Raw genomic sequence first — 55,122 nt, forward strand, 5'->3', positions numbered from 1 at the left:
CACATCGACTTCGCGGATCTCGGCCGTCGTGCGATCGCGCGACTCCTCGCATCCCTCCGCGGCGAGGCCCCCTCGGCGGAGGAGCCGCCGGCTCCCGCCCTCGTCGTGCGCGACTCGGCCGCACCGCGTCGTTAGCGAGATGTGACACGGCGTCGGCTTGACAGCCCGGCGCGGCGGGTGCACGATAAGACGCGATGTGAACGGTCACACGGAGACGTGCGACCCCGACGAGGACGTCCCGCGACTCCTCGACGGCGCATCCCCCCGCTGTGACGCGGAGGCACACGTCCTGGATTCAGAGGAGAACACCCGTGAAGAAGCACCTTCTGCTCGTCGGCATCGTGGCCGTCGGCGGACTGGCCCTCGCCGGCTGCAGCGGCGACCGCACCGGAGGCGGAGCCGCTGAGGAGGGCGGCGAGGTCGACACGAGCTCGCTGACCATCGGCGTCGCGATGCCGACCCAGCAGTCCGAGCGATGGATCGCGGACGGCGACAACGTCAAGGCGACCCTGGAGGAGATGGGCTACCAGGTCGACCTCCAGTTCGCGAACGACGACATCCCCACCCAGGTGTCGCAGATCGAGAACATGATCTCGAGCGGCGCCGACGCCCTCATCGTCGCGTCGATCGACGGCACGACCCTCACCGACGTCCTGCAGACGGCCGCCGATCAGGACATCCCCGTGATCGCATACGACCGCCTCATCAACGGCACGGAGAACGTCGACTACTACACGACGTTCGACAACTACCAGGTCGGCGTGCAGCAGGCGACGAGCCTGCTCACGGGCCTCGGCGTGCTCGACGAGAACGGCGAGGAGACCGGCGAGAAGGGCCCGTTCAACATCGAGCTCTTCGCGGGCAGCCCCGACGACAACAACGCGAAGTTCTTCTGGAACGGCGCGATGGACACCCTCCAGCCCTACCTCGACTCGGGCGTTCTCGCGGTTCCGTCCGGCCAGACCGACTTCGACCAGGCCGCGATCCTGCGCTGGCTGCCGGAGACGGCCCAGGAGCGCATGGAGAACATCCTCACGATCATCGGCGACACCAAGCTCGACGGCGTGCTCTCGCCGTACGACGGCCTCTCGATCGGCATCATCTCGGCGCTCACGAGCGGCGGCTACTCGGCCGACGCGCTGCCCGTCATCACCGGCCAGGACGCCGAGGTCGGCAGCGTGAAGTCGATCCTCGCGGGCGAGCAGTACTCGACGATCTTCAAGGACACGCGCCTGCTCGGCGAGACCGCGGCCGACATGGTCGACGCGCTCATGCACGGCGAGGAGCCCGAGGTCAACGACACCGAGACGTACGACAACGGCGTCAAGGTCGTGCCCTCGTACCTCCACGAGTCGGTCATCGTCACGGCCGACAACTACGAGGAGGTCCTCATCGACAGCGGATACTACGAGGCCGGCGAGCTCGAGTAGCACGGAGCGCGGGTCCGCCTCGACGGCGGGGCGGACCCGCGCGCCCGTCACCCCTCATCCTCACGGCGAGAAAGCGAACCTGTGAACACCATCCTCGAGATGCGCGGCATCACCAAGGAGTTCCCGGGCGTCAAGGCACTGCAGAACGTGACGCTCGAGGTCGAGCGCGGCACCGTCCACGCCATCTGCGGCGAGAACGGCGCCGGCAAGTCGACCCTCATGAAGGTGCTGTCGGGCGTCTACCCGCACGGCACCTACGACGGCGAGATCGTCCTGGAGAACGAGACCGCCCAGTTCCGCGACATCCGCGACTCCGAGCGCGCAGGCGTCGTCATCATCCACCAGGAGCTCGCGCTCAGCCCGCACCTGTCGATCGCCGAGAACATCTTCCTGGGCAACGAGCGCCAGAAGAACGGCTTCATCGACTGGCACGACACGAACGTCGAGGCGCAGAAGCTCCTCGCACGCGTCGGGCTCGGCGACAACCCCGCGACCCCGGTCAAGGAGATCGGCGTCGGCAAGCAGCAGCTCGTCGAGATCGCGAAGGCCCTGTCGAAGAGCGTGAAGCTGCTCATCCTCGACGAGCCCACCGCGGCCCTCAACGACGAGGACTCCGCTCACCTGCTCGACCTGATCCGCCACCTCAAGGGCCAGGGGATCACGTCGATCATCATCAGCCACAAGCTCAACGAGATCAAGGCGATCGCCGACCGGGTGACGATCATCCGCGACGGCCGCACGATCGAGACGCTCGAGCTCAAGACCGACGACGTCTCCGAGAACCGCATCATCAAGGGGATGGTCGGACGCGACCTCGAGCACCGGTACCCCGACCGCACGGTCGATGTCGGCGAGGAGGTCTTCCGCGTCGAGGACTGGTGGGTCGACCACCCCACCGAGTCCGGTCGCACGATCATCCACGGCGCGAACCTCTCGGTCCGCGCGGGAGAGGTCGTCGGCATCGCGGGGCTCATGGGCGCGGGGCGCACGGAGCTCGGCATGAGCATCTTCGGCCGCTCCTACGGATCGAACATCCGCGGCCGCGTGTACGTGCGCGGCAAGGAGGTCAACACGAAGACCGTCGCCGACGCGATCGACGCGGGGATCGCCTATGCGACCGAGGACCGCAAGGTCTTCGGGCTCAACCTCATCGACGACATCAAGCGGAACATCTCCCTCGCGTCGCTCGGCAAGCTCGCCCGACGCGGGTGGGTCGACGCGCACGAGGAGTTCGCCGTCGCCGAGCGGTACCGCAAGAGCATGAACATCAAGGCGCCGTCGGTCGCCTCGGTCGTCGGCAAGCTCTCGGGAGGCAACCAGCAGAAGGTCGTGCTCTCGAAGTGGCTGTTCTCCGACCCCGAGGTGCTCATCCTCGACGAGCCCACGCGCGGCATCGACGTCGGCGCGAAGTACGAGATCTACACCCTCATCAACGAGCTGGCGGCGCAGGGCAAGGCCATCATCGTCATCTCGTCCGAGCTGCCCGAGCTGCTCGGCATCAGCGATCGCGTCTACGCGATCTCGGAGGGGCACATCACCGGCGAGCTGCCGATCGAGCAGGCGACGCCCGAGTCGCTCATGCAGCTCATGACCAAGGAGAAGGAAGCCGACCATGTCCTCAGCTAGCGCCACCGAATCGCCCGTGCGCGGTGCGATCGCGTTCCTGACCTCACGGCTCCGGCAGATCGGCATCTTCATCGCGCTGATCGCGATCGTGCTGTTCTTCCAGATCGTCACGAGCGGTCGCCTCCTGACGGCCGGCAACGTCTCGAACATCGTCGTCCAGAACAGCTACATCCTCATCCTCGCGATCGGCATGGTGATGATCATCATCGCCGGCCACATCGACCTGTCGGTCGGATCGGTCGCGGCCTTCGTCGGAGCCGTCTCGGGTGTGCTCATCGTGCACTGGGGATGGCCGTGGTGGGCGGGCATCCTCGTCTCGCTCCTCATCGGAGCGCTCGTGGGAGCCTGGCAGGGCTTCTGGGTCGCGTACGTGGGGATCCCGGCGTTCATCGTGACGCTCGCCGGCATGCTGCTCTTCCGCGGTCTCACCCAGATCGTGCTCGGCAACACGCAGATCACCCCGTTCCCGACGGAGTACCGCCAGCTGGGCGGCGGCTACCTCTTCCCCGAGCTCTTCCCGGCGTCGAGCTCGCCCGCCGAGTGGATCACGGTGGGCCTGGGCATCCTCGCCCTCGTGCTCTACATCGGCAACTCGCTGCGCGAGCGCGGCAAGCGCGTGAAGCTCGGCCTCGAGAGCGAGCCCGCGTCGTGGTTCTACACGAAGCTCGTCTTCATCTCGGCGCTCATCGCCTACATGACGTACCTGCTCGGCGTGGCCCCCGGATCGCGCGGCACCCCGATCGTCCTGATCGTGCTCGCGGTGCTCATCCTCGCGTACTCGCTCGTGATGAACCGGTCGGTCTTCGGCCGCCACATCTACGCGATCGGCGGCAACCGCCACGCGGCCGACCTGTCGGGCATCAAGTCGAAGAAGGTGGACTTCTACCTCTTCGTCAACATGGGCGTGCTCGCCGCGCTCGCCGGCCTCGTCTTCACGGGCCGCCTCAACTCGGCGGGCCCCGGCGCGGGCAACCTGTTCGAGCTCGACGCGATCGCGGCGGCGTTCATCGGCGGTGCGGCCGTCCAGGGCGGCGTCGGCACCGTGATCGGCGCGATCACGGGCGGTCTCATCATGGGTGTCCTGAACAACGGCATGTCGCTGCTCGGCATCGGCACCGACTACCAGCAGTTCATCAAGGGCCTCGTGCTCCTGCTGGCCGTCGCGTTCGACGTCTGGAACAAGCGCCGCACGCGCGCGAGCTGACCGGCCATCCGACCGCGAAGGGCCGGGGCGTCTTCGGACGCCCCGGCCCTTCGGCGTCCGTCAGACCGGAAGGCCGAGGGGGAGCACGTGCGGCGCGCCGCCGTCGGGATCCGCGACGAGCGCGGAGCGGATGCCGAACACGCGCTGCAGGGTCTCGGGCGTCGCGATCTCCGAGGGCTCGCCCGCGGCGACGACGGCGCCGTCGCGCATCGCGATGAGCCAGTCCGCGTAGCGGGCGGCGAGCGACAGATCGTGGAGCACCATGACGATCGTGCGCCCCGACGTGCGGTTGAGCGACCTCACGAGCTCGAGCACCTCGAGCTGGTGCGCGACGTCGAGGTAGGTCGTGGGCTCGTCGAGCAGGATGGTCTCGGTCTGCTGCGCGAGCGTGAGCGAGATCCACGCGCGCTGACGCTGCCCGCCCGACAGCTCGTCGAGCGGAGCGTCCGCGAGGTCGTCGAGCCGGGTCGCGGCGAGGGCCTCGCGCACGATGCGCTCGTCCTCCCGAGAGAACCGGTCGTACCAGCGCTGATGGGGCGTCCGTCCGCGCGCGACGAGCTCGAGCACGGTCAGCCCCGATGGCGCGGACGGCGCCTGCGGGAGAAGCGCGATGCGACGCGCGATCTCGCGGTGTCCGAGCCGTGCGAGCGGAACGCCGTCGAGCAGCACTTCGCCCGCGGCCGGCGGCAGCAGCCGTCCGAACCCGCGCAGGAGCGTGGACTTGCCGCATCCGTTGGGCCCGATGATCGCCGTGACGCGACCGGCGGGGATAGCCAGCGACAGGTCGCCGACGATGACGCGGCCGTCGTAGGCGAGCGAGAGCGCCGAGGCTTCGAGGCGAGCGGACGTCATGCGATCCTCCTCCGGTTCAGGACGATGAGCCACAGCAGGTACGGGACGCCGACGAGCGCCGTGCCGATGCCCGCGGGAAGCGGGATGGGGAAGAGATGAGCGGTCACGACGTCGGCTGCGAGGAGCAGGACGGCGCCCACGAGCGCGCTCGCCCAGAGGGGAGGCGTGGGCGTGTGCGTCGCGAGGCGCGCGATCTGCGGCGCCGCGAGCGCGACGAACGAGATCGGGCCCGCGACGAGGGCCGCGAACGAGGCGAGCAGCACGGCCGTCGCGAGCACGGCGAGACGCACGGGGCCCAGGCGCACGCCGATGCCGGCTGCCGTCTGGTCGTCGAATGCGGTGAGCGCGAGCTGGTGCGCGAGCGCCGATCCGATGACGAGCAGGACGGCGATCGCGGCGACGCTCGGCGCGATCGCGCTCCACTCGCGCCCGTTGAGGGAGCCGCTCATCCAGGTCACGGCGATCGCGGCGTTCGTGACATCGCCGAGCGTGAGCAGCCAGGTCGTGAGGCTCGTGGCGAGCCACGACACCCCGATGCCCGCGAGCACCGTGCGGTGCAGGTCGATTCCGCCGCGCCATCCGAGCACGGCGGTCGCGATTCCCGCGAGGATGCCGCCGCCGAGGGCGGCGGCGGGCATGAGCACGGACGCCGCGATGCCGCTCGCGCCCGCGCTCGCGCCGCCCGCGAGCACGAGGACGGCGACCGCGCCGAGCGCGGCGGCGGAGGTCACGCCGAGGATGTCGGGGCTCGCGAGTGGGTTCCGGGCGATGGTCTGCGTGAGGGCGCCCGACATGCCGAGCGCGAGGCCCGCGGTGAGCGCGGCCGTCGCGCGCGGGAGCCGGAAGCCGTGGACGACGAGGGCCGTCGCATCGTCGGGCGGATTCCCGAGCAGTGTCGCGATGAGCTCGGAAGGCGGGATCACGGTTGTGCCGATCGAGAGATGCAGCGCGAACGCGGCGCCCGCGAGCAGCGCGAGGGCGACCGTCGCGACCACGGCCCGCATCCGCACGAGCGCCGAGAGGCGCCCGATCCTGACCGGCGCGGGCACGGCCATCCGCGCGCTCACAGCGCGATCTTCCTGCGCGAGCGGGCGATCGCGACGAACAGCGGCGCGCCCACGACCGCGAGGACGACGGTGACCGAGATCTCGCCCGGCCGTGCGACGACGCGGCCGACCGTATCGGCGATGAGGACGATCGCGGGCCCGAGCAGCGCCGACACCGTCAGCTGCCACCGGTAGTCGGGCCCCACGAGCGAGCGCGCGAGATGCGGGACGATGAGGCCCGCAAATGCGATCGGCCCGGCGAGGGTCACGGCGGATGCTCCGAGCAGGGCGATCGCGGCGATGCCGACGGCGCGGGCGCGCCAGGGCGCCTGGCCGAGAGCGGATGCGGCGTCGTCGCCCAGCGCGAGCACGTTGAGGGCGCGCGTGTTGGCGATGGCCAGCACGAGGCCGATGACGATGAGCGGCCAGACGGCGCCGATCGCGCCGCTGCGCGAGGCGAGGGAGCCGACCTGCCAGAACCGGAGCTGGTCGAGCGCCTGCAGATCGAGCAGCGAGATCGCCGTCACGAGCGACGACGCCAGCGCGGAGATCGCGACGCCCGCGAGCACGAACGACAGAGTGCCCTCGCGCCCGGGGGCGACGCGCGCGATCGCGAAGACGAGCACGGCCACCGTGAGGGCGCCCGCGAAGGCGCAGAGAGCGAGGGCGAGGGCCGGCGGGTTCGCTCCGGACGCCGTGACGACGACGATCGCGAGCGCCGCCCCCTGGTAGATGCCGAGGAGCCCCGGGTCGGCGACCGGATTCCTCGTGTGCCCCTGCGTCAGCGTGCCGGCGATGCCGAGGCACGCACCCACGACGAGCCCGAGCACGGTGCGGGGGAGGCGCAGGCCGAGGATCGTCACGTCGGCGTCCGTTCCGGTCGGCGCGAACAGGGCGCCGAGGAGCTCGCCGACGGACGTCCCCCGGCCGCCGACGGCGAGACTCAGGACGACCGCGACGAGGAGGAGCAGTGCGCACAGGAGCGCGGCCGCCGGTCGGGAGCGGGGTCGGGCACGGCGCTCGCTCGGGCGCGCGATCGCGGAGACGGATGTCAGGGGAGCCTCCGGCGGTCGGGACATCGGGAGTTCTTAGGTTAGTCTACCCTTCGCGCTGACCCAATCCGCGCGCCGTCCCCGCGACGGCCTCCTGACACCCGATAGAGGAAGACCGCATGAACACCCTGCGCACCTCGGCGTCCGCCCTCGGCATCGCCGGCCTCGCGCTCGGCCTTCTCGCCTGCGCCCCCGCGACCGCCGAGAGCGGATCCGCCCCCGAGGAGACCCCGGCGGCCAGCGCCGAGGCGTCCGAGTTCCCGATCACGATCGAGCACGCCATGGGCGAGACGACCATCCCCGAGGAGCCCCTCCGGATCGTCGCGCTCGACCCGAGCTACGTCGACGCGACCCTGCTGCTCGGCTCGCAGCTCGTCGGCTACGCCCAGTACCGCCAGGACCCGGACGACCCGTTCGCCCCCTACCTCGGCGACGTCAGCGAGTTCGCGGGCGACGCCGTGAGCGTCGGCACGATGGCCGAGCCCGACCTGGAGGCGATCCTCGCACTCGAGCCCGACCTCATCATCTCCGCGAAGGTGCGCCAGGAGGCGCTCTACCCGCAGCTGTCGCAGATCGCGCCGACCGTGTTCTCGGAGAGCACGGGCCCGACCTGGCGCGAGAACGTCGTGCTCCTCGGCGAGGCGCTCGGCAAGAAGGACGAGGCCGAGGCCGCCGTCGCCGCCTACGAGGAGCGCGCCGCAGCGGTCGGCGCCGAGATCCTCGAGGCGCAGCCCGACCTCACGGTCGACCTGGTCCGCTTCGCCGGCGAGGACACCGCGCGGCTCTACTCGAGCGACTCCTTCATCGGCGAGATCCTCACCGACATGGGCCTCCCGCGCCCCGAGACGGCGCCCGACACGACGGAGGAGATCTTCGTCCCCATGTCGCAGGAGCAGATCCTCGACGTCGACGCCGGGCTCATCCTCGTGAGCTCGTGGGAGCCCGAGGGAGCAGAGGGTGACGCGTCGCGCGCGCAGCGCGAGCAGTTCGAGTCGAACCCCCTGTGGGACCGCCTCGAGGGCGAGAAGCTCTACGTCGACGACGCGGTCTTCCTCGCGTCGGTGTCGATCCAGGGCGCGCACGAGGTCATCACCACGCTCGCCGAGCACTTCGGGGTCGACCCGCAGCTCGAGGACTGACGCCGGATCCCGGCACCATTGTCAGCATCTCGGACGGTGCGGTGAAGGTGATCGGACACGTGAACCGCTGACGCGCGAGGGGATGGCCGGCCCCGGCCATCCCCTCCGCCCAGGCCGGTCGCCTACCCTGGAAGGGACATGGCGCATCTTCTCGGGGCCGAGGCCCTGCATCTCGAGTTCCCCACCCGCATCGTCTTCGACTCCGTCACGCTCGGCGTGAACGAGGGCGACCGCATCGGCATCGTCGGCCGCAACGGCGACGGAAAGTCGAGTCTGCTCGCGATGCTCGCGGGTCGTCTCGAACCCGACAGCGGCCGCGTGACGGTGCGCGGGGGCGTGCGGATCGGCGTGCTCGACCAGGCGGACACGCTCGACGACGACGACACGATCGGGAGCGCCGTCGTCGGCGACGCCGCGGAGCACGAGTGGGCGGGCGACGCCCGCGTGCGCGATGTCATCGCGGGTCTGCTGCGCGACCTTCCGTGGGATGCCCGGCTCGCGGAGCTCTCGGGCGGTCAGCGCCGACGGGTGGCGCTCGCGCGGCTTCTCGCCGGCGACTGGGACGTCATCGCGCTCGACGAGCCCACGAACCACCTCGACGTCGAGGCCATCGCGTGGCTCGCCGCGCACCTCAAGCGCCGGTGGTCCGCGAACGCGGGCGGGCTGCTCGTCGTGACGCACGACCGGTGGTTCCTCGACGAGGTGTGCACCACGACGTGGGAGGTTCACGACCGGATCGTCGAGCCCTTCGAGGGCGGCTATGCGGCGTACATCCTCCAGCGCGTCGAGCGCGACCGGCAGGCCGCGGCGATCGAGCAGCGGCGTCAGAACCTGGCCCGCAAGGAGCTCGCGTGGCTGCGCCGGGGAGCGCCCGCGCGCACGTCGAAGCCGAAGTTCCGCATCGACGCGGCCAACGAGCTCATCGCCGACGTCCCCGACGTGCGCGACAAGGTCGCGCTCCAGTCGCTCGCCGTCTCGCGCCTCGGCAAGGACGTCGTCGACCTGCTCGACGCCTCGGTCTCGTACGGCGACCGGGAGGTGCTCCGGCGGATCGAGTGGCGCATCGCACCGGGCGAGCGCACGGGCATCCTGGGCGTGAACGGCGCCGGAAAGTCGACGCTGCTCGGTCTGATCGCGGGCACCGTCGAGCCGACGGCAGGCCGGGTCAAGCGCGGGAAGACCGTGAAGGTCGCGACGCTGACGCAGCGGATGGACGAGCTCGAGCCGCACATGCAGGACCCGGTGCGCGTGGTCATCTCGAACCTGCGCACGAGCTACACGATCGGGTCGGGCTCGAAGGCGCAGGAGCTCACCCCGGGCCAGCTGCTCGAGCGCATGGGCTTCTCGTCGGTGCAGCTGTCGACGCCCGTAAAGGACCTCTCGGGCGGGCAGAAGCGGCGCCTGCAGCTCCTGCTCATCCTCCTCGATCAGCCCAACGTGCTCATCCTCGACGAGCCCACGAACGACCTCGACACCGATATGCTCGCGGCGATGGAGGATCTCCTCGACTCCTGGGCGGGCACGCTCCTCGTCGTCTCGCACGACCGGTACTTCCTCGAGCGCGTCACCGATCAGCAGTACGCCGTGCTCGACGGACGACTGCGGCATCTTCCCGGCGGCGTCGACGAGTACCTCCGACTGCGTGATGCGCAGGAGGCCGCGCGTGACCGTGCCCCGGCTGCCGCGGCGGGGGCCGCCGCGGCGACGCCTGCCGCCGGGCTGTCAGGCGCCGAGCTGCGGGCCGCGCAGAAGGAGCTCGCCGCCGCGGAGCGCAAGCTCGAGAAGCTCCAGGCCGATATCGCGAAGGTGCACGACCGGATGGCCGCGCACGACCAGAGCGACTACGAGGGCCTGGGCGCGCTGTCGGCCGAGATCCGGGCGCTCGAAGAGCAGACGGCGCAGATCGAGGAGCGCTGGCTCGAGCTCAGCGAGCTCGTCGAGTAGCGCGCCCGCGGTCAGCGTCGGCCGGAGGCGATCCGCGACCAGATCCCGAGGTCGACGCGGCCGCCATCCGTGAACCCCGCATTGCGCGCCGTGCCCTCGTAGACGAACCCGGCGCGCTCGGCGACCCGCGTGGACGCCGCGTTGCCGGTCGCGATGCGGAGCTCGACGCGCTCGAACGCCTGCGCGTCGATCAGCCAGGAGGCGAGGGCATCGACGGCGCCTGCGGCGAGCCCGCGGCCCCGGTGCGCAGGTGAGAGCCAGTAGCCGAGCTCGGCGGTGCGCGCCCGCCAGTCGACGCGCTTGACGTCGATGCAGCCGGCCATCCGCTCGCCTTCCCTGATGCAGCGGACGAGCCCGGATCCCGACGCGCGGATGGTCTCGGCGACGCGGGTGCTCCAGTCGGCTGCGAGCTCGAGCGGGTACGGACGGGGGAGCGGGAGCCAGCGGCGGATGTCGACGTCGTCCACCGCGGCGTGGATGGCGGCCGCGTCGTCGGACGCGAAGGCCGTCAGGGCGACCCCCTCCCGCACAGGGATCACCTCATCGGGCAGCGCGTTCATGCCTGGGCCGGCATGAGCGCGCCGATCGCCGCCTCTGCGCCGCTCACGCGGAGGTCCCAGTCGGGGCGCGCGAACTCCGCGGCCGAGACGCGCAGGCGCACGAGATCGTCGACCTGGTCGGGACGCGCCCGGACGCGCTCGATGCCGTTCTCGCGGTAGCCCAGTGCGCGCGAGACCCCGAGCGACGCCCCATTCCAGCTGGCGGCTCCGGACTCCGCCCACTCTGCGCCGAGCACGTCGAAGGCGAAGAGGAGGACCGCGGCCCGCATCTCGCGCCCGAGCCCGCGCCCCTGCGCGGAGCGGGTCAGCCACGAGCCGGTGTGCACCGTGCGCAGGGCGGGGAAGTCGCGTCCGTCGAGATCCTGGATCCCGATGGGCCTGCCGTCCTCGAGGACGGCGAAGCTGATGCCCCATGCCTCCGGCCGGAGCTGCGCGCGCCGGCTCCAGTGGAACCGCGCGAACTCGCGCCGCAGGATCTCGGGCTCGGCGTCGGTCCATGGCGCGCTGAACGGCATGCGGTCCGGATCGTGGATCCCCTCGATCGCCGCATCCGTGAGCGGTGCGAGATCCTCGTCGCGCAGCGGCCTCAGGGTGAGGCGCGGCGTGGCGAGCTCGAGCGCGAACAGCGGCCAGACGGTCTCGATCCCCATCCGGTCAGGCTATGCGACGCGGCGGCGTGCGTGCGATCAGGACGCGCGTCGCGCTCACCCCGACGGCGTCATGTCGTAGGTCACCCAGGGCGTCGCGACAGCATGGGCGTCGTACACGGACCGGGCGACCTCGTTGTCCGCCGCCGTGATCCAGCGGACGACGCTCGCCCCTCCCGCAGCGGCGAGCTGGGCAGCGTGCTTCAGCAGCATGCCTGCCGCGCCGGCTCCGCGGGCATCCGGAGAGGTGAAGAGATCGTCGAGGTAGAGGCCCGTCGTCGCGGTGGATGGCCGAGCGAACCATCGCAGGTTCGCGAGCGCGACGGGGCGATCGCGCTCGTCCACGGCGACGAGCCCGACGAGGCCATGCGCTCCTTCGCGGACCCAGGTCCACGTCGTGGCGACGGCAGCGGGATCATCGGGGAGCCGGTAGAAGGCGCGATATCCGCGGTAGAGGGCGGCCCACTCGTCGGAGTCACGCGCATCGACAGGGCGAACGCTCAGTGTCATCCTCAGATCGTCCCCTCCACGGGAGGCTGACCCCGACGGCAGTGCCCTCGCCGCACGATCCGTTGCCGTTTCGTGATCGATCTCCACCGAGCCTGCGTCGTCTGGATCTGCGAATGTCGGTGGTCCTTGTGATGATGGATGTATGGAGATCAGTTCGAGTGCGCGGGCGTCGACGGGGTGGCTGCCGACGCCGGATGAGCGCGCTCGGCTGGGGGCGCTCGCGGATGCACTGGAGGTGAACGGGCGGTCCCTGGCGTCGCTCGAGGCGATGCAGGCGCTCCTGATCGCGCACATGGTGGAGGTCGCGCAGGAGCAGTACGCGCGGGAGGCGCGAGCGCTGGCCGACGGCGAGGAGGGCCGAGGGTGGTCCTTCCGGGCGCTGGCAGAGGAGATCGCGGGCGTGCTGGGATGCGCGCGGGCGACGGCCGAGGCGCGGATGGCCGACGCGGTCGCGCTGGTGAATCGGTATCCGCGGGTCCTCGCGTCGATGCAGGCGGGGCGCGTCTCGGCAGGGCAGGCGCGCGTGATCGTGGAGCTCGGGGATGAGCTGGAGTCCGCGACGGCGCGGGCGCGGTTCGAGGAGCTGGTGCTGGGCGTGCTGGCCGAGCACGCGCTGACACCCGGCCGGCTGCGTCCCGTGGCGGAGGCCGTGGCGGAGCGGCTGCAGCCGCGGTCGCTGCGGGAGCGGCACGAGGAGGAGGCTCGGCGGCGTCGAGTGGTGTTCCAGCGGGGCCGGCACGGGATGGGCTGGGTGCGGATGTACGTGTCCGCGCTGGTCGGCGAGGGGATCGTGGATCGTTCCCGGCAGCTGGCTGAGGAGCTCGCGGCGGCGGATGTCGACGGCTCTGACGAGCGCACCGCCGAGCAGCGGCAGGTGGATGTGCTGTGCGATCTCGCTCTCGCGGGGGCGCCCACAGCCGGCCCGCAGGGAGTGCCGACGGGACTCGCGGGAATCCGCGCGAGCGTGCAGATCACGATCCCCGCCCGCGCGTTCATCGCCGCTGCGGAGCACCGCGCCGCCGGCGCCGCGGAGATCGGCGGAGGGGGCGACGACGAGCTCGCCGACCCGTGTCCCGACGATGACACCGCGGACGCGACCGCTCAGGGGTCTGGGCGTGACGCGTTCGGACGCCCGACGGAGCGCCTCGTGGGCGGGGCGGCCGTGCTGTGCGGGCACGGGGTGATCCCCATCGTGCAGGCGGTTGAGCTCGCTGCGACCGCCCCTGTGTGGGAGCGGCTGTTCGTCGACGCCGACACCGGAGCGCTGCTCACGGTGGATCTGCGCTTCCCGAATGCCGCGCAGCGCCGATACCTGAGAGCGCGCGACGAGCACTGCCGGTTCCCCGGATGCCGTCGCCCCATCCGCAAGCGCCTCTCCGACGCCGATCACACGATCGATCACTGCCTCGGCGGGCCCACCTGCGTGTGCAACCTCGCCTACCTCTGCGAGTACCATCACACCCTCAAGCACCATTCCGCATGGACGGTCGTGCAGAGACCCGGCGGCGTCCTCGAATGGACGTCGCCGACGGGACGCACCTGCACCGACGTGCCGCCGCCCGTCGTCCGCTTCATCCACGACGGCGACCCACCACCCTTCTGAACGGTGGAGGAGGGGCTGCCCGGTGAGCCTGCGCGGTGTACGAGCGGGCAGCTGCCTGAAGGTTCGGGGAACAGTGCGCGGGAGGGGTTGACGCTCCCGTGCGCCCTGAGTAGGCCTGGGGGAGCCGGGGTCTTCCTGACCCAGGGGATGGGGAATCGCTCGGATCGGCGTGCTCGCGTCGGTCGACGACGACCGCTCGTCGTCGGCGCCGTTCACATCCAGATCAGTTGGGGGAACAACATGAGCAATTCGGATCAGTTCGGGCAGAACGACCAGTCCGAGGAGCCGGGGGCTGAGGAGTTCGGGTCGGGCGACCAGTACTCCGGAGAGGCTTCGGAGTCGTACGGCGAGTCGTCGGAGCAGGGCGGCTCCTACGACGGGGGCTCGTCGGATTCGTCATACGGCGGCGCGTCGTCGGAGTCGTCGTACGGCGGCGAGTCGGGCGAGTCGACCGGAAGCGAGTCGTCCGGCGAGTCGTATGGAAGCGAGTCCTCGTACGGCGGGGAGTCGTCGTCGGAGTCGTCGTACGGCGGTGAGTCGGGCGAGTCCTACGGCAGCGAGTCGACGGGCGACTCCTCTTATGGCGGGGAGTCGTCCGAGTCGTCGGAGTCCTCCTACGGCAGCGAGCCGACCTCGTTCGGCGATGAGTCGTCCGAGTCCTCCTACGGCGACGAGTCGTCGAGCGAGGAGAGCGGATCGCCCTACGGCGACGACTCGTCATCGGAGTCGTCCTTCGGCGGATCCTCGGAGCAGAGCGGCTCCTACGAGGAGGAGTGAGCTCGCGGCCGTGAGGCCGATCGCGCACGGGAGCCTCGTCGGATCGGATCCGGCGAGGCTCCCGCACGTCCGTCTGCCAGCGCGTCGGCCGTCGCGGCGTTCCGGGCGTCGTCGATCACGCGCCGATCTGCTCCTCGTACCACGTGATCTTCTCGTCGAGTCTCGCGCGGCGCTGCCGCAGGAGCTCCAGCTGCGCATCGACGTCGTCCGCGTGCTCGCGCAGCAGGTCGACGCGGGCGCGCAGGGTGGACGGGTCGCGGCAGAGCTCTCCGTATCGGCGCAGCCGTTCGATCGGCATCCCCGTGTCGCGCAGGCACTTGAGGAAGTCGAGCGTCGACAGGTCGCCGTCGGTGTACACGCGCCTCCCGCCGCCGTCGCGTGCGACCGGCGGCAGGATCCCCTCGCGCTCGTAGTAGCGGAGCGTGTCGATGGAGAGGCCGGAGCGCGTGGAGGCCTCTGCAGGGGAGTAGGTCGTCATGCTCGCACGATAGCGCTTGACCTGGAGCGCGCTCCAGGTCGCATCGTGTCCTCATGACCGTCACCACCACACCCCTCGTCCTCGGCGCCATGACCTTCGGAACCCGTCTCGACGACGAGGCGTCCTTCGCGCTTCTCGACCGCTTCGTGGAACGCGGCGGCGAGTGGATCGACACCGCCGACTGCTATGCGTTCTGGGAGAGCGCGGATGGCCGCGGCGGCGCGAGCGAGACCGTCCTCGGCCGGTGGCTCGCGGCACGGCCGGGGATGCGCGAGCGCGTCCGCCTCTCGACGAAGGTCGGCGCCGAGCCGCTCTGGGCCGGGTCCTGGCCTGAGCATCGCGCGGGCCTGAGCCGTCGCGCGATCCACGACGCGTTCCGGGGAAGCCTCTCGCGCCTCGGCGTCGACTCCGTCGATCTGCTCTGGCTGCATCAGGAGGACCGGCAGACGCCGATCGAGGAGACCGTCGACGCCCTCCAGGAGCTCGTCGCGCGCGGCGAGGTGCGCAGGGTCGGGGCGTCGAACCATCCGGCCTGGCGCATCGAGCGCGCGAGGCGGCACGCATCGGCGTCGGGTGCCCTCCCGATCGACGCGCTCCAGCTCAACGCGACCTACCTGCGGGCGCGCCCCGGCGCGCGGCCTGCGGGAGTCGTGCACCCCTTCGGCCTCCTCAGCGACGAGCAGCGCGACATCGCGCGCGAGCACCGCATGGAGATCTGGGCCTACACACCCCTCCTCGGAGGCGCCTACGACAACCCGGAGAAGGAAATCGACCCGGTCTACGACCACCCGGGCAACGCGCGCCGACTCGAGGCCCTCGACGAGGTCGCCCGCGACGCGGGCGCAACCCGCGGGCAGGTCGTCCTCGCGTGGCTCGTGTCGCAGGGCATCCGCCCGATCCTCGGCGGCAGCCGGCTGCACCAGCTCGACGCCGCTCTCGACGCCGTCGCGCTCGAGCTCACGGCCGGGCAGCTCGAGCGGCTCGACGTCGAGGGCTGACCCCGGTCAGACGCCGCCGTCGAAGCTGAGGCTGAGGCGGCGCAGCAGCGCGGCCAGCCGCGTCCGCTCGGCCGCCGACAGGCGGCCGAGCAGCTCGGCCTCGGCATCCATGAGTCGTGTGATGGCGGCGTCGACGCGCGTGCGGCCGTCGTCCGTGAGCGTGACGAGCACGCTGCGGCCGTCGCCGGGGTCGGACTCCCGGCGGACGAACCCGCGCGTCACGAGGCGGTCGATCCGGTTCGTCATGGTGCCGCTCGACACGAGCGTCTGCTGCAGCAGCTGCTTGGGGCTCAGCTGGTACGGGGCTCCGGCCCGACGCAGGGCCGAGAGGACGTCCCACTCCCACGGCTCGATCTCCGTGCGGCTGAACGCCTCGCGGCGCGCGCGGTCGAGATGCCGCGAGAGACGGTCGACACGCGAGAGCACCTCCATCGGCGAGAAGTCGAGATCGGGGCGCTGCGTCGCCCAGGCGCCCACGATGCGGTCGACTTCGTCGGTATCCGTGGCCATCCGTCCAGTATCACGCACGCGCGCCATCGGTCAGACGCCGGCCGACGACCCGAGCCCGACGACGCCACGTGGCAGACTTGTGGGGCGGCCAGGGGCCGTGGTCCGCCATGGTGTAACGGCAGCACGACAGCCTTTGGAGCTGTGAGGACCAGGTTCGAATCCTGGTGGCGGAGCGTGACGGAGAGCGACGTGACGGAGAACCACGTGACACAGAGCGAACTGGCGATCGTCATCCTGGCCGCGGGGCAGGGGACGCGCATGAGATCGAAGCTCCCGAAGGTGCTGCACCGGATCGGCGGTCGTCCCCTCGTCGGGCACGTCCTGCACACGGCGCAGCAGCTCGACGCGGTCGTGACGCGCGTCGTCGTGCGCCACGAGCGCGACCGGGTGGTCGAGGCGATCGCCGACTTCCCCGGCGTGGAGCCAGTCGACCAGGACGACATCCCGGGAACGGGGCGCGCGGTCCAGGTCGCGGTCGAGAACCTCCCGGACTCGTTCGGCGGCGATGTCCTCGTGCTGAGCGGCGACGTGCCGCTGCTCGATGCGGAGACCCTCGCGTCGCTCATCGAGACGCACCGCGCCTCGGGCGCCGAGGCGACCCTCCTGACCGCGTCGCTCGACGATCCGTCGGGCTATGGGCGCGTCGTCCGCGACGCCGACGGCGCGGTCGCCCGCATCGTCGAGCAGAAGGACGCGAGCGACGACGAGCTCGCCATCGCCGAGATCAACGCGGGCGTCTACGTCTTCCGCGCGCCGGCGCTGCGCGCGCAGCTCGCGCGGATCGGCACGGCGAACGCGCAGGGGGAGATGTACCTCACCGACGTCGTCCGCCTGCTCCGCGAGGAGGGCGCACGCGTCGCCGCCCAGACGGCACCCGACGCGCGCATCGCGCTCGGCGTGAACGACCGCGTGCAGCTCGCGGAGGCCGCGGCCATCCTCAATGCGCGCATCGTGCGCCGCTGGCAGGTCGAGGGCGCGACCATCCTCGACCCCGCATCCACGTGGATCGACGACACCGCATCGCTCGCCCCTGACGTGACCGTGCTGCCCGGCACCTTCATCCTGGGCGCGACGAGCGTGGGCGAGGGGGCGACGATCGGGCCCGACACCTCTCTCCTCGACTGCGAGGTCGGCGAGGGTGCGACCGTCCGGCGCACCGACGCGACACTCGCGGTGATCGGCGCGGGCGCGACCGTCGGTCCGTTCGCGTTCCTGCGCCCCGGCGCGGAGCTCGCGGCGGACGCGAAGGTCGGCACGTTCGTCGAGGTGAAGAACTCGACGATCGGCGAGGGCAGCAAGGTGTCGCACCTCTCGTACGTCGGCGACACGACGATCGGCCGCGGCGTCAACCTCGGCGCGGGCGCGATCACCGCGAACTACGACGACATCGCCAAGCACCGCACGGTGATCGGCGACGAGGTGCACACCGGCTCGCACAACGTCTTCGTCGCCCCCGTTACACTGGGTGACGGCGCGAAGACGGGAGCGGGCGCGGTCATCCGCAAGGATGTGCCGGCGGGCGCTCTCGCTCTCAGCGTGGCACCCCAGCGGAACATCGCCGGGTGGGTCGAGACGAACAGGGCGGGCACCGCAGCGGCAGAGGCCGCGGCTCGTGCCCGAGCGGCGGAGAAAGCAGCCGATGGCGCGCACGAAGAAGACCATTGACCTCGACCTCGAACGGGGCATCGCCCCGGGAGTCGTCACCAAGACGAAGAAGCGGCTCGTGGTGGTCGCGGGGCGCTCGCATCCCGAGCTCGCCCAGGCCGTCGGCGAGCAGCTCGGCATCGGCATCGCGCCGACCGAGCACCGCACCTTCGCGTCCGGTGAGATCTACACGCGCTTCGAGGTCTCGATGCGCGGCAGCGACGTCTTCCTCATCCAGTCGTTCAGCCAGAGCGTCAATGAGGAGCTCATGGAGATGCTCATCATGCTCGACGCTCTCAAGCGCGCGTCGGCGAAGCGCGTCACCGTGGTCGTGCCGTACTACCCGTACTCGCGCCAGGACAAGAAGGGGCGCGGCCGCGAGCCGATCTCGGCGCGCCTCGTCACCGACCTGATCGCGACGGCCGGCGCCGACCGCATCATGAGCGTCGACCTGCACGCCTCCCAGATCCAGGGCTTCTTCGACGGTCCCGTCGATCACCTCTTCGCGAAGCCGGTGCTGCTGCGCCACTTCGAGGACACCCTCACGGAGGAGGAGCGCGAGACGCTCACGGTCGTCTCGCCCGACATGGGCCGCGTCCGCGTCGCCGACACGTGGTCGGACAGCCTCTCGGCGCCGCTCGCGATCATCCACAAGCGCCGTGACCCGAAGGTCGCCAACCAGGTCTCCGTGCACGAGATCGTCGGCGAGGTGTCCGGCCGCACGTGCCTCCTCGTCGACGACATGATCGACACGGCCGGAACGATCGTGAAGGCCGCCCAGGCGCTCAAGGCCAACGGCGCGAAGAAGGTCATCGTCGGCGCGACCCACGCGATCTTCAGCGACCCCGCCGTCGAGCGGCTGCAGGATGCGTCCGTCGACCGCGTCGTGGTCACCGACACCGTGCCGATCCCGCCGGAGCGCCGCTTCGAGAAGCTCACGGTGCTCTCCGCGGCGCCGCTGCTCGCGCGTGCCATCCGCGAGGTGTTCGACGACGGATCGGTCACGAGCATGTTCGACGGCGCCGCCTGAGCGACCGTCACAGCAGACTCATAAGGTCCGCGAAGCGGTTCCCGCATCGTGCCTGGTTAGGGTTGCCTCACACGGCCGCACCGCGGCACCGATGAACAGGGGACCGACATGAACCGATCCATTCGCACCGGCGCCGCACTCGCAGGAGTCGCGGGCGTCGTGGCGCTCGCGGGCTGCGGCGCCGTCACCGTGGGAGCCACCGCGGACGACGAGACCGCGACAACGGACGCGTCGAGCGGCCAGGCGACCGACTCGGGCACGGTGGCGTACGCCGACGGCACCTACACGGCCGAGGGCAGCTACCAGACTCCGGAGACGGTCGAGACGGTCAGCGTGACCGTGACGATCGAGGACGACGTGGTGACGGCGGTCGAGGTGACCGGCGACCCGCAGGCGGCCGAGAGCCGGCAGTACCAGTCCCAGTTCATCGGCGGCATCGCCGACGAGGTCGTGGGGGTCGCCCTCGATGACCTCGCCGTAGACCGCGTGGCCGGGTCGTCGCTCACGAGCGGCGGCTTCAACGCGGCGATCGAGCAGATCAAGCAGGACGCGGCGGTCTGACGTGTCCGCGTCGGCCGTGTGGCGCTTCGACGCCATCGGCACGAGCTGGGAGATCGAGTCGGCGCAGCCGCTCGACGCGCACGTGCGCGACGCGGTGACCGCGGAGGTCGAGGCGTTCGATGCGACCTGGTCGCGGTTCCGCCCCGACTCCCTCGTCTCCCGGCTCGCCCCCGCGGGCGGCGCTGCGCCGGCGCCGCCCGACGCCGGGGCGATGCTCGACGCGTGCGCGGAGCTCTCCGCGGCGACGGATGGCGCGGTGAACCCGCTCGTCGGCGGCTCGCTCGAGCAGCTGGGGTACGACGCGTCGTACAGCCTGCGTGCGGGGGAGCCCCTCCCGGCTCCGGCGGACTGGCGTGCGCGGCTGACGTGGGACGACGGCGAGCTCCGCCTGCGCGGCCCTGGCGTCGTCGACGTGGGGGCGCTCGGCAAGGGGCGCCTCGTCGATCTCGTCGCCGACCGCGTTCCGGGTGAGGGGGTCGTCGACGCGAGCGGCGACCTGCGGGTCCGCGGCCGCCGTCGCGTCGCCCTCGAGCACCCCTACGACCCGCGGCGCGCGATCGGCATCGTGACCGTCGAGGACGAGGCCCTGTGCGCGTCGGCGGCCAACCGCCGCACGTGGGGCGACGGGCTCCACCACGTCCTCGATGCGCGGACGGGTCTTCCGGTGCGCACGGTCGTCGCCACGTGGGCGATCGCCCCCACGGCGATGGTCGCCGACGCCGCCGCGACCGCGCTGTTCTTCGACGGCGGGCCCGAGTACGCGCACGCGCACGGCGTGCACTGGGTACGCGTGCTGTCGGATGGCCGCGCCGAGTGGTCCTGGGGCTCCCGCGGGGAGCGGGGAGAAGCGGAGCTGTTCACATGATCGGACGACTCACCTCGGTCTACCAGCGGGGGATGCGCGCGCTCGGGCGGTTCTCGATGTACCGGCTCGTCCTCGTCGCCCTCGCGGTGCTCGCGGCCATCGCGCTTGCCCTGTCCGTGTTCGGCCTGGTGCTGCCCTCACCGGGAGCCCTCCTGGCGACCGCCGCCGTCCTCGTCGGCGTCGGCGCCATCGTCGACGCCACCGCGCACCGCATCCTCGGGCTCGTCTGGCGGCCCGAGTCGACGCTCATCACCGCGGGCATCCTGCTCTTCGTCGTGCGCCCTGGTCTCGACGCCGCAGGCCTGGCGGGCGCGGCGATCGCCGCGGCGGCCGCGTCGCTCTCGAAGTACCTGATCGTCTGGCGCGGGCGCCACATCCTGAATCCCGCGGCGGTCGGGGCGACGGTCGCGACGCTCTCGACGCTCACGACCTCGGCGTGGTGGGTGGGCACCCCCGCGCTCTTCGCCCCGCTCCTCGTCCTCGCCGTCCTCGTGCTCTGGCGCACCGAGAAGCTCCGCGTCGTCGGCCTCTTCCTCGTCGTGGCGATGGTCGTCGGCGCCGCCCGCACGATCGTGCAGCTCCTCGCCGCCGGTCTCTCGCTTCCGCTCGAGAGCCTGCTGCAGGGCCTGGTCGTGCAGTCGCCCTTCCTCTTCCTCGGCGCGTTCATGCTGTCCGAGCCGCTCACGCTCCCGCCGCGCCGACGCCAGCAGTACCTCGTCGCGGTCGTGGTCGGCGTGCTCGCCGGCTGGCCGATTCCGCTGGGGATCATCACCCTCGGCCAGGAGCGCGCTCTCCTCATCGGCAACCTCATCGCCTTCGCCTTCGCGGCGCGCGGCGCCGTCCGTCTCACCCTCGTCCGGCGCGTCGCCCTGACGCCGACGGTCCAGGAGCTGACGCTCGCCGCCCAGCGGCGCCTGGCCTTCGTGCCGGGCCAGTACCTCGAGCTCGACGTGCCGCACCGTCGGCCCGATGCGCGCGGGACGCGCCGCGAGTTCTCGATCTCCTCTGCGCCTGAGGAGCTCCCGACCATCCGCATCGCCTTCCGCGAGAGCCGCGGGGGAGCGCTCTCCAGCTACAAGCGCGCCCTCGCGGAGGCGCGCGAGGGCGACGTGCTCGCGGTGACGGGAGTGTGGGGCGACTTCGTGCTGCCACGGTCGGCGGATGCGCCGGTGCTGATGGTCGCCGCCGGCATCGGCGTGACGCCCTTCGTGTCGCAGCTGCGGCACCTGCAGCTCTCGGGCGCGCGGCGCGATGCCGTGCTCGTGCTCGTGGCCTCCCGCGCCGACGAGCTCGCGTATCGACGCGAGCTCGAGCAGACCGGCGTCCGGACGGTCGTGTTCACCCCGGATGAGCCCGCGGGCCTGCCCGCGCACTGGGCGTGGGCAGGAGGGGAGCGGCTGACGGCGGATGGCCTGGCCGCTGCCGTCCCGGACATCGCGGCCCGTCACGCGTACGTCTCCGGCCCGCCGGCCCTGATCGCCGATCTCGCGCCCGCGCTCGGCAGGGCGCGGTCGCTCACGACCGACGCCTTCGCCGGCTACTGACGCCGAGCGGCGGCGCACCCGACGAGAGGGGCGCGCCGCCGCTCGGCCGGCTCACCGCCGGGTGATGTCGTGCACGGCGCCGTGGTCGAGGCGGAGCCGACGGCGGGCGCGGCGCGCGACGGCCGAGTCGTGCGTGACGAGGACGAGGGTCAGGCCATCGGCGTTCAGGCGCTCGAGCAGGTCCATGATCTCGTCGCGCGTGCGCTCGTCGAGGTTCCCGGTCGGCTCGTCGGCGAGCAGCACCCGGGGCCGCTTCGCGATCGCACGCGCGATCGCGACGCGCTGCTGCTGGCCGCCCGACAGCTCAGCGGGACGATGGTCGGCGCGCTCGGCCAGCCCGACCTGCGCGAGGGCCTCGGCGACGCGCGCGTCGCGCTCGTCCCTCGACAGGCGCAGCGGCTCGAGACCCATGGCGACGTTCTCCCTCGCCGTCAGGGTGGGGATGAGGTTGAACCCCTGGAAGACGAAGCCGACCTCGCCCGCGCGGAGCGCACTGAGCTCCCCGGCTGACGCCCGGCCGAGCTCGGATCCGGCGATCGAGATCGAGCCCTTCGTCGGCGTGTCGAGCGCTCCCAGCAGCTGGAGCAGCGTGGACTTGCCGCCGCCGGTCGGCCCTTGGATCGTGACGAAGTCGCCCTGCTCGATCGTGAGATCGACGTGGGCGAGCGCGCGGATCTCGCGCCCCTTCGCCCGGTAGGTCTTCTGGACGCCCTCGAGCGCATACAGCGTGGTCATGATGTTCTCCTCTGTTCCGTCCGCGCTCAGCCGACCGAGCGCAGCGCCTCGGCGGGGCTCAGGCGCGCGGCGCGCCATCCGCCGATCGCCCCGGCCACGAGGCCGCCGGCGACCGCGAGAGCCACGGCGGCGATGATGACGACGGCGTCGAGCGGCGCCGTCAGCGAGATGTCGCTCGCGGTCTCGGCCATCGCGCCGAACGGACCGCCCATGCCGCCTGCCGCACCGGGGCCAGCGGCTGCCGCAGCGGACGACGTCGAGATCGTCGGCCGCACGAGGTCGATGATCACGGCCCCGATCACGCCGAGCGCCACGCCGGCCGCGCCGCCGATGAGCCCCTGCACGACCGATTCCCCGGCGACCTGGCGCACGACGCGCGCGTTCGTCCATCCGATCGCCTTGAGCGTGCCGAACTCGCGCGTGCGGCGCGAGACGCCCGAGAGCGTGAACAGCACCGCGAGCAGCACGGCGACCGCGAGCACGATGACCGAGAGCCACGTGCCGAGGCTCGAGATGAGGCTCGAGGCGCTCGACAGCGACCCCGAGACCGTCGACGCGAGGTCGGACTGCGAGCTCACGGTCGCCTCGGGCAGCTCCTCCTCGAGGGCGGTCTGCACGGCGGCGATGTCGCCGGCCGACGCCGCCTGCACGTAGACGGTCGAGACGACGTCGCCCGCGTCCGAGAGCTCCTGCGCGATGTCGAGCGGGATGAAGACGTCGGCCGCGGTATCGGCGGAGTCGGTCGCGGACGCCGCGATCCCGACGATCTCGAAGGCCTCGCCGCCCAGCTCGACGGCGTCTCCGACCGCGAGCTCGTTGGTCGAGGCGTAGGTCGCGTCGACGACGGCGACGGCGGCACCCGCATCGGATGCCTCCAGCGCGCGCCCGTCGGACATCTCGACCGACGAGAGCGGGCCCACCGTCGACGCGGCATCGTCGACCCCCAGGACGCTGATCGAGTCGAGGTCGAAGGCGCCGCCGCCGAAGCCCCCGCCTCCGCCGCCCGGAGGCGCCTCTCCCTCCGCGGGCGCGGCCTGCGTCGCGTCCCCGGCGTCCTCCGGCGCGCTCGGCAGCTCGCCGTCGAACGTGATGTTGGTGAGCGCGAGCGCGCCCGACACGGCGGAGACGCCCTCGGTGCCGGCCGCCGTCTCGACCGCGGACGACGCGAGTGTGCTCCGGCCCATCTCGACGGCGAGGCGCGACTGGCTCACCTGCGTGGTCCCGTCCTCGGCGGTCTCGCCGTCGTCCTCGCCGAACTCGAAGCGCTGGCCGCGGCCCTCGCCGGGCTCGGCCGCCGCCCCGCTGACCGTGAGGTCGGTGCCGACGCCGTAGACCGACTCGAGGGCCGCGTTCTGGGCGTCGCGGACGCCGGCCGACAGCGCATTCACGATGATCACGAGCGCGATCGCCACCGCGAGTCCGGAGGCGACGATCATCGTCTGCCGCTTCCGGCCCGCGAGCTCTCGTCGCAGGTACGTTCCGAACATGGATCTCCCTTCGCCGCTCCCCGCGAGCGGCCAGCTGCGACCGTAGGGAGCGCGGCGATGGAGGGGGCATGAGCGGCGTATGAACGGGCTATGCGGCGCCGCGCGCACTCACAGCCCGCGCATAGCGCGTGCCATAGCAGACCCATAGGAAGCGGAGCACAATGGGTCGCATGACAACGCCCGCTCGCACTCCGTCGCCCGCCCTCACCCGTCCCGACGGCAGCCCCGTGCGCGTCCTCGTCGTCGACGACGAGCAGATGCTCACCGACCTGCTGTCGATGGCGCTGCGCATGGAGGGATGGGAGGTGCGCGCAGCGGGCAGCGGCTTCGAGGCGCTCCAGGCGGTGCGCGAGTTCGATCCCGACGCGCTCATCCTCGACGTCATGATGCCCGATCTCGACGGGATGGGCGTCCTCCAGCGGCTGCGCCAGAACGGCAACGACGTGCCCGTGCTCTTCCTCACGGCGAAGGACGCCGTGAGCGACCGGGTCGCGGGGCTGACGGCCGGCGGCGACGACTACGTGACGAAGCCGTTCAGCCTCGAGGAGGTCGTCGCGCGTCTGCGCGCCCTCATGCGCCGCTCCGGCACGGCCCTCGCGGCCGAGGTCGAGCCCATCCTGCGCGTCGCCGACCTCACGCTCAACGAGGACAGCCACGAGGTCGAGCGCGCGGGGACGCCGATCGAGCTCACGGCCACCGAGTTCGAGCTGCTGCGCTATCTCATGCGCAACCAGCGGCGCGTGCTCTCGAAGGCGCAGATCCTCGATCGGGTCTGGCACTACGACTTCGGGGGCAAGTCGAGCGTCGTCGAGCTCTACATCTCGTACCTCCGCAAGAAGATCGACGCCGGACGCGAGGCGCTCATCCACACGGTGCGCGGGGCCGGCTACATGATCAAGGCACCGCAGTGACCGATGCGCCGCGCGACGAGCTGGCCGCGCCGCCGCGCCGGCAGCTGACGTTCGAAGCGCGCCTCATGATCACGATCGTGTCGATCGTGTCGGTCATCCTCGTGATCATCACGACCCTCACGAGCGCGATCATGAGCAGCGTCCTCGACCAGCAGCTGAGCGAGCGCGTGGCCTCGGCCACGCAGGAGCTCGACCACCAGGTCGCCGAGGCGCTCGCGTCGGGGAAGACCGCCGCGGAGGCTCTCGTCGGCCCGCCGGTCGAGCGCGGACTCCTCCTCGTCGCCGAGACCGACGGCGGCATCACGGGCGCGGTCGTGGGCGAGGGGAGTGTCACGGCGCTCACCGCCGAGCAGGTGGACGACGTCGTCACGGCGATGACCGGCGAGGCGCACACGGAGACGGTCGCGGTGTCCGATCTCGGCACGTACCGCGTGCGCACGGCCGTGATCCGGCAGACCGGCCAGTCGCTCGTCATCGGCCTCCCCACCGCCGAGGTCCAGGGCACGATCGGCCGGCTCTGGACGACCATCCTCTTCGCGACGATCGGCGGGATGATCCTGCTCGGCATCGCGACGACCCTCGTCATCCGCGCGGGGCTGCGCCCCCTCCGCGCAGTCGCCGAGACCGCGACCCGCGTGGCGCAGCAGCCGCTCGACCAGGGATCCGTGTCGATCGACGAGCGCGTGCCGGCCGAGCAGGCCGACCCGCGCACGGAGATCGGGCAGGTCGGCGCCGCCCTCAACACGCTGCTCGACCATGTCGAGTCGTCGCTGCACGCACGGCAGCGGAACGAGGAGCTCATGCGCCGATTCGTCGCCGACGCGAGCCACGAGCTGCGCACGCCGCTCGCGTCGATCCGGGGCTACTCCGAGCTGTCGCTGCGCGATCCGTCGCTCAGCGAGACGTCGGAGCAGGCGCTCGAGCGCATCCAGGCGCAGTCGATCCGGATGACCTCGCTCGTCGAGGACCTGCTCCTCCTCGCGCGTCTCGACGAGGGGCACGAGATCGTGCTCGGCGCCGTCGACCTGACCCAGCTCGCGGTCGAGGCCCTCGCCGATCAGCAGGCGGCGGGGCCTGATCACGACTGGTCGGTCGAGGTGCCCGAGGAGCCCGTCGTCATCGCGGGCGACCGGGGTCGTCTCACCCAGGTCGTGGTGAACCTCCTCGCGAACGCCCGCACGCACACGCCGGAGGGGACGCACGTCGAGCTCGCGGTGCGCCTCGAGGGCGAGGGGAGCGGGACGCGCGCCGTGCTCACCGTGCACGACGACGGGCCGGGCATCGACGAGGAGCTCCAGGGCGAGCTGTTCACGCGGTTCGCGCGCGGCGATCGGTCGCGGGCGCGCAAGACCGGCGGGACCGGCCTCGGGCTCTCGATCGCCAAGGCGATCGTCGAGGCGCACCACGGCGAGATCTCCGTGCGCAGCGCGCCCGGAGACACGACGTTCGAGGTGCGCCTGCCCGCGAAGCCCGCCGAGGCCCCGCCGGCCTGACCGGCGCCGGAGACGGAGCGAGCCGACCCCCGGGCGGGGGTCGGCTCGCTGCGCCGTTTCGGCTCGCTGAGTCTTAGTGGGTGTCCTCGGCCTCGATCTCGGTGCGGTCGCCGCTCCACTGCGTGTGGAACGTGCCCTCCTTGTCGATGCGCTTGTAGGTGTGCGCGCCGAAGAAGTCGCGCTGCCCCTGCACGAGGGCGGCGGGCAGGCGCTCGGCGCGGATGCCGTCGTAGTAGGCGAGCGACGACGAGAACGCCGGCGAGGGGATGCCCGCCTGCGTCGCGGCGACGACGACCCGGCGCCACGCCGCCTGGCCGCGCGTGAGCGCCTCGGCGAAGTACGGGGCGGTCGCGAGCACCGGGAGGTCGGGCTGCTCGGCGTACGCGTCGGCGATGCGGTTGAGGAACTGGGCGCGGATGATGCAGCCGGCGCGCCAGATCTTCGACACGGCGCCGAGGTCGATCGTCCAGTTGTACTCCGCTGCGCCCGCGCGGATCTCGTCGAAGCCCTGCGAGTAGGCGATGATCTTCGACGCGAACAGGGCCTGGCGGACGTCCTCGATGAAGCCGTCGACGTCGTCGACGCGGAACTCCTCGTCGGGGCCGGGGAGCGACGCCGCCACGGCGCGCTGCTCGGGGTGCGACGACAGCGAGCGGGCGAACGTCGCCTCGGCGATGCCCGACACGGGCACGCCGAGCGCGAGAGCCGTCTGCACGGTCCAGGCGCCGGTGCCCTTCGCACCCGCCTGGTCGAGGATCACGTCGACGAGGGGCTTGCCCGTCTCGGCGTCGACCTGGCGGAGCACCTCGGCGGTGATCTCGATGAGGTACGACTCGAGCTCGCCCTTGTTCCACTCGGCGAAGACGTCGGCGATCTCGGCCGGCGTCTTGCCCGTGCCGCGGCGGATGAGGTCGTACGCCTCGGCGATGAGCTGCATGTCGGCGTACTCGATGCCGTTGTGCACCATCTTCACGAAGTGGCCGGCGCCGTCGTGTCCGACGTGCGTGACGCAGGGCTCGCCCTCGGCGACCGCCGCGATCGACTTGAGGATGGGGCCGAGCGTGACCCACGACTCGTCCGAGCCGCCGGGCATGATCGAGGGGCCCGTGAGCGCGCCCTCCTCGCCGCCCGAGATGCCCGCGCCGACGAAGTTGATGCCGGTCTCGCGGACGGCCTTCTCGCGGCGGATCGTGTCAGGGAAGTACGCGTTGCCGCCGTCGACGATGATGTCGCCCGGCTCGAACACCTCGACGAGGGAGTCGATCACGGCGTCGGTGGGACGACCGGCCTTGACCATGATGATCGCCGTGCGCGGCTTCGACAGCGAGGCCGCGAACTCCTCGTAGGAGAACGCCGGGATGAAGCCGGCCTCGGGGTGCTCGGCGACGAGCTCGTCGGTCTTCGAGCGGCTGCGGTTGTACACGGCCACCGTGTTGCCCTCGCGGCTCGCGAGGTTGCGGGCCAGGTTCGAGCCCATCACGGCGAGGCCCACGACCCCGATGTTCGCAAGGGCAGGGGTCGATGAAGCGTCAGTCACGCGCGTCTCCTTGAGGACGGGAAATGATCGTACGTAATGCAGGGTAGTGCTCCCGCGCCTCACGCGCCTCTCCGTGACGTTGTGAGTGCGCGGAGGGCGTCACTTGCGGTACGAGCTCCGGCCGAGAGCGAACATCGCGCCCGCGACGAGCACGACGAAGGTCACGGACATGCCGCCGATGACCCAGGCGATCACGTGCGAGATGGCTGCGCCGTCGATCATGGGGACTCCTTCTGCAGATGCGCGGCCCTTTCCAGGGCGCGCGCGGACGGTCGAGGACGGCGCGATGCGCCGCCCTCCATCGTAGTCGCGGGCGTCGTCGGGCCCTCCTCGATAGGCTCGGCCCATGGCGGCGCGCGCGTGGGCCCCGGACATCCTGGGGGAGGGGTTCGAGCAGCTCGAGCTGCCGCTCGCTGCCGACGGCGAAGGCGACGTCGTGGCCACCCTCGTCCGGCACCTCCCGCGGCGGCGCCGGTTCCTCGAGCGCGCGCGTCCGCTCGAGGACGTCGACGTCCTCTACGTGCACGGATGGTCGGACTACTTCTTCCAGCGCCGGCTCGCGCGCTTCTGGGCCGATCGCGGCGCGCGCTTCTTCGCGCTCGATCTCCGGAAGTACGGCAGGAGCCTCCGGCCCGGTCAGACGCCCGGGTACACGACCGACCTCGACGTCTACGACGAGGACATCGCGGCGGCGCTTGCGGCGATGCAGCCCGCGGTGGGGCGGCGCCTCGTCCTGCTCGGCCATTCCACCGGAGGCCTCACGCTCAGCCTCTGGGCCGCGCGCCATCCCGACGTCGCGAGCGCGCTCATCCTCAACAGCCCGTGGCTCGAGTTCCAGCTGAGCGGCGTGCGCACCGCGATCGCCCCCGTCGTGCAGATGCAGGCGCGCTGGCGCCCCATGGACGCGGCGCCGCAGGTCGACCTGGGCTACTACTCCCGCGCCCAGCGCGAGGCGGCCGATCCCGACGACCCGGTCGAGGTGAACCCGCTCTGGCGCCCCGAGCAGACGATGACGGTCCATGCCGGATGGCTGAGCGCTGTGCTGGCCGGGCACGCGCGGGTCGCGGCCGGCCTCGGGGTCGCCGCGCCGGTCTGCGTCCTGCTCTCCGCGCGCAGCGCTCCGCCCACGCGGTGGTCCGACGAGCTCACGCGCGTCGACTCGGTCCTCGTCGTCGACGACATCGCGCGCGCGTCGCTCCGGCTCGGCCGCAGCGTCACCGTGGAGCGCATCGAGGGGGCGCTCCATGACGTGTTCCTCTCGCGGCGCGACGCGCGCGAGGAGGCGTACGCGCGCATGGACCGCTGGGTGAGCGGGTTCGTCGCGGGCTGAGGCTGGGAATCCGCGGTTCTCCCGACCGCCGGCGTCGGGTAGCATGGACGACGACCTCGGCGAGGGGTGCCTCCGCGCGTGCGCGAGACGGGCATCCGTGATCGACGCGGTGATGCGGGCCCATGCCCTCCTCACGCGCAGCGTTCGAGCCGAGGACTTCCGACAGAACTTCATGCGGCTCCGCTCGGCCGCGTGTCCCACGAGGAGCAGACACATGGCTGACCAGAACAAGCTCGCGGCAGAGGTCCGCACCGAGTTCGGCAAGGGCTTCGCCCGCCGCCTCCGCGCCGCCGGCAAGATCCCCGCCGTCATCTACGGCCACGGCACCGAGCCCGTGCACGTCGCGCTGCCCGGTCACGAGACGGCGCTCATCGTCCGTCACGCGAACGCGCTGCTCGAGCTCGACGTCGAGGGCCGCGCCGAGCTCGCGCTCGTCAAGGACGTGCAGCGCGACCCGGTGCGCCAGGTCATCGAGCACATCGACCTCCTCGTCGTGAAGAAGGGCGAGAAGGTCGCCGTCGAGGTGCCCGTCACCACCGTCGGCGAGTCGTTCTCCGGCACGATCGTGAACCTCGAGACGGCGACCCTCAAGCTCGAGGTCGAGGCGACGCACATCCCCGAGCACGTCGAGGTCTCGGTCGAGGGCCTCGAGGACGGCACGGTCATCACGGCCGGCGACATCGCGCTCCCGCAGGGCGCCGTCCTCGCGGACGAGCCGGAGCTCCAGATCCTCTCGATCCTCACGCCGCGCGCGACGGTCGAGGACGAGGCTGCCGCCGAGGGCGAAGAGGCACCCGCCGCGGAGTGACGCGGATCTTCCACGCGAGGGGGTGCGACCTGGTCGCACCCCCTCGCGTCGTCTCCAGGAGGGAATGAGGATGGCCGAGACATGGCTGGTCATCGGGCTCGGCAATCCCGGCCCGCGGTATGAGCAGACGCGGCACAACGTCGGCCAGATGGTCGTCGACGAGCTCGCCGCGCGCCGCAGCGCGACGTTCCGGCAGCACAAGGCCAACGCGCGTGTGGCCGAGACGTGGCTGCGGCCGGGCGCGGCGAAGCTCGTGCTCGCCAAGCCGAACACCTTCATGAACGTCTCGGGCGGCCCCGCGGCGGGCCTCGCCCGGTTCTACGGGCTCGCGGCCGATCGCGTCGTGGTCGTGCACGACGAGCTGGACATCCCGTTCGACACCATCAAGCTCAAGTCCGGCGGCGGGCACGGCGGGCACAACGGCGTCCGCGATGTCGCGAAGGCGCTCGGCACCCCGGACTTCGCCCGCGTGCGGGTCGGCATCGGGCGTCCACCCGGCCGTCAGGACCCTGCGGACTGGGTGCTCGACCCGTTCGGCGCGACCGAGCGCAAGACGCTCCCGATCCTCGTGTCCGACGCGGCCGACGCCGTCGAGCGGCTCGCGGAGGACGGCCTCGTGGCCGCGCAGCAGCGCTTCCACGCCCCGCGGGCCTGATCGGCGGGGCGCGAGGTCAGAATCCGGCCTGGTCCAGGCCGGCGGCCAGCCCGATCGAGAAGCCGATCGCGGCGGACGTGGCGACGATCACGGGCGCGACCGCGGCGATGACGACGGCGGCGATCCCCGCGCCCCTGCCGCGTCGTCGTGCGATCGCGACGATGCCCTGGATCAGCGCCCACACGCCGAGCGCCGTGGCGACCCACGCGGTGATCTCGCCGGTGAGGACGGCGTCGCGCACCGGCGTGAGCAGCGACCAGTCGAACTCGGTCGCCGCCGCGAAGTCCGTGCGCCCGGCCTGCACCCCGACGAGGAAGCAGCAGACGCCGATCACGAGCGTTCCGCCGACGAGGGCCACGAGCGCGAGGAGGAGCGCGACGCGGCCGAGGGCGGCGGATGGCGCGGGCGCGGGCGCCTCGACCATGGCGGCGAAGCGCGGATCCCCCGGCTGCTGGTACGGCGCGGTCGGCGGATAGAGATAGGCGCCCGAGGGCTGCTGGCCGGGCGTGACGCCGCCGGGGGAGATCGGCGAGTGGTCGCCGGGAGCGGGCGGGTACGGCGGCTGCGGGTCGGCGCTCATGCGCCCATCCTAGGAAGGCGGGGCGCGGATGTCCGTCGTGCCCGTGTCGGAGGGCGCGACTAGACTTCTGCGGTGACTGTTCAGGGAATCGTCAGTGCTCTGGAACAGGACGGGTCCTTCCGCGACGCGCTCGCCGCGTCGGCCGTCGATGCGGATCTCTCGCTCGTCGACGGACTGGACGCCCCGATGCTCGCCGGCCTCCTCGAGCGCCGCCGTGCGAGCGGGCACGCCCCCGTCCTGCTCGTCGTCGCGCCCACCGGGCGGCGGGCGGAGGCGCTCGGCGCCGCGCTGTCGTCGGTGATGCCCGAGGCCGAGGTGCTCGACTTCCCCGCCTGGGAGACGCTGCCGCACGAGCGGCTGAGCCCGAGCCCCGAGACCGTGGGCCGACGGCTCGAGACCCTCCGCCGCATCGCCGCCGCGCATGCCGGGCCGACCTCGCCGCTCATCGTGACGGCGTCGATCCGCGCCGCCATCCAGCCGATCGCGAGCGGCCTCGGCGACGTGCACCCGATCGAGCTGCGCGCGGGAGGGCGCGGCCATGAGCTCGAGACCGTCGTCGAGCGCCTCGTCGAGCTCGCGTACCACCGGGTCGACATGGTGTCGCGACGCGGCGAGTTCGCCGTCCGCGGCGGCATCCTCGACGTCTTCCCGCCGGTCGCCGATCACCCGTATCGCATCGAGTTCTTCGGCGACGAGGTCGACCAGATCCGCGCCTTCTCCGTCGCCGACCAGCGCTCGCTCCCCGGCGATGTCGAGGCCGTCTCGCTCGTGCCGAGCCGCGAGCTCCTGCTGACGCCCGACATCCGCCAGCGCGCGCGCGAGCTGCAGCACGAGTACCCCGGCATCGCCCAGATGCTCGAGCGGATGGGCGAGGGCATCCCGGTCGAGGGCATGGAGTCGCTCATGCCGGTCCTCGCGGGGCCGCTCGTGTCGCTTCCGACGTACCTTCCCCGTGGCGCGGCGGTCGCGCTCGTCGATCCCGAGCGCGCGGTGTCGCGGTCCATCACCCTCGGCGAGACGAACCGCGAGTTCCTCGAGGCGGCGTGGAGCGCCGCGACGAGCGGAGCGAGCGCGCCCATCAACCTCGACGCGGGCGACTTCCTCACCCTCGCCCAGCTGCGCGACGACGTGCGAGCGGTCGGCGGCGTGTGGTGGACCCTGAGCCCCTTCGACTCGGGAGCGGCCGAGATCGCGGCCGAGCTCGCCGAGCACGACGACCTCGACGCCGTGCCCGACGCGCGAGACGCGATCCGCGTGCGCGCCTCCGCGACGCCGACCTTCCAGGGCAACGTCGAGGGCGCCACCGCGCACATCGGGCAGCTCCTGCACGACGGCTGGTCGGTGGTCGTCGCGGCGTCGGGCATCGGCCTCGTGGAGCGGGCACGCGACGTGCTGTCGGAGCGCGGGCTCGCGGCGCGCATCGTCGACAGCCTCGTCGAGGCGCCGGAGCCGGGGGTCGCGACCCTCGTGCAGGCCGCGATCGAGCGCGGCTTCACGGTCGATGGCGTGAAGCTCGCCCTCTTCACCGAGAACGAGTTCTACGGCAGGGCGATCGGCGGCGACACGCGCGCGGTCAAGAAGCTCGCGTCGCGGCGGAAGAACGTCGTCGACCCGCTTCAGCTGAAGCCGGGCGAGATCGTCGTGCACGCGACGCACGGCATCGGCCGATTCGTCGAGATGACCCAGCGCGAGGTCTCCAGCGGCGGCCGCAACGCGACGAAGACGACGCGCGACTACCTCGTGCTCGAGTACGCGCCGTCGAAGCGCGGGTATCCGGGCGACAAGCTGTACGTGCCGACGGACCAGCTCGACCTGCTCTCGAAGTACGTCGGCGGCGAGGCCCCGACGCTGTCGAAGATGGGCGGGAGCGACTGGGCGCAGGCGAAGAGCCGCGCGCGCAAGGCGGTCCGCGACATCGCTGTCGAGCTCGTCAAGCTGTACTCGGCGCGGATGGCGGCGAAGGGCCACGCCTTCGGGCCGGACACCCCGTGGCAGCGCGAGCTCGAAGAGGCCTTCCCCTTCGCGGAGACCCCCGATCAGCTGCAGACGATCGAGGAGGTCAAGCGCGACATGGAGCGCCCGATCCCGATGGACCGCCTGCTCTCGGGCGACGTCGGGTTCGGCAAGACCGAGGTCGCCGTGCGCGCCGCGTTCAAGGCGATCCAGGACGGCAAGCAGGTCGCGATGCTCGTCCCGACCACGCTGCTCGTGAAGCAGCACCTCGAGACCTTCCAGGACCGGTTCGCGGGCTTCCCCGTGAAGGTGCGCGCGCTGTCGCGCTTCCAGACCGACAAGGAGGCGCGCGAGACCATCCAGGGCCTGTCGGACGGGTCCATCGACATGGTGATCGGCACGCACCGCATCCTCACCGAGCAGGTGCGCTTCAAGGACCTGGGTCTGCTCATCGTCGACGAGGAGCAGCGCTTCGGCGTCGAGCACAAGGACGCCCTCAAGAAGCTCAAGACGAACGTCGACATCCTCGCGATGAGCGCGACCCCGATCCCGCGCACGCTCGAGATGGCGGTCACCGGCATCCGGGAGATGTCCACGCTCGCGACGCCGCCCGAGGATCGCCACCCGATCCTGTCGTACGTCGGCCCGCACAACGACAAGCAGATCGCCGCGGCCATCCGACGCGAGCTGCTGCGCGAGGGGCAGGTGTTCTTCGTGCACAACCGGGTCACGACGATCCAGAAGGTCGCCTCGCATCTCGCCGAGCTCGTTCCCGACGCCCGCATCGCGGTCGCGCACGGCAAGATGAGCGAGAACCAGCTCGAGCAGGTCGTCGACGACTTCTGGGAGCGCAAGTTCGACGTGCTCGTCTGCACGACCATCATCGAGACCGGCATCGACATCGCGAACGCGAACACGATCATCATCGACCGCGCCGACAAGTACGGGCTCGCGCAGCTGCACCAGCTGCGGGGTCGCGTCGGCCGCGGTCGCGAGCGCGCCTACGCGTACTTCGTGTACGACGAGGGCAAGCCGCTCTCCGAGACCGCGGCCGACCGCCTCGAGACGATCGCGGTGCACAACGATCTCGGCAGCGGCATCCAGGTCGCCATGAAGGATCTCGAGCTGCGCGGCGCCGGCAACCTCCTCGGCGCCGAGCAGGCCGGCCACATCGCGGGCGTCGGCTTCGACCTCTACCTGCGCATGATCGGCGAGGCCGTCGCGACGTTCCGGGGAGAGGAGACCGAGGGGCCGACCGAGCTGCGACTCGAGCTGCCCGTCGAGGCGCGCCTGCCGGAGAGCTACATCGACAGCGAGCGGCTGCGGCTCGAGGCGTACCAGAAGCTGTCGGCGGCCGCGTCGGCGACGGCGAAGGACGACGCCATCGACCTCGTCGTGGAGGAGCTCGTCGACCGCTACGGCGCGCCGCCGCCCGAGGTCGACGGCCTCATCGCCGTCGCGCGCCTGCGCCGCCGCGCGGCTCAGGCCGGTCTCGCCGATGTCGTCGCGATGGGGCGCAATCTGCGCATCGCGCCGGCGAACCTGCCCGATTCGATGAAGGTCCGGCTGCAGCGCCTGCACCCGGGCGCGAAGATCCTGAGCGGGGGAGAGGCCATGGTCGTCCCCCTTCCGCAGGCGGGCGGCGAGCCCCTCGGCGACGCCGAGCTCATCGCCTGGGTCGGGCGGCTGCTCGACGCGCTCTTCCCTGCGCCGAAGAAGGACGCTCCGGCCGAGTGACGTAGGGTGGGAGGCGGTGTGCCGGGAAGTCTGGTCGGCGGCGGGCGCTGATCGCGCCCGGTCCCCGGTCGGTCCTGAAAGGATCCCATGCTCAAGCTCCTGCGCTCCGAGCGCTTCCCCGCCTTCCTCCTCCTCGGCGCCGCGATCGTCGGCCTCGTCGTCGCGAACAGCCCGGTCGGCCCCGCGGTGCTCGATTTCAGCCATCTCCATCTCGCGGTGCCGGGAACGCCGCTCGACCTCTCGATCTCGCACTGGGTCGCCGACCTGCTGCTCGCGGTGTTCTTCTTCGGGGTCGCGATCGAGCTGCAGTACGAGCTCACGAACGGCCAGCTGAACACCGTCGGCAAGGCGCTCAAGCCCGCCATCGCCGCGACCGGCGGTGTGATCGTGCCGATCGTCATCTATCTCGTCATCGCCTGGGATCCGGCCACGCGCGACGGATGGCCCATCCCGACCGCGACCGACATCGCGTTCGCGCTCGGCGTCCTCGCGATGTTCGGCAAGGGCCTGCCGTCGAAGGTGCGCGTGTTCCTCCTCGCGCTCGCGATCATCGACGACATCGTCGGCATCGTCTTCATCGCGGTGCTCTTCGCGACCGACATCGACTTCGGAAGCCTCGCGATCGGCGCGGTGCTCATCGTCGCCTTCGGCGCCCTGAGCCGCTTCGTGTCCGACCGCAACAAGCTCGTCGTCGTGCCGCTCATGGTGGTCATCGCGCTCGCCGCCTGGGCCTTCGTGTTCGAGGGCGGCATCCACGCGACCATCGCGGGCGTGCTGCTCGGTCTCGCCATCCGCCAGGGGGAGGGCCTGCAGGCGCGCCACGTCCTCGAGCCGTGGATCAACGGCCTCATCCTGCCGGTCTTCGCGTTCTTCTCGGCGCTCGTGGTCATCCCGCAGGTCTCCCCGAGCGAGCTCTCGCCGGCTCTGTGGGCCATCCTCATCGCGCTCCCGGTCGGCAAGATCATCGGCATCACGCTCTTCGGCGGGGTCGCCATGGCCGTCCGCCCGAAGGGGACCGAGCCCGAGATCCGCCTGCCCGATCTCATCGCGGCGGGCACCCTCGGCGGCATCGGGTTCACGGTGTCGCTGCTGCTGTCGAACCTCGCGTTCGCCGACGACGCCCTCCTCCGCGACGAGGCCATCCTCGGGGTGCTCGGCGGGTCGATGATCGCGCTCGCGCTGTCTGCCGTGCTCGTGTCGCTGCGCGCGCGGCACCATCGGCGACTCGCCGCGACGACGTCGGCGTGATGCGGCAGGATGTCCGGATGAGCGGATCGGGGAACGAGCTGGGGCGCGCCGCCGACGTCATGCGCGACGTGCACGAGCGGTGCGTGTGGACGCAGGGCATGACGCACGAGGCGCTCGTGCCCTACCTCGTCGAGGAGTCGGCGGAGGTCGTCGACGCGGTCGAGAGCGGCGACCGCGCGGCCCTGCGCGAGGAGCTCGGCGACCTGCTGTGGCAGGTGCTCTTCCACGCCGAGATCGCCTCGCACCATCCCGACGAGCCGTTCGGGATCGACGACGTCGCGCGGGGGCTCGCCGACAAGATGATCCGCCGCCATCCGCACGTGTTCGCGGGCGAGACGGCGGAGACGCCCGAGCGCGTGCTCGAGCTGTGGAACGCCGCCAAGGCCGCCGAGAAGCGCGAGCGCACCTCGGTGCTCGACGGCGTCTCGCACGCGATGCCCGCGCTCGCGCTCGCCCAGAAGGTCCTCGCGAAGGCAGAGCTGGTCGGCGTGGGGCTCGAGCTCGCCGAGGAGGTCGCCGCGGCCGAGGCCATCGCGGAGGACGACCCCGACATGCTGCCGGCGACCGAGGAGGAGCTCGGCGCCACCCTCCTCGGGGTCGTGGCGATCGCCCGCGCCCGCGGCTGGGACGCCGAGCGCGCGCTGCGCACGGCCGTCCGCGCGCTCGAGACGGAGGTCCGAGACGCCGAGAGCGGCTGACCCGTCGTGGGAGAATGGGGGCGCTATGGCTTCCGTGAACCCGCCGCGCGGCATGCGCGACTTCCTCCCCGCTGACAAGGCTCGTCGCGAGCGCGTGCTCGCCGTCATCCGCGAGCGCTACCGCGCGCACGGGTTCGACGAGATCGAGACGCCCGTCATGGAGGAGTACGACCGGCTGCACGCCGGGGTGGGCGGCGACAACGAGAAGCTCGCGTTCAACATCCTGCGCCGCGGCCTCGACGCCGACGGCGTCCGCGCGGCGGCCGACGATCCGGCCCAGCTGAGCGACCTCGGGCTGCGCTACGATCTCACGGTTCCGCTCGCGCGCTTCTACGCGTCGCACCGGGGCGAGCTGCCGTCGGTCTTCCGCTCGGTGCAGATCGCGCCGGTGTGGCGTGCCGAGCGGCCCCAGAAGGGCCGATACCGCCAGTTCATGCAGTGCGACATCGACATCATGGGCGACGCCTCGGCGCGCGCGGAGGCCGAGCTCATCACCGCGACGCTCGACACGCTCGACGCGCTCGGGCTCGAGGGCGCGAGCGTGCGCATCAACGACCGCCGGGCACTGGACGCCATGCTCGACCTCTTCGGCTTCCCCGTCGAGGAGCGCCCGGGCGTCCTCATCACGATCGACAAGCTCGACAAGATCGGTGCCGACGGCGTCGTGGCCGAGCTGCGCGAGCGCGGGGCGTCCGACGCGGCGGCCGACGCGCTCGCGTCCTTCCTCGATCAGGTCGCGCAGCGTGCGCACGAGCCCTTCGGCGAGGCCCAGATCCGCGGGGCTCTGCCCGAGGGCGTCGACGACGCGATCATCGCGCACCTCGTCGGCATCGGGGAGGCCGTGGGCGCGGCCCGCGGCGCCGACGCCGTCGGCGCCGAGCTGCCCCTCGCGTTCGATCCGTTCCTCGTCCGCGGCATGGGGTACTACACGGGGACGATCTTCGAGATCGCCCACCCGTCGGTGTCGTACTCGCTCGGCGGAGGCGGTCGCTACGACGGCATGATCGGCCGCTTCCTCGGGCAGGACGTGCCGGCGGTCGGGTTCTCGATCGGCTTCGAGCGGATCGTCGACCTCGTCTCGCTCGCCGACGCGGCCGTCGCCGAGGCGGTCGTGCTCGTGCACGATCGCGACGTCCCGGTCGCCGAGCTGCTCGCCCTCAAGGCGGCGCTCGTCGCGGAGGGCTCGCGCGTGCGCCTCGAGCAGCGGACGAAGAACCTCAAGGGTCTGCTCGAGCGCGCCTCCGCCGACGGCTACACGGCCTTCGCGACGGTGTCGGCGGGAGCCGAGCGCGACGATCTCGAGCTCAAGCCCCTCTCCTGACGTCTACTCCGCCGACGCCCGGCGCTCGGCCACGAGGCGGATGAGACGGTACGCCGCACCCGCGAGCACGACGACGACGCCCGCGACGACGCTCTGCCAGGGGAGGGTGAACGCGAGGACGACGCAGCCCGCCGCCCCCACGGCCTGCAGCCAGCGGGGATAGCGGCGCACGGCGCTGCCCTGTCGCCAGGCCGCGAGATTCGCGACGAGGTAGTAGAGGAGCACGCCGAACGACGAGAAGCCGATCGCGCCGCGGAGGTCCGCGAACGCGACGATCGCGATCACGACGAGCGCGATCACGGCCTCGGCGCGGTGCGGCACGCGCGTGCGCGGGTGGATGGCGGAGAGGAAGCGGGGGAGGTCGTCCTCGCGGGCCATCGCCAGGGTCGTGCGCCCGATCCCGGCGATGAGCGCGAGGAGGGCGCCGAGCGCGGCGGCCGCCGCGCCCACGCGCACGACCGGCTGCGCCGCGTCCCACCCCGCGGCGGCGACCACGTCGGCGAGCGGCGCGGGGGAGGCGGCGAGTGCCTCGACGCCGAGCGCGTGCAGCGAGGCGAGGGCGATGACCGCGTACACGGCGATCGCGAGGCCCAGGGCGAGCGGGATGGCCCGGGGGATCGTGCGCGCGGGGTCGCGCACCTCCTCGCCCATCGTGGCGATGCGCGCGTAGCCCGCGAAGGCGAAGAAGAGCAGGCCGGCCGCCTGAAGCACGCCGTACGCCCCGACCCCGGGCGGCGTCTGCGCGCCGCCGGGGGCCGCGGGGGCGGCCCATCCGGCCGCGACGACGACCGCGAGGCACACGAGCACGACCGCGACGATGATCTTCGTCGCGAGCGCCGTGCGGGTCACGCCGAGCAGGTTGATCCCGGCAAGAAGGGCGACGGCGAGCACGGCCACGGGCCGCTCCCAGCCGGCGGGAGCCGCGTACGCCGCGAACGTCAGCGCCATCGCCGCGCAGCTCGCGATCTTGCCGATGACGAAGCACCATCCGGCCAGGTAGCCCCACCACGCGCCGAGCTCGGCGCGGCCGTACGCGTACGTGCCTCCCGCCACGGGGTGGACGGCCGCGAGCTGCGCGGACGACGTCGCGTTGCAGAACGCCACGACCGCGGCGATCGCCAGCCCCGCGAGCAGCCACGGGCCCGCGGCGGCCGCGGCGGGGGCGAAGACCGCGAAGACCCCGGCCCCGATCATCGATCCGAGGCCGATCGCGACGGCGTCGCCGACGCCGAGTCGTCGTGCGAGCGCGGGAGGGGGCGTCATGCGCCGCAGTATATGAGGCGCGGGTGGCGGCGAGACGACGCGCACGGTGCGCGCGCCTGAAGTTATAGTCCTGCTAGAATAACTGCATGCTCATCCGCATCGACCCGACGCGCGAGGAGCCGGTCTTCACGCAGATCGCGGCGTCCATCCGCTCGGATGCCGCCGCCGGTCGCACGCGTCCCGGAGACCGGCTCCCGGCCGCGAAGGAGGTGGCGGCGTCGCTCGGGGTGAACCTGCACACCGTGCTTCACGCGTACCGCCAGCTGCGCGACGAGGGGCTCGTCTCGATGCGGCCCGGGCGCGGCGCCGTGGTGACCGAGGCGGCGGCTCCGCTCGCGGCGCTCGATGCCGACATCCGAGCGCTCGTGCGTCGGGCGACCGAGCACGGCGTATCCCGCGAGACGCTCGCGGCCGCCGTGCGCGCGGCCGAGCTCTGAACCGACCGAACCCTCGAGGAGGAGACGATGACCGCATCGCAGCACACCGGCGCGGAGGAGGCGCTCCGCCGTTTCCGCTGGGTGGGCCTCTGTGTCCCGCTCGCCGTGCACCTCGCGCTCGCTCTCGTGCAGCTCGCGCAGGTGCCCGCGCTGCCTGACCCGGCCGCGATCCACTGGGGAGCCGCTGGCGGCCCCGACGGGTTCGGGCCGGCGTGGACCCTCCCGCTGCTGACCGCGCTCGTCGGGGGAGGGACGACGCTCCTCGTCGCGGGGCTCGCGCTCGTCGGAGCGCGCGGGGGCGCGAGCGGACGCACTCGCCGACACGGGCGGCGCATGTCCCTGCGCATGCTCGCCGCCGTCATCTGGTGGGAGGTCGGACTGCTCGGCGTCGGGCTCTCCGCGAGCGTCTTCGCCCAGGTCGGTCTGGACGACGCGAGGGACGCGCCTCCGGTCGCATGGGGGATGGCCGCGGGCTTCGCGGTCGGGGTCGCGCTCGGCATCGCGGCCTGGCTCGTCACGATCGACCCTCCGCACGAGGAGGGCGAGAGGCCTCGTCCGGTCGCGCTCGCGACGCACGAGCGCGCGGTCTGGGCGCGCACCGCCTCGATGGCGCCCGCCGGCATCGCGCTCCTCGCGGTCTCCGCCGCGGCCGTCATCGCGATCGCGCTCGTGACCGCCTCCCTCGATCTCGCACAGCGCGGCGCGCTCTCGGGCGGCACCTGGATCACGATCGCCGCGGCGGCGCTCGTGACGTTCCTCGTCGGCGTCGGGTGCGTCTTCCGCGTTCGGGTCGACGAGGCCGGGCTGACGGTGCGCGCGCCGATCGGCTGGCCCCGCGTGCGCATCTCCGCGTCCGACATCCGCGCGGTCGAGGTCGTCCTGGTGAACCCGATGGCCGAGTACGGCGGGTGGGGCTGGCGCTATGCGGTCGGCAGCGGCTGGGGCGTCGTGCTGCGCGCCGGCGAGGCGCTGCGGGTCACCCGAGCGAACGGCAAGGCGTTCACCGTCACCGTCGACGACGCCGACACGGCCGCGGCGCTGCTCGCCGGCTTCGCCGAGCGCGCGAGGGCGTGACGTCGCGCCCGCGCGGGCCCGTTACGATTCTGTGGACGGCGCGACGCCGCACCCGACCTCCGGCACGGCGCCGGACCCCTCACCCGAAGGACCCGATCCATGCGACTCTCCTCGTTCTCCCGCCGTGGCCTCGGCGCCGCAGGTCTCGCCGCAGGCGCGGCGCTCGTCCTCGCCGGCTGCTCGTCGGACGGCGGCGGATCGGAAGGCGGCGGGGAGGAATCGCTGTCGATCGGCATCAGCCAGCTCGTGCAGCACCCCGCGCTCGACGCGGCGACCGAGGGCTTCAAGCAGGCCTTCGCCGACGCCGGATACGTCGAGGGCGAGACGGTCGAGTTCGACGAGCAGAACGCGCAGGGCGAGCAGGCGAACGCCGTCACCATCGCGCAGAACTTCGCCTCGAGCGACCTCGACCTCGTCCTCGCGGTCGCGACCCCCGCTGCGCAGGCCGCCGCTCAGGCCATCCTCGACACCCCGGTGCTCTTCACGGCGGTCACGGACGCCGTCTCGGCCGAGCTCGTCGACTCGAACGACGAGCCGGGAGCCAACATCACCGGCACGAGCGACGCCGCGCCCATGGCCGAGCAGTTCGAGCTGCTCCGGCAGCTCGTGCCCGACGCCGCCACCGTCGGCATCGTCTACAGCTCGGGCGAGGTGAACTCGGAGGTCCAGGTCGCCGCGGCCGAGGAGGTCGCCGACGAGCTCGGCATCGAGATCGTCACGCAGACGGTGACCACCGCGAACGACATCGCGCAGGCCACGGAGGCGCTCGGCGACGTCGACGCGATCTACGTGCCCACCGACAACATGGTCGTCGCAGGACTCGCCTCGCTCGTCCAGGTCGCCGAGACCCAGAAGACGCCGGTCGTCGCCGCCGAGGCGGGCACGGTCGAGAGCGGCGCGATCGCGACGATCGGCATCGACTACACCGAGCTCGGCCGCCAGACCGGCGAGATGGCGCTGCGCATCCTCGAGGAGGACGCCGACCCCGCGACCATGCCCGTGGAGACGGCCAGCGAGTTCACCTACGTCGTCAACCCGGGTGCGGCCGAGCGCATGGGCGTGGAGATCCCCGCGGAGATCCTCGACCAGGCCGAGACCGTCGAGTAGAAGCCGGCAGGGAGGACGCGCATGATCGGCGCGATCGAGCTCGGCCTCGTCTACGGGGTCATGGCGCTGGGCGTGTACCTCACGTTCCGCGTCCTGAACTTCCCCGACCTGACGGTCGACGGCAGCTTCACGACGGGCGCGGCGGTCGCCGCGGCGATGATCACGACGGGGCAGAACCCCGTCGTCGCGACCCTCACCGGCGCCGCGGCGGGCGTCGTCGCGGGAGCCGTGACCGGCGTCCTGCACACGAAGGGCCGCATCGACGGCCTGCTCGCCGGCATCCTCACCATGATCGCGCTGTGGTCGATCAACCTGCGGATCATGGGCACGGCCAAGGAGGACGCCACGGTCGCGGCCAACCTGCCGCTCCTGCGCGCCGACACGCTGTTCACCCCGCTGCGCGACGCCGACCTGCTCGGCACGTGGGGCGGCGTCGCGATCATCCTCGTCGGCGTCGTCGTGCTGAAGCTCGCGGTCGACTGGTTCCTCTCGACCAACCTCGGGCTGGCGATCCAGGCCACCGGCGACAACGGGCCGATGATCCGCAGCTTCGGCGTCTCGACCGATCGCACGACCATCCTCACGCTCGCGATCTCGAACGGCTTCGTCGCGCTCTGCGGCGCGCTCGTCGCGCAGTACCAGGGCTTCTCCGACATCAGCATGGGCATCGGCCTGATCCTCGTGGGGCTCGCGTCGGTCATCCTCGGTCAGGCCGTGTTCGGCCAGCGCTTCATCTGGCTCGCGAGCCTCGCCGTCGTGCTGGGCGCGGTGCTCTACCGGCTCATCATCTTCTTCGCGATGCGGGCGGGCCTCGACCCCAACGACATGAAGCTCGTCACCGCCGTGCTCGTCGTGCTCGCGCTGCTGCTGCCGCGCTGGGGCTTCCTCAAGCGCATCCCCTCGCTCCGCGGCCGCGGCGGACGCGTCGCGCCGCGCGAGCCCGAGCCCGCCGTCGCGGCGCCCGCGGGCGCCGAGAGAGGGAGGTGACCGCCATGCTCGTCATGGACGGCATCGTCAAGACGTTCTTCCCCGGCACGGTCAACGAGCGCCGCGCGCTCGCCGGGCTCAGCCTCACGCTCGACGAGGGCGACTTCGTCACGGTCATCGGGTCGAACGGCGCGGGCAAGTCCACGCTGCTCAACTCGATCTCGGGGCGGATCGCCGTCGACGGTGGAACGATCTCGATCGACGGACGCCGCGTCAACCGGCTCCGCGAGTTCCAGCGAGCGCGGTACGTCGGCCGGGTCTTCCAGGACCCGATGGCGGGCACGGCGCCGAACCTCACGATCGAGCAGAACCTCGCCCTCGCCGCGCGCCGCGGCAGGCCGCGCGGCCTCGGCCGCGGGCTCACCCGGAAGCAGCGCGAGCGCTTCCGCGAGGAGCTGCGCGTGCTGGAGCTCGGCCTCGAGGACCGACTCCACGCGAAGGTCGGGCTCCTCTCGGGCGGCCAGCGCCAGGCGCTCTCGCTGCTCATGGCCGGCTTCACCCAGCCGCGCATCCTGCTCCTCGACGAGCACACGGCGGCGCTCGACCCGCAGCGCGCGGACCTCGTGACGCGGCTCACGCAGCGGATCGTCGAGCAGGGCGGCCTCACGACGCTCATGGTCACGCACAACATGGAGCAGGCGCTCGCCCTCGGCAACCGGCTCATCATGATGCACGAGGGGCGCATCGTCTTCGAGGCGACCGAGGAGCGCAAGCGCAGGCTGACGGTTCCCGATCTCCTGGCCGAGTTCCAGAAGATCAAGGGCGCGACCCTCGACGACCGGGCCCTCCTGGGCTGAGAATCGGGGCATGACCGCTTCGCATCCCGACACCTGGGCCGCCGTCGACCGCTACCTCGCCGAGACCCTCGTCGGGAGCGACCCCGCGCTCGACGCCACGCTCGCGTCGCAGGATCGCGCGCATCTTCGGCCCATCGAGGTCGCGCCCGTCGCGGGCAAGCTGCTCCATCTGCTCGTGCGGATCTCGCGTGCGCGGCGGGTGCTCGAGATCGGCACGCTCGCCGGCTACTCGGCGATCTGGATGGCCAGGGCGCTGCCCGCGGACGGGCGGCTGATCTCGATCGAGGCCGAGCCGGCGAACGCCGCGCTCGCGCGGGAGAACGTCGACGCCGCCGGGGTGGGGGAGCGCGTGGACATCCGCATCGGCCGCGCCGCCGACGTGCTGCCCGCTCTCGCAGACGAGGCGCCGTTCGACCTCGTCTTCATCGACGCCGACAAGGAGTCGAACACCGTCTACCTCGACTGGGCGGCGCGGCTCTCGCAGCCCGGCGCGGTCATCGTCGTCGACAACATCGGGCGCAGCGGCGAGGTGGCGAACGCCGAGACGGACGATCCTCAGATCCAGGGCGTGCGCGCCGGCCTGGCCATGCTGGGCGAGGACCCCCGCTTCGATGCGACCGGCCTGCAGACGGTCGGCGTGAAGGGCTGGGACGGCCTCGCGATCGCCGTCCGCGTCTGACCGGTCAGGACCGACCGCGCGTCGGCAATAGACTGGCCAGCGGATCGACGTCGCTCCCCGCATCACCCACCGACAAGGAGTACTTCCGTGGCACTGATTGAGGCTGTAGGCGCTCGCGAGATTCTCGACTCGCGAGGCAACCCGACCGTCGAGGTGGAGGTGCTGCTGGACGATGGCATCGTGCAGCGCGCGGCTGTCCCCTCCGGCGCGTCGACCGGCGCCTTCGAGGCATACGAGCTGCGTGACGGCGACAAGGGCCGCTACGCCGGAAAGGGCGTCCAGAAGGCCGTCGACGCCGTCATCGACGAGCTCGGCCCGGCCATCGAGGGCCTCGACGCCAGCGAGCAGCGCGTCATCGACCAGGCGCTCATCGAGGTCGACGGCACCGAGAACAAGAAGCGCGTGGGCGCGAACGCCATCCTCGGCGTGAGCCTCGCGGTCGCCAAGGCCGCCGCCGACAGCGCCGACCTGCCGCTGTTCCGCTACGTGGGCGGCCCCAACGCCCACGTGCTGCCCGTCCCCGCGCTCAACGTGATCAACGGCGGCGCGCACGCCGACACGGGCGTCGACATGCAGGAGTTCTTCCTCGTGCCGCTCGGCGCGGAGACCTTCAGCGAGTCGCTGCGCTGGGGCACGGAGACCTACCACGTGCTCAAGAGCGAGCTCAAGGCCGGCGGCTACGCCACGGGCCTCGGCGACGAGGGCGGCTTCGCCCCCGACCTCCCGAGCAACCGCGGTGCGCTCGACTTCCTCATGGCCGCGATCGAGAAGGCCGGCTTCACGCCGGGCAAGGACATCGCCGTCGGCCTCGACGTCGCGTCGACCGAGTTCTTCAAGGACGGCGTCTACCACTTCGAGGGCAAGCAGCTCACGGCCGAGGAGCTCACGTCGTACTACGAGGACCTCCTCGCGAACTTCCCGCTCGTCACGATCGAGGACGCCCTCGCCGAGGACGACTGGGAGGGCTGGAAGGCCCTCACCGACCGCATCGGCGGCAAGGTCCAGCTCGTCGGCGACGACCTCTTCGTGACCAACCCGCAGCGTCTCTCGGACGGCATCGCGAAGGGCGTCGCGAACTCGCTGCTCGTCAAGGTCAACCAGATCGGCACGCTCACCGAGACGCTCGACGCGGTCGCGCTCGCGCAGAGCAACGGCTACACCGCGATGATGTCGCACCGCTCGGGCGAGACCGAGGACACGACGATCGCCGACCTCGCGGTCGCCGTCAACTGCGGTCAGATCAAGTCCGGCGCGCCCGCTCGCAGCGACCGTGTCGCGAAGTATAATCAGCTTCTGCGCATCGAGGAGGAGCTGGGTGCCGGAGCGAAGTTCGCCGGCCGCAGCGCCTTCCCGCGCTTCACGGCGTAAGCAGGGCGAGAGCCCCGCTCGGAAGGGGGAGTCATGGCGAGAAGACCATCGGCTCCCCCTTCCGCCGTTCGCGGACGGGGCCGTGCGGACGGCCGTCCTGTCGACGTGCGCGGCTGGCTCGGCGGCATCCGCCTCTCCGGGTTCACGGTCATCATGCTCGGCCTCGTCGTGCTCGCGGCGTTCGTGCTCGTGCCGACCGCGAGCACGTACCTCGAGCAGCGCCAGCGGATCGCGTTCCTGCAGGAGGCCGTCCAGGTCAGCCAGGACGAGGTCGACGCGCTCGAGCGCGAGCGCTCCCGCTGGCAGGACCCGGCCTACATCACGACCCAGGCGCGGGAGCGCCTGTTCTACGGCTTCCCGGGGGAGGTCGTGTACATCGTGGAGAACGACCTCGAGGAGGCCGATCAGCCGCGCGAGCCCGACCCCGTGAGCGCCGAGGTCGAGGAGGCCGAGCACGACTGGATGGGCCAGATGCTCCGGTCGGTCGTGGCCGCGGGGCTCACCGAGAACGCCGTCTCCGAAGAGGACGCCGCGCTCGACGGCGGGGGCGTCTTCCAGCCCGACTCCAGCACCGACCAGTAGCCTGACGGGGTGACGACTCCTCCCTTCGAGCCCGTGCGCCCCGTCGATCTCGAGGTGGTCTCGGCGCAGCTGCAGCGCGAGGCCCGCGGCGTCGTCGGCATCGCCGCGCGCTGCGTGTGCGGCAACCCCACCGTCGTCGCGACGGCGCCGCGCCTTCCCGACGGCAGCCCGTTCCCGACGTTCTACTACCTCACGCACCCCGCGGCGACCGCCGAGATGTCGCGCCTCGAGGCCAACCAGCTGATGCCCGAGCTCGCCGCGCTGCTCGAGGCGGACGAGGACGTGCGCGCTGGCTACCTCCGCGCGCACGAGGCGTACCTCGCCGACCGCGCGCAGTTCGGCGACGTGCCCGAGATCGCCGGCATCTCCGCGGGCGGCATGCCGACCCGGGTGAAGTGCCTGCACGCGCTCGCCGGGCACGCCCTGGCTGCCGGTCCGGGAGCGAACCCGATCGGCGATCTCGCCCTCGAGCGATCGGCGTGGTCGCCCGAGCGGTGCGCCTGCGAGGATCCCGGCGCGGCTGCATGACCCGACGCGTCGCCTCCCTCGTCATCGCCCTCCTGGCGCTCGCGGGCGCGGCCGCTCCCGCGTCGGCGTCGGCGCTCGCGCAGACGGCGCCCGCGGCGCCGGTCGCCGCGCCCGCGACGGCGGATGACGAGGACGAGGGCGACGACGAGACCCCGTCTCCGACCCCGACGCCCACCGAGACCCCCGAGCCCGACGATCCGATCCGGTCGGCCGAGTACTGGCTCGAGGAGTACGGCATCGACGAGGCGTGGGAGACGACGCGCGGGGCCGGCGCGACGATCGCGGTGATCGACACGGGCATCGCGAAGGGTCCGGCCGAGTTCGAGGGCGCCGTCGCCGACGGCACGGATGTGTCGGGCGTCGGGTCCGAGGACGGCCGGACGCCCGTCGGCGTGCAGGACCAGAACCACGGCTCGTACGTCGCCTCCCTCGCCGCCGGGCGCGGCACAGGGGAGGACACCGGGATGATCGGCGTCGCGCCGGAGGCGGACCTGCTGTCGATCTCGATCGGCTTCGGCTCCTCGGCGGCGGTCCCGTTCGACGAGCAGGTCGCGAAGGCGATGGTGTGGGCCGTCGACCACGGTGCCGATGTCATCAACCTCTCGTTCACGACGAACACGCTCGACTGGGACGAGAGCTGGGACGACGCGTTCCTGTACGCCTTCGAGCACGACGTCGTCGTCGTCGTGGCAGCGGGGAACCGGGCGAGCGGCACGACCGTGGTGGGCGCGCCCGCGACCATCCCGGGTGTGCTCGCGGTCGCCGGTGTCGACACCCGCGGCGTGGCCTCGGTGGGCGCGTCGACGCAGGGCATCACGATCGGCGTCGCGGCGCCCAGCGAGCAGCTCCTCGGCGTCTCGTCGACGGGCGACGTCGTGACGTGGAACGGCACGAGCGGCGCGGCGCCCATCGTCGCCGGGATCGCCGCGCTCGTGCGGTCGGCGCACCCGGATCTCGACGCGGCGAACGTCATCAACCGGATCATCTCGACCGCGAACCGCCCTCCTCAGGTCGAGGACGTGCCCGACCCGCAGTACGGATACGGTCTCGTGGACGCCGAGGCGGCCGTGAGCGCTCCCGTCTCGCGGGTGGCCGAGAACCCCCTGGGGAGCCTCGCGGACTGGATCGCGCTCCATCGTCGCGCGGACTCGGGCCCCGAGCCCACGCCGACAGCGGGAGCGGTCGAGATCCCGCCCATCCCACCCGCCGATGCACCGGGTGAGGCGAGCTCTCCTTTCGCCCCGTCGGCCGACAGCATGCGCGAGGTGACGCTGCCGCTCTTCGCGCTGAGCGCCGCTGGTATTCTTGTCGTGCTCGGCGTCGTGTCTGCAGTCAGGCGCGTTCGTTCGACGCGCGCGCAGCGATAGCCAGCCGAACATCAACTCAAGGAGTGACGTTTCACGTGCCCAAGATTCTCATCGTCGGTGGTGGATACGCGGGGTTCTACACCGCGTGGAAGCTCGAGAAGCACCTGCGACGCGGAGAGGCCGAGGTCGTCCTCGTCGACCCGCTTCCGTACATGACGTACCTGCCCTTCCTGCCCGAGGTCGCGGCCGGGTCGATCGAGCCGCGCCACGCGGTGGTCTCGCACCGCCGTCACCTCAAGCGCACGAAGCTCATCACGGCGAAGGTCACGAAGATCGACCACGCCCGCAAGACGGCGACGATCACGCCCGAGGGCGGCGAGCCGTGGGAGTACACCTACGACCAGATCGTCGTGACCGCAGGGTCGGTCTCGCGCACGTTCCCGATCCCGGGCATCGCCGACAACGCGATCGGCATGAAGTCGATCGAGGAGGCCGTCGCGGTGCGCGACACCCTCATCGGCAACTTCGAAAAGGCCGCCGCCCTCCCGAAGGACAACCCCCTCCGCCAGCGCCTCCTCACGACCGTCGTCGTGGGCGGCGGCTTCGCGGGCATCGAGACGTTCGCCGAGCTCCGCTCGCTCGCGAACGCGCTGCTCGAGAAGTTCCCGGAGATCTCGTTCGACGAGACGCAGTTCCACCTCATCGAGGCGATGGGCCGCATCATGCCCGAGGTCTCGCTCGAGACGAGCGAGTGGGTCCTCAAGGACCTCGCCAAGCGCGGCGCGCACGTGCACCTCGACACGCAGGTCACCTCGGCCGTGGACGGCGTCGTCGAGACGTCGACGGGTGAGAAGTACCCGACCGACCTCATCATCTGGACCGCGGGCGTCATGGCGAACCCCATCGTCGTGAACGGCGGCGACCTGCCCAAGGAGGCCCGCGGCCGCATCAGCGCCCAGGCCGACCTGCGCGTCGTCGACGCCGACGGCAACGTCGTCGAGGGCGCGTGGACCGCGGGCGACGTCGCGGCCGTGCCCGACCTCACGGGCGGCGGCGTGGGCGGCATGTGCGTCCCGAACGCCCAGCACGCCGTGCGTCAGGCGAAGCGCCTCGCGAAGAACCTCGTGGCGGTCATCCGCGGCGAGCAGCCGGTCGACTACGTGCACAAGAACCTCGGCGCGGTCGCGGGCCTCGGGCTCTACAACGGCGCCTTCCAGTCGGGCAAGATCGCCCTCAAGGGCTTCGTCGCCTGGGTCGCGCACCGCGGCTACCACGGCCTCGCGATGCCGTCGTGGGAGCGCAAGTGGCGCGTCATCTGGGGCTGGGTGCACAACTTCTTCCTCGGTCGCGACACCGTCCAGCTCGGCACGACGCAGGCGCCCCGGGTCTTCTTCGAGACCTACGCCTCGCGGCCGAAGCCGAAGGTCGAGGAGCAGCCGGCTCCCGCCGAGCAGCCCAAGGTCGAGGAGCCTGCGGCCGCTCGTTGAGCAGCGTCGCGCGAAGGCCGTCACCGCTGGTCGGTGACGGCCTTCGCCATGCCGTAGCGTCGTTTCCACCCCCCCCCCGTAGCCCAACGGCAGAGGCAGGCGACTTAAACTCGCTTCAGTCTGGGTTCGAATCCCAGCGGGGGGACCGAGCGGGCCGTGCGCGCCCGATCAGCCCTCGCGGCGGCGCACGATCTCGGCGATCCAGATCGGGGCGTACGGCGACGTGCAGTTCGGCGGCGTCGGGTAGTCCTTGAGCACCTCGAGTCGCTCGCCGATCGCGATCGCCCGCTCACGCAGGTGCGGGTGGTGGATGCCGATGGTCGCGAGCGTCTGGTTCATCGCCCACTGCAGGCGGTCCGGGGCATCCTTCATGTCGGCTTCGATCCGGTCGAGGAGATCCTCGAGGTCGAGGCCCTCGGGCTTCTTCGCGACGCGGTCGGTCGTGAGGTCCCAGCCCGCGGCCGCGACCGTCGGATCCGCGTCATCGAACCAGCGCGTGCGAAGCGCCTCGGCGTGCGGCCCCTTCTTCACGACGTAGTTCACGAGCCAGTCCTGCACCTTCGGCGCGCGGGCCTCGCGCAGCATGGCGTCGAGCTCCTCCGCGGAGAGCTCGCGGGGCCGCGCGACGAGCACGGCGACGAGGCGCGCCGCCGTGTCGTCCGTGCGCCACAGCGCGCGGCAGAGCCCGGTGTCGGCGCCGAGGCGCTTCGCGACCGCCCGCAGCTTCGTGAGGTTGACGCCGTGGTCGTCGCCGTGCCGCTCGTTGACCGCGCGCATCCGCGGATCCTCCAGTGCGGCGAGCTCGGCGAGCACATCGGACACGGTCGAGTCGGCGATCCCCTGGGCCATGAGCTCAGCGTACGCGCCTGCGGCTCATGCGAGCAGCGCGCGCAGGCGCGCGAGCCCCTCGCGGAGTCCCTCGCGCGATGCCGTGTACGACAGTCGCACGTGCGTCTGCGCGGTCGCTGCGCCGAAGTCGCGGCCCGGCGTGAGGGAGACGTGCGCCTCCTCGAGGGCGCGGCGGCAGAACTCCCAGGCGTCCATGCCCGTCGACGACACGTCGGCGTAGACGTAGAACGCGCCGTCTGGGGGCACGGGCACCGAGAGGCCCAGCTCCGCGAGCCCGGCGAGCGCGATCTCCCGCCGCGCGCGCAGCTCGGCCCTGCGGTCCTCGCAGACGGCGAGCGTCTCCGGCGTGAAGCACGCGAGCGCCGCGACCTGGGCGGGCGTGGACGCGCACAGGAAGTAGTTCATCGCGAGTCGCTCGACGGGCGCGACGAGCTCCTCGGGGAGCACGCACCATCCGAGACGCCATCCGGTCATCCCGAAGTACTTCGAGAAGCTCGACACGACGATCGCGTGCGGATCATGAGCCAGCACCGTCCGCGGCCGGAGCCCGTCCTCGCCCTCATCGGCGAGGTCGAGGTAGATCTCGTCGACGAGACGCCAGGCCCCGTGGTCCCGCGCGAAGGCGCAGATCGCCGCGAGCTCGTCGGGGCGGATGGTCGTGCCGGTCGGATTCGCGGGCGTCGCGATCATGACGGCGCGCGTGCGCGGGGTCCAGGCGTCCGCGACCGCGGCCGCATCGAGCTGATAGCGCGCGGCCGCGGGAGCGGGGAGGGTCACCGCACGGGCGCCGAACGTCTCGATGAGCTGCCGGTTGCACGGGTACGAGGGGTCCGCGAGGAGCACCTCGTCGCCCTCGTCTGCGATCGCGGCCAGCGTGACAAGGAGCGCCGCAGACGCGCCCGACGTGACCGCGATGCGGCGCGGGTCGACGTCGACGCCGTGCCGGTCGCGGTAGAAGCCCGCGATCGCCGCGCGCAGCGCCGGCAGCCCGAGCGCCGGCGTGTAGGGGAGCGGGCGGCCGTCCATCGCCGCCCGCATCGCCTCGCGCACGGTCGGCGGTGCGCCGAAGTCGGGCTCGCCGAGCCCGAGGCGGATGACACGGTGGCCCTCCGCCTCGAGCTCGGCGGCGCGCGCGCCGAACGCCATCGCGTGGAAGGGCTCCACGCGCTCGGCGCGGCGGGACATCCTCATGCGACGACGGCCGTCAGTTGAGGGCGGGCGTGTCCTGCGGGATCACGCCGTCGCCGTAGAGGTCGGTGGCGAGATCGCGGAGCGCGCGGAGGGCGACCCGCTGCGTCAGAGGACCGTAGGAGATGCGTGCGACGCCGAGCGCCTCGTACTCGGCGGCCGTCAGCGCGCCGGGCAGCCCGATCACGCTGACCTTGCGCTCCCCGATGCCCTCGACGAGTCGGGCGACCGTGTCGCGGTCGAGCGCGCCGGGAACGAACACGAGGCTCGCTCCGGCGTCGAGGAACGCGCGTCCGCGTGCGATCGCGTCCTCGATGCTCTCGTCGCGGGGCCGGTCGCCCGCGCGCACGAACGCGTCGGTGCGCGCATTGAGCTGGAAGGCCACGCCCTCGGCCTCCGCCGCGCGGGTGATCGCGGCGACCTTCGCGACGGAATCGTCGAACGGAGCCAGGCGGTCCTCGACGTTGGCGCCCACGACGCCCACGCCGATGGCACGGCGCACCGTGTCGGCCGCGTCGTCGTATCCCGCATCGAGATCGGCCGTGACCGGCAGATCCACCGCCTCGACGATGCGCGCGATCGCCGCGAGGTTGACCTCGAGCGGCATCTCGCCGTCCTTGAACCCGTGCGATGCCGCGATCGAGTGGCCGGCCGTGGCAATCGCCCGCGTGCCCGGCAGGTCGGCGACCGTGCGGGCACTGATCGCGTCCCACACGTTCACGACGCGGAGGATCTCGGGGGCTTCGTGCAGCGACTTGAGGGAGAGGGCCCTGTCCTGAATGCTCATGCCTCGACGCTATCGACCCGCGGCGCCCGCCAGGGTCGTCCGCGCATGTGTGTCTCCCGTGACCTCACACGAGCGGCTTCTCGAGCTCGTCGAAGCGCAGGCCGGCCACGCGCGGCTCCCCGAAGCGCGCGTCGCCGTAGGGGAAGGGGGAGGTGCCGCCGGTGGGGCGGTAGCCGCGGCGCGCGTACCACGCGATGAGGTCCGTCCGCGCCGAGATCACGGTCATCCGCATCCGCGGGGATCCCCACTCCTCGCGTGCGACGCGCTCCGCCTCCGCGAGGAGAGCCGCGCCGAACCCGCGGGCCTGGCGGGCGGGGTCGACGGCGAACATCCCGAAGTAGGCGTGATCCGCACGCCGATCGAGGTGGCACGTCGCGACGATGTCGCCTTGATCCGAGAGCGTCAGGAGCCCGCCGGTGGCCGAGCCGACGAGCTGCTCGACCTCGTCGGCGCCGGTGCGGCGCCCGCCGATGAGGTGAGCCTCGGTCGTCCAGCCGGCGTCGTCAGCACGGTATGCCCGCTCGACGACGGAGACGATCGCCGTGACGTCGTCGACGGTCGCGAAGCGGAAGCGAAGGGAGGCGTCGGGTCGCGCGATCACGGACGCCATCGTATGCGGATGCGCAGGCGGCGCACGGTGGCCGCGGAGGGCGCGGTGTCTAGGATGGACGCAGAAACCAAGGGGGTTCCGTCGTGGAGTGGTTGATTCCCGTTCTCGTCGTGGTGGCGATCGTCGTCATCGCGGCGATCTACCTGTGGGCGACGTACAACTCGCTCGTCCAGCTCAACGTGCGCGTCGACGAGGCGTGGAGCGGGATCACGGTCCAGCTCAAGCGAAGAGCGGATCTGATCCCGAACCTCATCGAGACGGTGAAGGGCTACGCGGCGCACGAGAAGGCGGTGTTCGAGAACGTCACGCGGGCGCGCGCCGAGACGCTCGCGGCATCGGGCCCCGCGGAGGCGGGAGTCGCCGAGAACCACATCCAGCAGGCCCTCAAGAGCCTGTTCGCGGTGGCGGAGTCCTACCCCCAGCTGCAGGCGAGCCAGAACTATCTGCAGCTGCAGCACAGCCTCGTCGACACCGAGGACAAGATCCAGGCCTCGCGCCGCTTCTACAACGGCGGCGTCCGCGAGCTGAACACGAAGATCTCGGTGTTCCCGAACAACCTCTTCGCGCGCAACCTCGGATTCGCCCAGCGCGAGTTCTTCGAGGTCGACGGCGGGGCCGCGATCTCCGAGCCGCCGCGCGTCCAGTTCTGACCGCTCGGGCCGAAGGGCTCCTGCTCAGTTCACGCTGAGCAGGAGCCCTTCGTCATCGAGCGAGATCGTTCCGTAGAGGCTCCAGGCATCGGTGCGGTAGGTGAAGACGCCCTCCGTGCCGTCGGGGCGCGTGCCCGTGACGGTTGCGACGACGGCGCCGCCGGTGGCCTGGAAGGTGCCCGTCTCGAGGTCGATCGCGGTCTCGGGCATCCGGTCCGCACGGAAGGAGACCTCGGCCGCCTCCGCGAGGTCGGCCGGCCAGGGGACGATCATCCCGCAGCCCTGCGGCACCTCGGAGGCAGTCGCGAGGCAGCCCTCCAGATGGGCGGTCAGCTCGGCTTCGGCATCGGCGAGCGCCTGGTCGGTGAACGTCGGCGCGAGATCGACCGCGACCGGCTCGGCGGACGTGCCGACCTCGGCCGTGGCTGCTCCGTCGAGGTACTCGGCGGGCCGCGCCGACACCTCGTAGGAGCCCGGAAGGAGTGCGACCTGCGCGGCGCCGGCCTCGAGCGCGACCGGCTCGCCGGCCACATCCACCCAGGCGCCGCGCGTCGCCGTCACCGTCACGGGCGAGAGCGGGACCTCGGCGACGTGCCATCCCGATGGGGAGGAGGTCAGCGTGAACGCGAGCTCCTGCGGCTCCCCGTCGAGGGTCGCCTCCGCCCGCACCTGGGCGCTGTCCTCCGACTCGTCGACCTCGACGATCTCGGCGGAGGAGAGATGCGCGGACGCCGTGGAGAACGCGCTCCACGCGGTGTCCGGCACGGCGTCGGCGTCTGCGAGCAGGGCGCGGACCGCGTCGGCGTCGCCCGACGAGAGCGCGTCGAGATACCGCGCGGCGGTCTCCTCCGCGCTCGCCGGTCGGCTGGTCGACGAGAAGCCGATCGCGAGCATGCCGACGACGATCAC

54 protein-coding genes and 2 tRNA genes (2 of these 56 running past the window's edge) are annotated in these 55,122 nt (G+C 71.9%); 37 read left to right on the forward strand and 19 right to left on the reverse strand.

Annotation, left to right across the window (positions count from 1 at the left end):
• The 4 genes from ACWXWW_RS07995 to mmsB form a co-directional block, all read left to right on the forward strand.
• On the forward strand, window positions 1–135 hold the end of the coding sequence (locus tag ACWXWW_RS07995; RefSeq protein WP_271172859.1) for a LacI family DNA-binding transcriptional regulator. 855 nt of this gene lie to the left of the window's left edge; only the last 135 of its 990 coding nucleotides appear in the window; its start codon lies beyond the left edge, outside the window; it ends in the stop codon at window positions 133–135.
• 176 nt (window positions 136–311) lie between these two features.
• Window positions 312–1,430: a multiple monosaccharide ABC transporter substrate-binding protein gene (gene chvE, locus ACWXWW_RS08000; protein ID WP_455969569.1), complete on the forward strand. Its 1,119-nt coding sequence runs from the start codon at window positions 312–314 to the stop codon at window positions 1,428–1,430.
• A gap of 99 nt (window positions 1,431–1,529) precedes the next feature.
• A complete protein-coding gene (gene mmsA, locus ACWXWW_RS08005; RefSeq protein WP_271172858.1) occupies window positions 1,530–3,056 on the forward strand; it encodes a multiple monosaccharide ABC transporter ATP-binding protein in 1,527 nt (508 codons plus the stop codon).
• On the forward strand, window positions 3,043–4,260 hold the full coding sequence (gene mmsB, locus ACWXWW_RS08010) for a multiple monosaccharide ABC transporter permease (RefSeq protein ID WP_271172693.1): 1,218 nt from the start codon (window positions 3,043–3,045) through the stop codon (window positions 4,258–4,260). Before mmsA ends, mmsB begins: the two co-directional genes overlap by 14 nt.
• Before the next feature lie 60 nt (window positions 4,261–4,320).
• On the opposite strand, the gene ACWXWW_RS08015 is transcribed toward mmsB, so the two are convergent.
• The 3 genes from ACWXWW_RS08015 to ACWXWW_RS08025 are packed head-to-tail and all read right to left on the reverse strand — an operon-like array spanning window position 4,321 to window position 7,237.
• Window positions 4,321–5,112, reverse strand: coding sequence for an ABC transporter ATP-binding protein (locus tag ACWXWW_RS08015; RefSeq protein WP_271172692.1), 792 nt, complete (start codon window positions 5,110–5,112; stop codon window positions 4,321–4,323).
• Window positions 5,109–6,179 carry a FecCD family ABC transporter permease gene (locus ACWXWW_RS08020; RefSeq protein WP_271172691.1) on the reverse strand — a complete coding sequence of 357 codons (1,071 nt, stop codon included), beginning with the start codon at window positions 6,177–6,179 and terminating at the stop codon, window positions 5,109–5,111. The genes ACWXWW_RS08015 and ACWXWW_RS08020 overlap by 4 nt, the downstream gene beginning before the upstream one ends.
• A complete protein-coding gene (locus ACWXWW_RS08025; protein WP_282978528.1) occupies window positions 6,176–7,237 on the reverse strand; it encodes a FecCD family ABC transporter permease in 1,062 nt (353 codons plus the stop codon). Before ACWXWW_RS08025 ends, ACWXWW_RS08020 begins: the two co-directional genes overlap by 4 nt.
• 92 nt (window positions 7,238–7,329) lie before the next feature.
• Here ACWXWW_RS08025 and ACWXWW_RS08030 point away from each other — a divergent pair, with 92 nt between their 5' ends.
• Both ACWXWW_RS08030 and ACWXWW_RS08035 read left to right on the forward strand, forming a co-directional pair.
• Window positions 7,330–8,349 carry an ABC transporter substrate-binding protein gene (locus ACWXWW_RS08030; protein ID WP_455969570.1) on the forward strand — a complete coding sequence of 340 codons (1,020 nt, stop codon included), beginning with the start codon at window positions 7,330–7,332 and terminating at the stop codon, window positions 8,347–8,349.
• A 138-nt stretch (window positions 8,350–8,487) separates the two neighbouring features.
• Window positions 8,488–10,293 (forward strand): ABC-F family ATP-binding cassette domain-containing protein, encoded by a 1,806-nt coding sequence (locus ACWXWW_RS08035; RefSeq protein ID WP_282978526.1) that lies wholly within the window; start codon window positions 8,488–8,490, stop codon window positions 10,291–10,293.
• Between the two features lie 11 nt (window positions 10,294–10,304).
• Here the strand turns inward: ACWXWW_RS08035 and ACWXWW_RS08040 are convergent, their stop codons facing one another.
• From ACWXWW_RS08040 to ACWXWW_RS08050, 3 genes are read right to left on the reverse strand one after another with little or no spacing between them, the layout of a single operon-like run.
• Entirely contained in the window at window positions 10,305–10,853 is a 549-nt protein-coding gene (locus tag ACWXWW_RS08040; RefSeq protein ID WP_455969571.1) for a GNAT family N-acetyltransferase, read from the reverse strand.
• Window positions 10,850–11,503: a GNAT family N-acetyltransferase gene (locus ACWXWW_RS08045; protein WP_455969572.1), complete on the reverse strand. Its 654-nt coding sequence runs from the start codon at window positions 11,501–11,503 to the stop codon at window positions 10,850–10,852. Before ACWXWW_RS08045 ends, ACWXWW_RS08040 begins: the two co-directional genes overlap by 4 nt.
• Before the next feature lie 54 nt (window positions 11,504–11,557).
• Window positions 11,558–12,010, reverse strand: coding sequence for an N-acetyltransferase family protein (locus tag ACWXWW_RS08050; RefSeq protein WP_455969573.1), 453 nt, complete (start codon window positions 12,008–12,010; stop codon window positions 11,558–11,560).
• Between the two features lie 142 nt (window positions 12,011–12,152).
• On the opposite strand from ACWXWW_RS08050, the gene ACWXWW_RS08055 reads away from it, so the two are divergent.
• Both ACWXWW_RS08055 and ACWXWW_RS08060 read left to right on the forward strand, forming a co-directional pair.
• Window positions 12,153–13,613: a DUF222 domain-containing protein gene (locus ACWXWW_RS08055; protein WP_455969574.1), complete on the forward strand. Its 1,461-nt coding sequence runs from the start codon at window positions 12,153–12,155 to the stop codon at window positions 13,611–13,613.
• Window positions 13,614–13,853: 240 nt separating this feature from the next.
• A complete protein-coding gene (locus ACWXWW_RS08060; RefSeq protein ID WP_455969575.1) occupies window positions 13,854–14,390 on the forward strand; it encodes a hypothetical protein in 537 nt (178 codons plus the stop codon).
• Window positions 14,391–14,505: 115 nt separating this feature from the next.
• On the opposite strand, the gene ACWXWW_RS08065 is transcribed toward ACWXWW_RS08060, so the two are convergent.
• A complete protein-coding gene (locus ACWXWW_RS08065) occupies window positions 14,506–14,868 on the reverse strand; it encodes a MerR family transcriptional regulator (RefSeq protein ID WP_455969576.1) in 363 nt (120 codons plus the stop codon).
• 53 nt (window positions 14,869–14,921) lie between these two features.
• On the opposite strand from ACWXWW_RS08065, the gene ACWXWW_RS08070 reads away from it, so the two are divergent.
• Window positions 14,922–15,866 (forward strand): aldo/keto reductase, encoded by a 945-nt coding sequence (locus ACWXWW_RS08070; RefSeq protein WP_455969577.1) that lies wholly within the window; start codon window positions 14,922–14,924, stop codon window positions 15,864–15,866.
• A gap of 6 nt (window positions 15,867–15,872) precedes the next feature.
• Here ACWXWW_RS08070 and ACWXWW_RS08075 read toward each other — a convergent pair whose 3' ends face one another.
• Entirely contained in the window at window positions 15,873–16,376 is a 504-nt protein-coding gene (locus ACWXWW_RS08075) for a MarR family winged helix-turn-helix transcriptional regulator (RefSeq protein ID WP_271173815.1), read from the reverse strand.
• A gap of 101 nt (window positions 16,377–16,477) precedes the next feature.
• On the opposite strand from ACWXWW_RS08075, the gene ACWXWW_RS08080 reads away from it, so the two are divergent.
• From ACWXWW_RS08080 to ACWXWW_RS08105, 6 genes are all read left to right on the forward strand, one after another.
• A tRNA-Gln gene (locus ACWXWW_RS08080) sits at window positions 16,478–16,549 on the forward strand.
• Between the two features lie 31 nt (window positions 16,550–16,580).
• On the forward strand, window positions 16,581–18,041 hold the full coding sequence (glmU, locus tag ACWXWW_RS08085) for a bifunctional UDP-N-acetylglucosamine diphosphorylase/glucosamine-1-phosphate N-acetyltransferase GlmU (protein ID WP_455969578.1): 1,461 nt from the start codon (window positions 16,581–16,583) through the stop codon (window positions 18,039–18,041).
• A complete protein-coding gene (locus ACWXWW_RS08090; RefSeq protein WP_271173813.1) occupies window positions 18,016–19,050 on the forward strand; it encodes a ribose-phosphate diphosphokinase in 1,035 nt (344 codons plus the stop codon). Before glmU ends, ACWXWW_RS08090 begins: the two co-directional genes overlap by 26 nt.
• 108 nt (window positions 19,051–19,158) lie before the next feature.
• Window positions 19,159–19,611 carry a hypothetical protein gene (locus ACWXWW_RS08095; protein ID WP_455969579.1) on the forward strand — a complete coding sequence of 151 codons (453 nt, stop codon included), beginning with the start codon at window positions 19,159–19,161 and terminating at the stop codon, window positions 19,609–19,611.
• Window position 19,612: 1 nt separating this feature from the next.
• Window positions 19,613–20,476 (forward strand): FAD:protein FMN transferase, encoded by an 864-nt coding sequence (locus tag ACWXWW_RS08100; RefSeq protein ID WP_455969580.1) that lies wholly within the window; start codon window positions 19,613–19,615, stop codon window positions 20,474–20,476.
• Window positions 20,473–22,020: an FAD-dependent oxidoreductase gene (locus ACWXWW_RS08105; RefSeq protein ID WP_455969581.1), complete on the forward strand. Its 1,548-nt coding sequence runs from the start codon at window positions 20,473–20,475 to the stop codon at window positions 22,018–22,020. Before ACWXWW_RS08100 ends, ACWXWW_RS08105 begins: the two co-directional genes overlap by 4 nt.
• A 51-nt stretch (window positions 22,021–22,071) precedes the next feature.
• On the opposite strand, the gene ACWXWW_RS08110 is transcribed toward ACWXWW_RS08105, so the two are convergent.
• Window positions 22,072–22,755, reverse strand: a complete 684-nt coding sequence (locus ACWXWW_RS08110) for an ABC transporter ATP-binding protein (RefSeq protein WP_455969582.1) — start codon at window positions 22,753–22,755, stop codon at window positions 22,072–22,074.
• Window positions 22,756–22,781: 26 nt separating this feature from the next.
• Complete coding sequence (locus ACWXWW_RS08115; RefSeq protein WP_455969583.1) at window positions 22,782–24,242, reverse strand: ABC transporter permease; 1,461 nt, start codon at window positions 24,240–24,242, stop codon at window positions 22,782–22,784.
• 170 nt (window positions 24,243–24,412) lie between these two features.
• Between ACWXWW_RS08115 and ACWXWW_RS08120 the strand changes: the two genes are divergently transcribed.
• Window positions 24,413–25,153 carry a response regulator transcription factor gene (locus ACWXWW_RS08120; RefSeq protein ID WP_271173807.1) on the forward strand — a complete coding sequence of 247 codons (741 nt, stop codon included), beginning with the start codon at window positions 24,413–24,415 and terminating at the stop codon, window positions 25,151–25,153.
• Complete coding sequence (locus ACWXWW_RS08125; protein ID WP_309299973.1) at window positions 25,150–26,646, forward strand: sensor histidine kinase; 1,497 nt, start codon at window positions 25,150–25,152, stop codon at window positions 26,644–26,646. Before ACWXWW_RS08120 ends, ACWXWW_RS08125 begins: the two co-directional genes overlap by 4 nt.
• Before the next feature lie 73 nt (window positions 26,647–26,719).
• Here ACWXWW_RS08125 and gndA read toward each other — a convergent pair whose 3' ends face one another.
• Together gndA and ACWXWW_RS08135 are read right to left on the reverse strand one after the other, a co-directional pair.
• A complete protein-coding gene (gndA, locus tag ACWXWW_RS08130; RefSeq protein ID WP_271173806.1) occupies window positions 26,720–28,183 on the reverse strand; it encodes an NADP-dependent phosphogluconate dehydrogenase in 1,464 nt (487 codons plus the stop codon).
• 99 nt (window positions 28,184–28,282) lie between these two features.
• The gene (locus ACWXWW_RS08135) at window positions 28,283–28,405 is read right to left on the reverse strand and encodes a hypothetical protein (protein WP_271173805.1); all 123 of its coding nucleotides are present in this window, start codon (window positions 28,403–28,405) and stop codon (window positions 28,283–28,285) included.
• A gap of 124 nt (window positions 28,406–28,529) precedes the next feature.
• Here ACWXWW_RS08135 and ACWXWW_RS08140 point away from each other — a divergent pair, with 124 nt between their 5' ends.
• From ACWXWW_RS08140 to pth, 3 genes are all read left to right on the forward strand, one after another.
• Window positions 28,530–29,513: an alpha/beta hydrolase gene (locus ACWXWW_RS08140; RefSeq protein ID WP_455969584.1), complete on the forward strand. Its 984-nt coding sequence runs from the start codon at window positions 28,530–28,532 to the stop codon at window positions 29,511–29,513.
• Window positions 29,514–29,727: 214 nt separating this feature from the next.
• On the forward strand, window positions 29,728–30,321 hold the full coding sequence (locus ACWXWW_RS08145) for a 50S ribosomal protein L25/general stress protein Ctc (RefSeq protein ID WP_271173803.1): 594 nt from the start codon (window positions 29,728–29,730) through the stop codon (window positions 30,319–30,321).
• Window positions 30,322–30,391: 70 nt separating this feature from the next.
• Window positions 30,392–30,976, forward strand: coding sequence for an aminoacyl-tRNA hydrolase (gene pth / locus ACWXWW_RS08150; protein WP_271173802.1), 585 nt, complete (start codon window positions 30,392–30,394; stop codon window positions 30,974–30,976).
• 16 nt (window positions 30,977–30,992) lie between these two features.
• On the opposite strand, the gene ACWXWW_RS08155 is transcribed toward pth, so the two are convergent.
• Window positions 30,993–31,556 (reverse strand): hypothetical protein, encoded by a 564-nt coding sequence (locus tag ACWXWW_RS08155; RefSeq protein ID WP_324014398.1) that lies wholly within the window; start codon window positions 31,554–31,556, stop codon window positions 30,993–30,995.
• 72 nt (window positions 31,557–31,628) lie between these two features.
• On the opposite strand from ACWXWW_RS08155, the gene mfd reads away from it, so the two are divergent.
• The 4 genes from mfd (at window position 31,629) to hisS (ending at window position 38,513) form a co-directional block, all read left to right on the forward strand.
• Window positions 31,629–35,246, forward strand: coding sequence for a transcription-repair coupling factor (gene mfd, locus ACWXWW_RS08160; protein ID WP_455969585.1), 3,618 nt, complete (start codon window positions 31,629–31,631; stop codon window positions 35,244–35,246).
• Between the two features lie 87 nt (window positions 35,247–35,333).
• The gene (locus ACWXWW_RS08165) at window positions 35,334–36,494 is read left to right on the forward strand and encodes a Na+/H+ antiporter NhaA (RefSeq protein WP_455969586.1); all 1,161 of its coding nucleotides are present in this window, start codon (window positions 35,334–35,336) and stop codon (window positions 36,492–36,494) included.
• 17 nt (window positions 36,495–36,511) lie between these two features.
• Complete coding sequence (locus tag ACWXWW_RS08170; protein ID WP_455969587.1) at window positions 36,512–37,192, forward strand: MazG family protein; 681 nt, start codon at window positions 36,512–36,514, stop codon at window positions 37,190–37,192.
• A 25-nt stretch (window positions 37,193–37,217) separates the two neighbouring features.
• The gene (gene hisS, locus ACWXWW_RS08175; protein WP_455969588.1) at window positions 37,218–38,513 is read left to right on the forward strand and encodes a histidine--tRNA ligase; all 1,296 of its coding nucleotides are present in this window, start codon (window positions 37,218–37,220) and stop codon (window positions 38,511–38,513) included.
• A 3-nt stretch (window positions 38,514–38,516) separates the two neighbouring features.
• Here the strand turns inward: hisS and ACWXWW_RS08180 are convergent, their stop codons facing one another.
• Window positions 38,517–39,776: an APC family permease gene (locus tag ACWXWW_RS08180; RefSeq protein ID WP_455969589.1), complete on the reverse strand. Its 1,260-nt coding sequence runs from the start codon at window positions 39,774–39,776 to the stop codon at window positions 38,517–38,519.
• Between the two features lie 86 nt (window positions 39,777–39,862).
• On the opposite strand from ACWXWW_RS08180, the gene ACWXWW_RS08185 reads away from it, so the two are divergent.
• From ACWXWW_RS08185 to ACWXWW_RS08240, 12 genes are all read left to right on the forward strand, one after another.
• Window positions 39,863–40,213, forward strand: a complete 351-nt coding sequence (locus ACWXWW_RS08185; protein ID WP_271173795.1) for a GntR family transcriptional regulator — start codon at window positions 39,863–39,865, stop codon at window positions 40,211–40,213.
• A 27-nt stretch (window positions 40,214–40,240) separates the two neighbouring features.
• A complete protein-coding gene (locus ACWXWW_RS08190) occupies window positions 40,241–41,287 on the forward strand; it encodes a DUF1648 domain-containing protein (protein WP_455969590.1) in 1,047 nt (348 codons plus the stop codon).
• A gap of 99 nt (window positions 41,288–41,386) precedes the next feature.
• Entirely contained in the window at window positions 41,387–42,394 is a 1,008-nt protein-coding gene (locus tag ACWXWW_RS08195; protein ID WP_455969591.1) for an ABC transporter substrate-binding protein, read from the forward strand.
• A gap of 21 nt (window positions 42,395–42,415) precedes the next feature.
• Window positions 42,416–43,381, forward strand: coding sequence for an ABC transporter permease (locus ACWXWW_RS08200; protein ID WP_282979595.1), 966 nt, complete (start codon window positions 42,416–42,418; stop codon window positions 43,379–43,381).
• 5 nt (window positions 43,382–43,386) lie between these two features.
• Window positions 43,387–44,178 carry an ABC transporter ATP-binding protein gene (locus ACWXWW_RS08205; protein WP_455969600.1) on the forward strand — a complete coding sequence of 264 codons (792 nt, stop codon included), beginning with the start codon at window positions 43,387–43,389 and terminating at the stop codon, window positions 44,176–44,178.
• A 10-nt stretch (window positions 44,179–44,188) separates the two neighbouring features.
• Window positions 44,189–44,857 (forward strand): O-methyltransferase, encoded by a 669-nt coding sequence (locus ACWXWW_RS08210; RefSeq protein WP_282979593.1) that lies wholly within the window; start codon window positions 44,189–44,191, stop codon window positions 44,855–44,857.
• An 87-nt stretch (window positions 44,858–44,944) separates the two neighbouring features.
• On the forward strand, window positions 44,945–46,225 hold the full coding sequence (gene eno / locus ACWXWW_RS08215) for a phosphopyruvate hydratase (protein WP_271173789.1): 1,281 nt from the start codon (window positions 44,945–44,947) through the stop codon (window positions 46,223–46,225).
• A 33-nt stretch (window positions 46,226–46,258) separates the two neighbouring features.
• Complete coding sequence (locus ACWXWW_RS08220) at window positions 46,259–46,807, forward strand: FtsB family cell division protein (RefSeq protein WP_271173788.1); 549 nt, start codon at window positions 46,259–46,261, stop codon at window positions 46,805–46,807.
• Window positions 46,808–46,816: 9 nt separating this feature from the next.
• Window positions 46,817–47,335 (forward strand): DUF501 domain-containing protein, encoded by a 519-nt coding sequence (locus tag ACWXWW_RS08225; protein WP_455969592.1) that lies wholly within the window; start codon window positions 46,817–46,819, stop codon window positions 47,333–47,335.
• Entirely contained in the window at window positions 47,332–48,702 is a 1,371-nt protein-coding gene (locus ACWXWW_RS08230; protein ID WP_455969593.1) for a S8 family serine peptidase, read from the forward strand. The genes ACWXWW_RS08225 and ACWXWW_RS08230 overlap by 4 nt, the downstream gene beginning before the upstream one ends.
• Before the next feature lie 35 nt (window positions 48,703–48,737).
• Window positions 48,738–50,129, forward strand: a complete 1,392-nt coding sequence (locus tag ACWXWW_RS08235; protein WP_282979590.1) for an NAD(P)/FAD-dependent oxidoreductase — start codon at window positions 48,738–48,740, stop codon at window positions 50,127–50,129.
• A 72-nt stretch (window positions 50,130–50,201) separates the two neighbouring features.
• Window positions 50,202–50,274, forward strand: a tRNA-Leu gene (locus tag ACWXWW_RS08240).
• 23 nt (window positions 50,275–50,297) lie between these two features.
• On the opposite strand, the gene ACWXWW_RS08245 is transcribed toward ACWXWW_RS08240, so the two are convergent.
• From ACWXWW_RS08245 to ACWXWW_RS08260, 4 genes are all read right to left on the reverse strand, one after another.
• Window positions 50,298–50,978, reverse strand: a complete 681-nt coding sequence (locus ACWXWW_RS08245; protein ID WP_282979588.1) for a DNA alkylation repair protein — start codon at window positions 50,976–50,978, stop codon at window positions 50,298–50,300.
• Between the two features lie 24 nt (window positions 50,979–51,002).
• Window positions 51,003–52,163 carry an aminotransferase class I/II-fold pyridoxal phosphate-dependent enzyme gene (locus ACWXWW_RS08250; protein ID WP_455969594.1) on the reverse strand — a complete coding sequence of 387 codons (1,161 nt, stop codon included), beginning with the start codon at window positions 52,161–52,163 and terminating at the stop codon, window positions 51,003–51,005.
• Between the two features lie 19 nt (window positions 52,164–52,182).
• On the reverse strand, window positions 52,183–52,953 hold the full coding sequence (locus ACWXWW_RS08255; RefSeq protein WP_282979586.1) for an isocitrate lyase/PEP mutase family protein: 771 nt from the start codon (window positions 52,951–52,953) through the stop codon (window positions 52,183–52,185).
• Window positions 52,954–53,017: 64 nt separating this feature from the next.
• A complete protein-coding gene (locus ACWXWW_RS08260) occupies window positions 53,018–53,554 on the reverse strand; it encodes a GNAT family N-acetyltransferase (RefSeq protein ID WP_455969595.1) in 537 nt (178 codons plus the stop codon).
• A 92-nt stretch (window positions 53,555–53,646) separates the two neighbouring features.
• Here ACWXWW_RS08260 and ACWXWW_RS08265 point away from each other — a divergent pair, with 92 nt between their 5' ends.
• Window positions 53,647–54,213: a LemA family protein gene (locus ACWXWW_RS08265; RefSeq protein WP_282979584.1), complete on the forward strand. Its 567-nt coding sequence runs from the start codon at window positions 53,647–53,649 to the stop codon at window positions 54,211–54,213.
• Between the two features lie 24 nt (window positions 54,214–54,237).
• Here ACWXWW_RS08265 and ACWXWW_RS08270 read toward each other — a convergent pair whose 3' ends face one another.
• Window positions 54,238–55,122 carry the 3' portion of a hypothetical protein gene (locus ACWXWW_RS08270; protein WP_455969596.1) on the reverse strand. Its footprint extends 39 nt past the window's final position, so only the last 885 of its 924 coding nucleotides appear in the window; its start codon lies beyond the right edge, outside the window; its stop codon occupies window positions 54,238–54,240.

The sequence above is a fragment of the Microbacterium sp. KNMS genome, assembly GCF_053851835.1.

What these genes read in the sequence shown, in the direction of transcription:
- ACWXWW_RS08060 (WP_455969575.1), top strand. Translation starts at nt 13,854, where the DNA reads ATGAGCAATTCGGATCAGTTCGGGCAGAACGACCAGTCCGAGGAGCCG.
- ACWXWW_RS08195 (WP_455969591.1), top strand. Translation starts at nt 41,387, where the DNA reads ATGCGACTCTCCTCGTTCTCCCGCCGTGGCCTCGGCGCCGCAGGTCTC.
- ACWXWW_RS08090 (WP_271173813.1), top strand. Translation starts at nt 18,016, where the DNA reads ATGGCGCGCACGAAGAAGACCATTGACCTCGACCTCGAACGGGGCATC.
- ACWXWW_RS08180 (WP_455969589.1), bottom strand. Translation starts at nt 39,776, where the DNA reads ATGACGCCCCCTCCCGCGCTCGCACGACGACTCGGCGTCGGCGACGCC.
- ACWXWW_RS08140 (WP_455969584.1), top strand. Translation starts at nt 28,530, where the DNA reads ATGGCGGCGCGCGCGTGGGCCCCGGACATCCTGGGGGAGGGGTTCGAG.
- ACWXWW_RS08050 (WP_455969573.1), bottom strand. Translation starts at nt 12,010, where the DNA reads ATGACACTGAGCGTTCGCCCTGTCGATGCGCGTGACTCCGACGAGTGG.
- mmsB (WP_271172693.1), top strand. Translation starts at nt 3,043, where the DNA reads ATGTCCTCAGCTAGCGCCACCGAATCGCCCGTGCGCGGTGCGATCGCG.
- ACWXWW_RS08110 (WP_455969582.1), bottom strand. Translation starts at nt 22,755, where the DNA reads ATGACCACGCTGTATGCGCTCGAGGGCGTCCAGAAGACCTACCGGGCG.
- ACWXWW_RS08190 (WP_455969590.1), top strand. Translation starts at nt 40,241, where the DNA reads ATGACCGCATCGCAGCACACCGGCGCGGAGGAGGCGCTCCGCCGTTTC.
- ACWXWW_RS08185 (WP_271173795.1), top strand. Translation starts at nt 39,863, where the DNA reads ATGCTCATCCGCATCGACCCGACGCGCGAGGAGCCGGTCTTCACGCAG.
- ACWXWW_RS08065 (WP_455969576.1), bottom strand. Translation starts at nt 14,868, where the DNA reads ATGACGACCTACTCCCCTGCAGAGGCCTCCACGCGCTCCGGCCTCTCC.
- ACWXWW_RS08015 (WP_271172692.1), bottom strand. Translation starts at nt 5,112, where the DNA reads ATGACGTCCGCTCGCCTCGAAGCCTCGGCGCTCTCGCTCGCCTACGAC.
- ACWXWW_RS08250 (WP_455969594.1), bottom strand. Translation starts at nt 52,163, where the DNA reads ATGTCCCGCCGCGCCGAGCGCGTGGAGCCCTTCCACGCGATGGCGTTC.
- ACWXWW_RS08055 (WP_455969574.1), top strand. Translation starts at nt 12,153, where the DNA reads ATGGAGATCAGTTCGAGTGCGCGGGCGTCGACGGGGTGGCTGCCGACG.
- ACWXWW_RS08255 (WP_282979586.1), bottom strand. Translation starts at nt 52,953, where the DNA reads ATGAGCATTCAGGACAGGGCCCTCTCCCTCAAGTCGCTGCACGAAGCC.
- ACWXWW_RS08075 (WP_271173815.1), bottom strand. Translation starts at nt 16,376, where the DNA reads ATGGCCACGGATACCGACGAAGTCGACCGCATCGTGGGCGCCTGGGCG.
- ACWXWW_RS08205 (WP_455969600.1), top strand. Translation starts at nt 43,387, where the DNA reads ATGCTCGTCATGGACGGCATCGTCAAGACGTTCTTCCCCGGCACGGTC.
- ACWXWW_RS08115 (WP_455969583.1), bottom strand. Translation starts at nt 24,242, where the DNA reads ATGTTCGGAACGTACCTGCGACGAGAGCTCGCGGGCCGGAAGCGGCAG.
- ACWXWW_RS08245 (WP_282979588.1), bottom strand. Translation starts at nt 50,978, where the DNA reads ATGGCCCAGGGGATCGCCGACTCGACCGTGTCCGATGTGCTCGCCGAG.
- ACWXWW_RS08145 (WP_271173803.1), top strand. Translation starts at nt 29,728, where the DNA reads ATGGCTGACCAGAACAAGCTCGCGGCAGAGGTCCGCACCGAGTTCGGC.
- ACWXWW_RS08070 (WP_455969577.1), top strand. Translation starts at nt 14,922, where the DNA reads ATGACCGTCACCACCACACCCCTCGTCCTCGGCGCCATGACCTTCGGA.
- ACWXWW_RS08040 (WP_455969571.1), bottom strand. Translation starts at nt 10,853, where the DNA reads ATGAACGCGCTGCCCGATGAGGTGATCCCTGTGCGGGAGGGGGTCGCC.
- ACWXWW_RS08035 (WP_282978526.1), top strand. Translation starts at nt 8,488, where the DNA reads ATGGCGCATCTTCTCGGGGCCGAGGCCCTGCATCTCGAGTTCCCCACC.
- ACWXWW_RS08105 (WP_455969581.1), top strand. Translation starts at nt 20,473, where the DNA reads ATGATCGGACGACTCACCTCGGTCTACCAGCGGGGGATGCGCGCGCTC.
- ACWXWW_RS08030 (WP_455969570.1), top strand. Translation starts at nt 7,330, where the DNA reads ATGAACACCCTGCGCACCTCGGCGTCCGCCCTCGGCATCGCCGGCCTC.
- ACWXWW_RS08025 (WP_282978528.1), bottom strand. Translation starts at nt 7,237, where the DNA reads ATGTCCCGACCGCCGGAGGCTCCCCTGACATCCGTCTCCGCGATCGCG.
- ACWXWW_RS08220 (WP_271173788.1), top strand. Translation starts at nt 46,259, where the DNA reads ATGGCGAGAAGACCATCGGCTCCCCCTTCCGCCGTTCGCGGACGGGGC.
- ACWXWW_RS08170 (WP_455969587.1), top strand. Translation starts at nt 36,512, where the DNA reads ATGAGCGGATCGGGGAACGAGCTGGGGCGCGCCGCCGACGTCATGCGC.
- pth (WP_271173802.1), top strand. Translation starts at nt 30,392, where the DNA reads ATGGCCGAGACATGGCTGGTCATCGGGCTCGGCAATCCCGGCCCGCGG.
- mmsA (WP_271172858.1), top strand. Translation starts at nt 1,530, where the DNA reads ATGCGCGGCATCACCAAGGAGTTCCCGGGCGTCAAGGCACTGCAGAAC.
- hisS (WP_455969588.1), top strand. Translation starts at nt 37,218, where the DNA reads ATGGCTTCCGTGAACCCGCCGCGCGGCATGCGCGACTTCCTCCCCGCT.
- ACWXWW_RS08120 (WP_271173807.1), top strand. Translation starts at nt 24,413, where the DNA reads ATGACAACGCCCGCTCGCACTCCGTCGCCCGCCCTCACCCGTCCCGAC.
- ACWXWW_RS08165 (WP_455969586.1), top strand. Translation starts at nt 35,334, where the DNA reads ATGCTCAAGCTCCTGCGCTCCGAGCGCTTCCCCGCCTTCCTCCTCCTC.
- ACWXWW_RS08155 (WP_324014398.1), bottom strand. Translation starts at nt 31,556, where the DNA reads ATGAGCGCCGACCCGCAGCCGCCGTACCCGCCCGCTCCCGGCGACCAC.
- ACWXWW_RS08045 (WP_455969572.1), bottom strand. Translation starts at nt 11,503, where the DNA reads ATGGGGATCGAGACCGTCTGGCCGCTGTTCGCGCTCGAGCTCGCCACG.
- ACWXWW_RS08095 (WP_455969579.1), top strand. Translation starts at nt 19,159, where the DNA reads ATGAACCGATCCATTCGCACCGGCGCCGCACTCGCAGGAGTCGCGGGC.
- ACWXWW_RS08135 (WP_271173805.1), bottom strand. Translation starts at nt 28,405, where the DNA reads ATGATCGACGGCGCAGCCATCTCGCACGTGATCGCCTGGGTCATCGGC.
- ACWXWW_RS08210 (WP_282979593.1), top strand. Translation starts at nt 44,189, where the DNA reads ATGACCGCTTCGCATCCCGACACCTGGGCCGCCGTCGACCGCTACCTC.
- ACWXWW_RS08230 (WP_455969593.1), top strand. Translation starts at nt 47,332, where the DNA reads ATGACCCGACGCGTCGCCTCCCTCGTCATCGCCCTCCTGGCGCTCGCG.
- ACWXWW_RS08200 (WP_282979595.1), top strand. Translation starts at nt 42,416, where the DNA reads ATGATCGGCGCGATCGAGCTCGGCCTCGTCTACGGGGTCATGGCGCTG.